The following is a 56,156-nucleotide window of genomic DNA, read 5'->3' as shown; positions in this document are numbered from 1 at the left end:
TAATAAAGCACGCTATAGCTTACCTCTCCGCCGCCAATAGCGACGTACTTACCCAAGCGTATCAGTATTTTAGCATTCGTATTTTTAGTGCTCCAGCAGCATTATGTAATTTAGTGTTACTGGGGTGGATGCTTGGTGTGCATTATGGTCGAGGTCCATTTTATTTATTACTCGTCACTAATATCGTTAATATAGTACTCGATATTTATTTTGTTGTTTATTTAGATTGGGCAGTTGCAGGCGCTGCGTGGGCTTCACTTATTGCTGATTATACGGCTTTAGTATTTGCACTGTTTTTAGTGGTTAAACTAGCTAAAAAACAAGACATTGATCTAAATGTACCGAATTGGTTGAGTATTAGCAAAATGGCTGAATTATTGAGTTTGAATAGAGATATATTTATTCGCTCTTTAATACTGCAATTATGCTTTAGTTTTATGACGTTTTACGCAGCGCGTATAGGCGAAACCACATTAGCTGCTAATGCTGTTTTACTTAACTTTCTAATGTTGGTGAGTTTTGCTCTTGATGGCGTTGCTTACGCGTCTGAGGCAAAAGTAGGGCAAGCTAAAGGCCAAGGAAGCGTTAAAAATATAGAGCTTTGGGTTAAAATAAGTGTATTTTGGGGCATGCTTTTTGGCGTCTTATATAGCGCTTTTTTTGCATTATTTGGCAGCGGTATAATCAAGCTTTTAACCAATGTGCCAGAGGTTATTCAAGAGGCAACACACTATTTACCATGGCTAATAGTGTTGCCTATTTTGGCCATGAGTTGCTTTTTGTTTGATGGTGTTTTTGTAGGGCTTACGCGAGCAAAGAACATGCGTAACAGTATGATACTTTCAGCAGGAGTTGGCTTTTTTGGTGTGTTTTGGGTGTTTATAGACTGGCAAAATAACGGGTTATGGCTGGCTATGAGCTGTTTTATGTTAATGCGCGGGCTTACATTAATAATTAAATATCACCACTTAAAAATAAATAATCAGCTATTAGATTAAACTAAATAAATGGTTTATTTCCAGAGATCGGGGTCGTGGTGTTTAGGGCCCATATCTTTTAAAACTTGTGAAAAACGATTAGCAAAAATACCGCAGTAGCCCCAACCGGCAAAAAATAATGCGGGGAGTAAAATTATAACGCCAATTATTTGTAAGCTGTAGTGAGTGTAATACCCAATAGATATGAATATCACGGCTAGCACAAACAGTGCTAAGCCGCGAAAAAAGCGCTTTAAGCTCAGCTTAGGGTTGCTCCCTAAGCGATAAATAAGCTGCTTTAGCATTTACAAGGCCTAATAGTAAGAGTGATCGCCCGCTTCGTGCTCTGTTATATCAGCAACACCGGTGATTTCTTCAAACTTAGCTATCATTTCTTTTTCAATGCCTTCTTTTAGCGTTACATCGATCATAGAACAACCGTTACAACCACCACCAAACTGAAGTATAGCTATACCTGCAGCTGTAATTTCAACAAGGCTTACTTGACCGCCGTGGTTAGCAAGTTGTGGATTTACTTCGGTTTCTAGCATGTGCTGTACACGCTCGTTTAACGATGCATCGTTACCTATTTTACGCGCCTTTGCATTTGGTGCTTTTAGCGTTAACTGAGTACCCATTTTGTCGGTAACAAAATCAATTTCAGCTTCTTCTAAAAATGGAGCACTTTCTGCATCTACAACGGCATCAAAACCGTTAAAGTTTAGGCGAATATCGCTCGCTTCTACAGCGTCTTCTGGACAATAAGACACACCACATTCCGCTTGTGATGAACCAGGGTTTACAACAAACACACGAATATTGGTTTGTTGTGATTGATCTGCTAATAGTTTAGCAAAATGCGCTTGCGCTGTTTCGGAAATAGAAATCATAAAACCATCTATACTTGACTAAATTACTCGGATACTGCGTATCATACTCCGCTCATCGTGTTGCGGCTAGTGTTGAGCGTAAAAAGTTGGCATCTATTTTAAGCAATGGTAGCGTGCAAACAACGAACATTTTTTGAGTGATTTATATGCGTTTGGTATTAACATTAATGGTGGTGTTGCTTAGCTTTTCAAGTGTAGCTAAGCCACTTTCGTATTATTTTGAACAAGATGTAAAATTTGACCCTTCAATTCCTACTCCTGAGCAAGTACTCGGTTACGAAGTAGGAGAGTGGCACGTGAGACACGATCAGCTCGTGCGTTATATGGAAATACTTGCTGATAAAAGCGACCGTATAAATTTTGAGGTGATTGGCCGCACGCATGAACAACGCCCGTTAGTAATGCTAACAATTACTGCTGCTGATAAGTTATCAAGCATAGAGCAGACACGCCAAGCTCACTTAGCACGCTTAAGTAATAACAGTAGTAAAGCACAAGACGACCCTGCCGTTGTATGGATGGGTTATAGCGTTCATGGTAATGAGTCATCAGGTAGTAACTCATCTTTGCTGGTGGCATATTACTTAGCTGCTGCACAAGGTACTGAAATAGATGAGCTATTAAATAACACGGTTATTTTACTCGATCCTTCACTTAATCCTGACGGGCTTGCTCGTTTTGCTAATTGGGCCAACAGTAACCGAGGCATGAATTTATCAAGTGACCCTAAAACCCGTGAGCATGTTGAAAACTGGCCTAGCAGCCGTACTAACCACTATTGGTTTGATTTAAATCGCGATTGGCTACTGCTACAGCATCCTGAATCGCGTGCACGTATTGCTAAATTTCATCAGTGGAAACCAAATGTCTTAACCGATTTTCATGAAATGGGGCCTAATAGCAGTTACTTTTTTCAACCAGGTATTCCAAGCCGTAAACACCCAATAACACCTGATGAAAATGTAACGTTAACTAAAGCGATTGCTAACTATCACGCAAAAACGTTAGATGAAAACAACGCACTTTATTTTACTGAAGAAAGCTTTGATGACTTCTATTACGGTAAAGGTTCAACCTATCCCGATGTAAATGGTGGCATAGGCATTTTATTTGAGCAGGCAAGTTCTCGTGGACATATTCAAGAAACTATAAATGGACCTTTGAGCTTTCCTTTCACTATTAAAAATCAACTGTTAACGAGTTTATCTACCTTTAAGGCAGCAGTTGATAACCGCCAAGCGTTATTGGATTACCAAGCTAAATTTTATAATCAGGCTACTGATTTAGCCAGCGATGAAAGCTTTGAAGGTTATGTTGTTGAAGGTGCAAGCGACAACACCCGTATTAAGCACTTTTTAGAATTGTTAAAGCAGCATCAAATTAACGCTTACCCACTTACTAAATCATTAAAAGCAGATGGTAAGAATTTCAGTACACATAGCTATTTTGTACCATTAGCACAACCACAATATCGTTTGGTAAAAGCGATTTTTAGTGAGCAAAAAAACTTTGCTGATAATACTTTTTACGATGTATCTGGCTGGACATTAGCGCATGCGTTTAATTTGCCATTTTCTAAAGTTAAAAGTAGTTGGGGATTAAAGGTTGCTGATAAAGCATGGGAAAAAGTAGCAACCCCATCATTTTCTTCACTCACCGAAGGTTACGCATTTGGTTTTTCGTGGGATGATTATTTAGCACCTAAAATGTTAAATAGCTTATTACAGCAAGGTATAAAAGCACGTGTAGCGCTAAAAGCATTAACGGCTAAATCAACATCAGGAGAAATTAATTTTAAACCTGGAAGTATTATTATACCGGCTGGACTACAAACAAATACAGATTGGATTACCTTGCTAAATAAAGCACAAAATGAGTTTGGTATTGCAATCAAACCGATTACATCAGGTTTAACAAGTAAAGGAGCCGATTTAGGGTCGCGATCAATGGCGGTTGTTAGTGCTCCAAAAGTACTGCTTATTGGCGGGCAAGGCGCAAGCCAGTACGAAGTCGGCGAAGTGTGGTATTACCTAGATCGCTTTGTAGGTGTTGCACCAACAATTGTTGAAATGAACCGCTTTAGTTCACTCGAGTTAAGTGACTACAGTCATATTGTGCTTGCTCATGGCAATTACAATAGCCTATCTGATGCCGACAAAGTTGCTATTAAAAGCTGGGTAAGAAAAGGCGGCGTTATTTGGGGTCACAAAGGCGGCGCTAAATTTTTAGCTGATCAGCAATTACTCAAAGCAAGCTATCTATCACGACAAGATGTAGCAAGTGCATTTAAAACGACAGATTTAAGTTATGGCGATAAAGATCATTTAGCAGGACGTCAACGCATTGCAGGTGCTATTTTTAATACTAATGTAGATTTAACTCATCCGCTTACATTTTCACTTAAGCGTAATACATTGCCCGTATTCAAAAACAGTACTTGGTTGCTAGAAGCTTCCGATGCTCCGTTCGTAAATATACTTACCTACACTAAAAATCCATTATTGGCAGGCTTTACCGATGCCGTTAATGTTGAGCAAGTTGCTGGCGGCGCAGGCTTAATTGCTCACTCATACGGACGAGGTACAGTAATAGGCATGACCGATGACCCTGTATTTAGAGGCTACTGGTATGGGACTAGTCGACTACTAAGCAACGCTTTATTTTTTGGCCATACGTTTCGTGCAAATGGCGAATAATACTAATTCGCTTAAATTAAGTGATCTATTTTGAGGATGGAAAAACGTGTTGATAGCTAGGCAAAAAATTCGCTATTTAGTTGTTCTCGGCAATTGCTCCTGCATTGCTCTACCTTCTGCATCCATGCAGTCGTAAATGAGAATTTTTTAACACAGGTAGCGACACGTTTAGCCCCGTAAAATGATTAAGTATTATTGCGGATTGGTATAATACTTTTTAATAATTAAATAGGCGTTAAGCAAGTTGTAAAAGCCCACACTTGTTTAGCGCCTGCTTGTTTTAGTGCACTAGTAGCTGCGTTTAATGTTGCCCCTGTCGTCATCACATCATCAACAATAGCGACTGTTTTACCGCCCATATCCTCTGTACAAATAAAGGCATTTTTTAAGTTTTTAATACGCTTTGCTTTAGATAGCTCCGACTGGGCTTGTGTTTTTTTATCGCGAATAAGTACGTTACTCACTGATGCGTAATTAGCTAAACATGGTTGCCAAACTTGGCTTACCTGATTAAACCCGCGAGTAATGAATCGGCTTTTATGAAGAGGTAAAATAATAAAGGTATCTGGCAAAGTAGGGCTTTGCTCAAAAAACTGCGTTAATTGTTTTTGTATAACTTGCTGCAATGCCTTTTTATAATGAATTTGATTATTAAATTTTAGCCTTTTAAGCCAATGTTCAAAGGGAGGTTGATAAAAAGCACAGGCAAATAATTTATCAAACTCGCAATTAGGAAACATCTCAACAATATCGGGTCGATGCAGTAAATTCTTATGCTTACTAAAATCAAACAATGGTAAATCTTCAAGGCAATAATCACAAAGCCCTAAAGAGGTCGTAATCGTATTTTGACATTGCACGCAATAAGAGGGAAATAACCAATTTAAAACGGCTTGTTTCACTGACTCTCTCCTTGCATTGCAATCGCCTTTTTAAACGTTATGATGAGCCTAAGTTTGGTAAAGGTTAGGCAAATATGCAAAATGAGTTAGTGTTATTACATGGTTGGGGAATGAATCAGGGCGTATGGCAGTTAGTACAGCCAGAACTTGAGTTTTTATATTCAGGAAGTGTACGTAGCCTTGACCTACCTGGGTTTGGTAATAGCCATGTTTGCCCAAGCCCTTATACTTTGCATGATGCAGCAGAAACTTTAAGTAAGCAGTTAAAGCCGAAGACCATTTTAATGGGGTGGTCGTTAGGTGGATTATTTGCACTTTATATTGCTAAGCATTGGCCTGAAAAAGTATCAAAAGTTATTTTAATTGCATCGACTCCTTTTTTTGCGGAGGCAGATAATTGGCCCGGAATAAAAGCGAATGTATTGGCGCAGTTTAAAGAGCAGTTAGTTAATCATCGAGAAAAAACAATAGAGCGCTTCTTAGCTATTCAAGCGATGGGTAGCGAGTCGGCGCGTGATGATATAAAGCTGCTTAAACAATTACTAAATCAGTACAGCGCACCACAAAGCGACGCCCTGAGTGCTGGTTTAGATATTTTACAAAACGACGATTTACGTGATTTATTTGCTCATTGCCCAGTACCTATCAAAGGAGTATTTGGCCGACTTGATGCCTTAGTGCCTTATAAAGCAATTAGTGAAATGTCAGTACTAAATACTGAGTTTGAATATGAGGTGCTAGATAAAGCGTCGCACGCGCCATTTATTTCTCATAAAAGTGAGTTTTTATCTGTCGTTAAATCAATGCTTTAAAATAGAGCTAAGAATAGCGCTGTTTAAAGCTTTATTTTGAGCAGAACCTGAGCGATAATTAAACAATGTTTATTTGGTGGAGGTTTTAATATGCCAATCGGATCTGTATTTAATAGTGGTGTAGAAGGGTTTAATCGAGCTAGCCAAGGTATTGAAAAAGCCAGTGCTGAGATTAACCGTGCCAGTATAGAACAGCAAGATGACGCGCAATTAGCGCAGCAACGTCAGCTTACAGCAGCACGCCCTGAAGAAGCTATTACTGCACCTGTAGCACAGCCTGCTCGTGTTGATGAAGCACTTGTTAACTTAAAAGTTGAAGAGTTTAATGCCAAGGCAAATACGCAATCAATTCAAACGGCCGATGATGTACTTGGCACGTTAATCGATATTAAAGTTTAGTATTATGAATATTGTCACGCCATTTCCTTCTATCAATATAAACACTGCAAATGTTTATACGGAAACTGCACGGCGTGACAACCAACTACGCGAAGTTATTCCTGCTCCCGCATCTAGTAGCGCAAGCAATACAGAAACCAAAGCGCAAAGTGATTCTGAAAAAGCAAAATTACCAGGCAGTAGCGATGGTGCGACGTATAACGCAACGGGGAAAATAGCAGACGAAAAGTCAGTTCAGCAGCGCGATGGAAACTCAGAAAACCCTGAGGGCTCTGAGGAAGAAAGTGAAGCAATTGAGAAAAAAGAATCTGAGCAAGAAGAGCTGCAATTAGAACAAGAACAACAACAAATTACAGAGCTAAAAGCACGAGATACTGAAGTACGAATACACGAGCAAGCGCACGCTTCTGTAGGTGGGCAACATGCTGGCTCGCCAAGCTATGAGTATCAACGTGGTCCAGATGGTACTAACTACGCAGTTGGCGGAGAAGTACAAATAGATGTGTCAGAAATTCCGGGTGACCCGCAAGCGACTATAAACAAAATGCAAACGGTACGCGCTGCCGCATTAGCGCCTGCAGAGCCTTCGGGAGCTGATCGCTCTATTGCTGCAGATGCAACGCAAAAGCTAGCAGCGGCTCAAGCTGAGCTTGCACAACCTGAAAAAGAAGACGACGAAGACGCAAAAAATAAGCTTGAAGCTTCATTCTCTAGCGATGAAAGCAACGATAAAAAAACAGCTAAAAGTGATGAGCAAACACGTGATGCCGATGTTGAGGCACGGGCGGGACGTATTGCTAACTTTTATCAAATGGCTACATCGCCAGCGAGCCAAGGTAGTTTTTCAGCGTTAAGTTAATAATTTAGCAAAACATAACCACAAAAAAACCGCGTAAGCGGTTTTTTTCGTTTTAGCTTAGCTGTACAAGTATTATTTTTTCACTTTAGCATTAGCGAACGCATCGGCAAATGCATTACCCATTAACGCATTACCGTTGTCACGTTTAGGCTTTGCAGCGCGAGGTTGCGAATTATTAGCACGTGCTTGTGGCTTTTGCGTAGCTGGCGCTGCTGACTTATTACTTGTGTCAATGTCGTCATCTAAGCGCATAGTAAAGCTTATACGTTTACGTGCAGCGTCTACTTCAACAACTTTAACCTTTACAATATCACCAGCTTTAACAACTTCACGCGGATCTGATATAAATTTATTCGTGATTGCTGAAATATGCACTAAACCATCTTGGTGAACACCTACATCAACAAACGCACCAAAATTAGCAACGTTTGAAACCACGCCTTCTAAAATCATACCTGGTTTTAGGTCACTAATTTTTTCAACACCGGCTTTAAACTCAGCTGTTTTAAATTCAGGGCGAGGATCTCGACCTGGTTTATCAAGCTCAGTAATAATGTCGGTAACGGTTGGTAAGCCAAATTTTTCGTCAGTGTAATCGTTAGCAGCAAGTTTAGTTAAAAAGTCGCTGTTACCAATTAGGTTACTGACATCGACGCTATTGCGTTCACAAATACGTTTAACAACAGGATAAGCTTCAGGGTGAACTGATGAGTTATCTAGAGGATCGCTACCATTGTTAATACGTAAAAAACCAGCCGCTTGTTCAAATGCTTTTGGCCCTAAACGCTCAACCTTTTTAAGCTCACTACGTTTAGTAAATGTGCCGTTAGCATCGCGATAATTAACGATATTTTGCGCTAATGTTTTGTTTAAACCAGATACGCGTGTAAGTAGCGGTACCGATGCCATGTTTAAATCTACGCCTACTGAGTTTACACAGTCTTCAACTACTGAAATAAGGCTTTGGCCTAATTGGCTTTGCGATACATCGTGTTGGTATTGGCCAACACCAATTGATTTTGGCTCAATTTTAACAAGTTCAGCAAGAGGATCTTGAAGGCGGCGCGCAATAGAGACAGCCCCTCGTATAGAAACATCTAAATCTGGGAATTCATTAGCTGCAAATTCAGAAGCTGAGTAAACCGATGCACCCGCTTCGCTAACCATAATTTTACTAAGCTTAAGTTCGCTGTTTGCTTTCATAAGCTCAGCAACCAACTTATCTGATTCGCGTGATGCAGTACCGTTACCAATCGCAATTAGCTCAACTTTATGTTGACGACAAAGTTGCTCTAACGTACGCACTGATTTATCCCAATGATTTTGTGGTGCATGAGGGAAAATAGTTTGTGTAGCTAGTAATTTACCTGTGCTATCAACAACGGCAATCTTACAGCCAGTACGAAGGCCTGGATCAAGACCTAAAGTAGTACGGGGGCCTGCAGGTGCTGCCATTAATAAATCTTTTAAGTTTTTAGCAAATACGTCGATTGCACCAGCTTCTGCTTTTTCGCGCATTGCTGCAAAAAATTCATTCTCTAGGTGTAATCCTAACTTAATTTTCCACGCCCATTGCACAACGTTTAATAACCAAGGACTTGCCGCTTTATATTTAATATCTAAACGGTAATGGTCAGCAATCATGTTGGCACATAGTTGCGCTGAATTTTCAGCGCTAGGCTCTGGATTAACATTTAACTGAAGTACACCTTCATTTCGGGCTCTAAGCATAGCAAGCGCACGGTGAGAAGGTACTTTTTTGAGAAGTTCTTGATGCTCGAAGTAGTCACGGTATTTTGCACCCGCTTGCTCTTGGCCTTTAATTACAGTGCTTTCAATTGCGCCGTTTTGGCTTATGTGGCTTCTAAATTTAGCAAGTAATTTTGCGTCTTCAGCAAAGCGCTCCATCAAGATAAATTTAGCGCCTTCGAGTACAGCTTTTGTATCTGCAAAGCCTTTTTCAGCACTTACAAATTGATCTGCTTGTTGCTCTGGGTCAAGGTTAGCATCTTTAAATAGTGCATCTGCAAGTGGCTCTAAACCTGCTTCAATTGCTATTTGGCCTTTAGTACGGCGCTTAGCTTTATAAGGTAGGTATAAATCTTCAAGTTCAGTTTTACTTTGTGCATTAGTTATATCGGCACTTAGCTCTGGCGTTAATTTATTTTGCGATTCGATGGTCGATAAAATAAAACTACGGCGCTCTTCTAGTTCACGTAAATACGATAAACGCTGCTCTAAAAGGCGTAATTGGGTGTCGTCTAGGCCGCCGGTAACTTCTTTTCTGTAGCGGGCAATAAAAGGAACAGTTGCGCCTTCATCAAGTAATTTTGTAGCTGCAACAACCTGTTGCTGCTGTGCGTTTAACTCACCGGCTAAACGTGCAGAGATATCGCTCATGCAAAAACCTTTTTATACAATAAAATAAGACCAGAAGCGTGTTACTGGCGCCGTTAATTGCTTGAATAATATCACAGGAGGTAGTAATAAAAAGCTCTTAAAGCAAGCTATTTCACTTGCTTTAAGATGGTTGGGAGGGGAGTAAATCAATTCAACTAAAAGAGCGCCCTAGTGAGGATGCTCAATGTTTTCTAATACTTCACTGAAAGAGTGAGCAATAGGGCTAATATGCAGTGGAATATGTAATGTTTTAGCTATTTGGCGAGCTGAAATTAGACCACAAATTTCGCTACTTGCTGTTGTAACTAATAAAAACATTGTGCCCTGATGCTCCATCGTTTGCAGCGCATCACCAATGCATGCATAGCTTAAGCTTTGCATGCTTACACCTGTAAGTCGGCTAATTGGCGTCATAATATCGCGCAAGCTTACTTCGCTTCGTTGCATATTTAAACGCTCTGCAATAATAGTAATTTTAGAGCTTTGTAAATCGGCGCTAGAAACAAGGCCAATCAATTTTTGGTTCTCGTCGGTTACTAAAACAAAATCAGATTGTTGTGCACTAACTTGTTTAAGTGCATCTGTAATCGTTGTTGTATGCTCTGCACGAATAGGCGTTTTTTGAGTAAAGTTATTTACCATTTTTAGCGCTGGAGATGATAAATCAATCAATGGTTGGTCATCTGCAAATGTGCTTGCAATAACGCCGTGAGAAACATTTAGAGTACGTAATTCTTTAAAGTTAGACATAGTAGTCACCTTAGTAGTTATAAAATTTAATTAAATTGTAAAATAATGAATTAAATTAAATAGCTAGGTGGTCCGCGTTGGTACGCAGTGCTAAAAGGTCTGTTTAGATTGGTGCTCTTATAAAAAGAATCTACGACATTAGGAAGTGGTTGAGGCGACCTAAAGGTAATAGTATTAACGTGAGAGTCTACGTCAAAATCGAGGTTTGCTTGGTCAGGAATGTCACAAGCAATAAAGTGATTAGATAGTTTAGCGTTATCAAGGTTTACTTCAGTGTTACTGGCATGCAGCGTCAAACTTACACTCATTAAAAGTGCAAACAATACGGCATTATTTAATATGCGCTGTACTATGTTTGACATAACCACGACCTTAATTAACTGCTTTATTAACTGCTTTCAAATTAAACAAATCAACTTGAATAATTCAGTTATAGCTTATTGGTTTAATTTACACAATCAAAAGTTAACATGATCTGAATCAAAACTTTTTATTTCTTTTTTTGGTAATCGATACTGTTTACATACCACTGTTTTTTACCCTGAGGAGTAGGTACCTCAAAATCGTCATCTACTTGTTTTTTAATCAGCGCCCGCGCCATAGGTGAGTCTATCGATATGTAATCTTTTCGGTCGTAAATTTCATCAGGTCCGACAATTCTGAATTTTTTAGTTTCACCTTCTTCGTTTTCAATTTCGACCCATGCACCAAAAAACACTTTTCCATCTTGAACGGGAGAGTAGTCGATGATTTTTAAATCAGGTATGCGTTTGCGTAAATAGCGTACACGACGGTCAATTTGGCGTAGCAAACGCTTGTTATATTGATAGTCTGCGTTCTCAGAGCGATCTCCGAGGCTGGCTGCCCAGCTTACTATTTTTGTTACTTCTGGGCGTTTAACGTTCCATAGTTGGTCGTGTTCTTGTTGTAATTGTAAGTAACCTTCGCGGGTAACTAAATTTGTTTTCATGGTGAATTCTTTATTAGCTCTAATGGTGTGCACGTTATTAAATTTGTCAAAACTTGTCGAGCGTAAAATATAATAAAGTGCGAGTAAGTAAGCTTTGAAATGTTCAGTAACAATCTAAGCAAGTAATTAGTTTTTGATTATTAAGTTTTTCATTTATATTAACTAGTAATTGGATATAAAAATAAGAAAGAGATTATGGGACACGAAACCACAAAAGTATTAGTTGTTGATGACGATATGCGCTTACGCAGTTTGCTTGAACGTTATTTAGTAGAGCAAGGCTTTATTGTTAGAACCGCAGGAAACTCGGAGCAAATGGATAGACTCCTAGAGCGAGAAAACTTTCACTTAATGGTTCTCGATTTAATGCTTCCAGGCGAGGATGGCTTATCTATTTGCCGCCGTCTACGCCAAAAAGAAAATGAAATTCCTATTGTTATGCTTACTGCAAAGGGCGACGAAGTAGATCGCATTATTGGCCTTGAACTTGGCGCTGACGATTACATTCCAAAACCATTTAATCCACGAGAGCTACTTGCTCGCATAAAAGCCATTTTACGTCGCCGCGCAAAAGAAGTGCCAGGCGCACCTGCTGCTGAAGAAAACTTAATCGCTTTTGGTAAATTTACGCTTAATTTAGCAACGCGCGAAATGAGTGAAGGGGATAAAACAATATCGCTTACCAGTGGTGAGTTTGCAGTGCTTAAAGCGCTTGTTTCGCATCCACGTGAGCCACTTAGCCGCGATAAGCTAATGAACTTAGCGCGTGGCCGCGATTACAGTGCGCTTGAGCGAAGCATTGATGTGCAAGTGTCGAGACTTCGCCGCATGATCGAAGTAGATGCTGCCAATCCACGATATATTCAAACCGTTTGGGGTTTGGGGTATGTGTTTGTTCCCGACGGTGAAAAGTAATATTTATGGGCATGTTTCCGCGCAGTGCTTTTGGACAAACTGTTTTTTTAGTGGCGGCTCTGCTGCTCATAAATCAAATAGTGTCTTATGTTACGGTTAGTTTTTATGTTGTAAAACCAACCATTGAGCAAGTTAACTTGATGCTTGCTAAGCAAATTAAAACAGTATTCATTGACTGGGAAGATGGCGTTGAAATAAACGACGAAGTATCTGCAAAGTTTTTTGAAATTACTGGTATTGAAGTCATGACGCAGCGCGAAGCAATGCGCCAAGGGCTTGGGCAAAGCCGCGAATATTCTATGCTATCGCGCAGCATGACTGAGCAACTTGGTGGTTACTCTCGTGTACGTATTAGCCAAACTGATCCGTTGATTTATTGGGTTGAAGCACCGCAAGCACCAGGTTATTGGGTAAAGGTACCGCTTAAAGGCTTTAAAGAGAATAACTTAGAGTTTTTAACGTTTTACTTATCAAGTATTGGTTTTTTAAGTGTGTTGGGTGGGTGGTTGTTTGCAAGGCACCTTAATAGGCCATTAAAAGCACTGCAACAAGCTGCAGTGAAAGTGGGTAAAGGCGACTTTTCTACCAAGTTAGAAGAACAAGGCTCAACAGAGGTAATAGAAGTAACGCGTGCGTTTAACCAAATGTCGCGCGGAATTGCCGCACTCGAAAACGACCGCCGTTTACTAATGGCCGGTGTATCTCATGATTTACGTACGCCGCTTACGCGTATCCGTTTAGCCACCGAAATGATGGTTGATGAAGACGACTATCTTCGTGAAGGTATTATTTACGATATAGAAGACATGAACGGGATTATTGATCAGTTTATTGAGTATCTACGCCACCATAAACGTGAAGAACTAAGTTGCGAAGATATCAATGCTTTAGTTGCCGAGGTTGTCAATTCTGAGCTTCAGCATCAACGTACTATTACGTTTAAAAGTAATCCAAATATAGGCAATATACCGTTAAGCTCTGTGGCTATTAAACGTGTAATTACCAACATGATTGGTAATGCGCTGCGTTATTCTGAGGGCGATATTGAAGTACTTAGCTACTTTAATTCAAACAAAAAATATGTAGTTATCGCTGTAAACGATAGTGGCCCCGGCATTCCTGAAAACGAATTAGAGTCTGTTTTTGAGCCTTTTAAACAAGGCGATGCTGCACGAGGAAGTGAAGGCAGTGGCCTAGGCCTTGCTATTATTAAACGCATTGTTGATATGCACGACGGTAAAGTAAAGCTAGAAAACCGCCCAGAAGGCGGTTTAAGTGCACAAGTATACTTGCCAATAAAGGTATCAACCCCTGCATAGTAAATGCAGGGGGCCCATTATATTAAAGTGCTTTAAAACGAATAGCTGTACCGCCACTAGTGGCTAATTTAAGCGTTAGTTTATCGCTTGCAGTTACAACACGTTTTTCGATAGCTAGATCGTACGGATTGTTTTTCCACTCTGCGCTTTTACCATCTTTATAAATTTGTGCTTCAAATTTTTTGCCTTGCTCTAAAAAGTCGAGTTTTACCTCAATAGTTCTGGCTTTTTCGTCAGTAACAGCACCTAGGTACCAATCGTTTCCTGAGTATTTAGTGCTTTTACGTTCTTTACGAGCGAATACAATAAAGTCGCCTACTTCACCATTAATAGCAATACTTTGCTGCCAATCTGTTGGTACGTCTTGAATGAATTGAAACGCATCGGGCTTAGCCAAATAGTTTTTAGGTAAGTCGGCAGCCATTTGAATTGGGCTATACAAAACAACATAAAGTGCAAGTTGTTTGGCAAGTGTAGTTTGTGGGCGGTTTGTATCGCCTCCTAAACCATTAAAGCTCATATCAAAAATACCTGGCGTAAAGTCCATTGGTCCTGCAAGCATGCGGGTAAAAGCAAGCATTGGTACATGCTCTGGTGGATTAGGAGGTGAACCCCATGCATTGTATTCTTGTCCGCGTGCGCCTTCGCGCGCAATCCAGTTTGGATAAGTACGGCGCAGGCCTGTATCTTTAATTGGCTCGTGAGTATTAATGCTAATTTTATGTTTAGCTGCAAGTTTTACGTTATAAAGGTATTCGTTAACCATAAACTGGCCGTCATGCCATTCGTGGCGAGCAATACCGTTTTTGTCTATACGTTTTATATTTCCGCCATCGGCTACATAACCTGTTTTTACTTGGCTTACGTTTGATTTTTCGTAAAGGGCAAAGGCATCTTCCATTTGGTCACGGTAGTTGCTTACATTGCCTGATGTTTCATGGTGGCCAATGAGCTGTACGCCTTTTTCTTTGCCGTATTGAGCAAGCGCTGCTATATCAAAGTCGTCGTACGGTTTGGTAAAGTTAAATACATCGCCATTAAAATACCAATCGCCATCCCAACCAATATTCCAGCCTTCAACGAGTACACCATCAAAACCATACTGCGCTGCAAAATCCATATAGTATTTTGTGGTTTGCGTAGTGGCGCCGTGTTTTTTACCGCTACCCCAAGTTTGCGTGTTTATATGCATACCCCACCAAATACCGACATATTTGCCAGGCTTAACCCACGACACATCACCGAGTTTATTAGGCTCGTTTAGGTTTAGTATTATATCTGAATTAACTAAGCCAACAGCGCTGTCGGCTATTTGAATGGTGCGCCATGGTGTTTTAAAAGCACCTTGTTTTTTAACTGCAACACCATCTGACCACGGCGTTAAATCGGCAGTGAACGTACCAGAGCGGCGTTGATTAAGTACCATGCCTGCGTAATCAACAAGTGCGGCTTCATGAATACTAATATGAGTACCGTCACTTGTTTTAAACGTAAATGGTGTGTGAGCTAGTGGAGCTTCGTTAAGTGGAGTAGTGTTGTAAACATATTCGTAGCGGTTCCAGCCACGAGCAGGTATCCACCATGCTGTTGCATCATGGCTATTGTTTATTGCAAATTCAGTTAACTCTTTGGTTATTTCTGTATGTTCGAAGCCGGCTTGTTGTGGCACTTCGTATCGAAAACCTACACCACTATCAAATGCTTTAAATCGAATTGTGTAGGTACCTTTATTTGGCTCATTTTTTGTAAAGGTAACGGCTACTTCGTTATATTCGTCAACAACGTTTTGGCGTTCGCCCCAAGGTTGTTGCCACTGCGAGTTAACGCTTTGTTGTTCAATGCTTTTAATTTTAAAGCCGTCGCTAAAAGCTGCTTGTGTTTTAAATTCAAACCCCAGTAAAGATTTGTTTATAACCGCTTTGTTTTTAAATTTTATTGCGTAGCTTGGCGTGTTGTTTTCGTCAGAGATGCTTACTGTTATTTGTGTGTCTGGCGATTTTAGCTCTATGGTTTGTCCGTAGCTATTACTAGCAAAGGCTAAAAGCACAAGTGCTGGTATTCTCATGGTGTGTCCTTAGATGAGTCGGTGGTGACATTTAAGGATAATGACTGTTGATGATTAATACGACTGCTTACATACGTATTCAATGTTTTAAAAAATAGAAAGAATTTGGTGGCTTAATCGGTCTATAATGTAAACAAATTGATAATAGCGACAAGAAAATGATAAAAAGCTTACTTTATGTATTTTTACTAAGTGTTAGTACTGGAGTTTTTGCAGCAAATATTACAATTAAAAATGCTAATAATGACCCATTACCTAATGCTGTTGTATGGCTAACTGCAGGAGACACCTCTAGCGTTATTCCTCCAGAAGCACCTTATGCGATGACCCAGAAAAATCGAGAATTTAAGCCGCGTATTTTAGTTGTCCCACAAAATGCAAAGGTAGAGTTTCCGAATGCGGACTCAATCATGCATCATGTTTATTCATTTTCTAAAGCCAAAACGTTCGAATTAAAGCTATATAAGGAGCACCCAAAAGCGCCCATTACTTTTGATCAAACGGGTGTTGTTGAGCTTGGCTGTAATATTCATGATTGGATGTTAGGTTATATTGTGGTGGTAGATAGCACTATTTTTGCAATCACTGATGAAAACGGGAATGTTGATTTAAATGCCAATGCAGGCGAATACACGTTAAGTGTTTGGCATTCTGGGTTTAGTGATATTAGTAAGGTTGAATCTCAAACTATCAATGTGGCTACTAACCCTATCACTTATAAAGTAAAGCAGGAAATTGCGGAGCAAATTGATTTTGCTACGGATGAATTTGATGACTATTAATCGCTTAACGAGGCTGGCATTTTTAGCCGGTGCTTTATGTTTTAGTAATGTGTTGTATGCACAAGTAAAAGGCTTAATACAAATTAGAGCCGTGCAGGGTGACGATATACGTAGCTTCCAAGAGGGCGGCCTTGGGCTATATCGGCACGATACTAAAAGCGACGAACTTATTTTATCCCAAGGTATTTTAGATTTTAATGTTGATTTAGCATCTAGTTGGTCGGCTCATGGGGTGTTAAATGCGAATCAAGATCCTGACGTTGGCCTTGGTTTTACGCAGGCTTATATAAAGTATCAGCCGCTATCTAACAGCAACTATAAATGGCACATGCGCGTGGGGGGCTTTTACCCACTTATGTCGCTTGAAAATCCTGATATAGGGTGGACTTCTCCTTATAACTATACAAACTCAGCTATTAATAGCTGGATAGGCGAGGAAGTACGCACTGTTGGCGCAGAGGTAACTATTAAGCGCCCAGCAAAACGTTTTAACAGCGCTCATAGCTTTAGCTTTGTAGGTGCTACATTTAAAGGCAATGACCCTGCAGGTACTTTACTTGCGTGGCGTGGTTTTGCATTACACGATAGACAAACTACATTTAACGAAAGTATTAAATTTGCGCCTATAGCGGCATTAAATGCATACGAATTACGTTGGCAGGCTAATCAGGTTTTACCGTTCGAAGAGGTAGACGGGCGTTTTGGCTATTACGCTGGCGTACATTGGGATTACTTAAAAAAATCACAATTTCGAATTTATTATTACAACAATAACGGTGACCCAACCACACTTAATATTAGTACAGGGCAGTATGCTTGGGATACTCGCTTTACAAGCGCCGCTTGGCTTTATAAGTTTAATAGTAAAACACGTTTAATAGCACAGGTACTTAATGGTAAAACTGAAATGGGCAGTAACGCATTAATTGATAATGCTTTTTATAGCCATTATTTAATGCTGAGCCATAAAGAAGGGAAACATCGAGTTTCAGTACGTTATGATTATTTTAAAGTTACTGACAACGACACAACCGCGTTTGACCCTAATGCAAGTAATGGGGAAGGCTTAACAGCAACATGGCGCTACCAGCTCACTAGTAAACTACAAATAGGGGTTGAAGGTTCTGCACTTAAAAGTGTTGCAAAAAATAGAGAGCCAATTGGATTTAATGAACGAATCTCGCAGCAGCAAATAATGCTAAATGCGCAATGGCGTTTTTAAAAGTATAAAAAAGGGAGCATTTAAATGCTCCCTTTTTAGTTTAATAAAATTGGTATAGATTATACCAACCTGCATAAATCTTTGATCAATTTAACGAATTAAATTGCACTATAACGTCGTTAAAAATTTTTTATTTAGAACAACTAGATACAAAAATTTTTGCCTAGTTCTAGCGTAATTTTCTTAACGTTAAATAGACCCTATATATAAGCAGATTGGTATTATTTTTTATCGAATGCGCGTTTCATGTAGTTAGGTGTAGCGAGTGCACCATGGTGAATACCGTTGTTATAGTATTCGCTATGCTGCGCAATATTTGCAGCTGCATCTTCTCTAAAACCGTCAAATGCTTGTGATTTACGCGCAAGTGTTACTGACCATAAACCGCTTGGGTAAATTGGTTGTGGGAATGGCAGTGTTTGTAAATCCTTAAAGCCTACGCTTAGCATTGCTTCGCGCATTTCAACTAATAATGGCATGTGCATAAGTGGCGATTCACTTTGTTGTACTAAAATACCACCTGGGCGCAGTGCATCTAAACAGCTTGTGTAAAACGCATGGTTAAATAAACCCTCACCTGGACCTACCGGATCTGTGCCATCAACAATCACTACGTCGATAGATTCGCCAGCGGCTTCGCGCATGTATTTAATACCGTCGTCAAACATAACAGTTGCACGGGCGTCGTTATTAGATTCACAAAGCTCTGGGAAGTATTTTAACGACATTTGCGTTACTACTTCGTCGATATCTATTTGCGTTACAGTTTCTACGCCTGGGTGTTTTAATACTTCGCGTAAAGTACCGCAGTCGCCGCCGCCAATAATAACGACGTTTTTAGGGTTTGGATGCGCTAAAAGTGCAGGGTGGCTGATCATCTCATGATAAAAGAAGTTTTCGCGGGTTGTTACCATAGTACACCCGTCGATGATCATTAAATTACCAAAGTCTGTGGTTTCAAACATTTCTACCTTTTGAAAAGGAGACTGTTTTTCATCTAACTTTTTATTAATACGTAATGAAAATGCGCTGCCATCGCGGTCGCTAATTTCAGTAAACCACTTACTTTGATCTAAATTTGCCATAGTTACTATTACACTTTTTAGGTTGAGTATGAAAAAGGGGCAATTCTGCCAGTGCTTGGCGTTTTGCTCAATGACATTTTAACTGATTTGACGAATAAAGTTAGTTAGGAGTGAGTGAAAGTTCAATTTTTGTTAGCCTAGTGGATAGTGACGTATTAAAATGCGCCTTTATACCTAATTGACTAAAGAAGAGTTGCCATGACCTGGGGTTTAGAAACAGCACGCGCCACTTATAACGTTGCTCATTGGAGTGATGGTTATTTTGATATTAATGCACAAGGCGAACTGGTGGCTTACCCAGATGGCGACCAAACAAAACCGGCCATTTCTTTAACGCAATTAACTGAGCAGTTTAAGCAACAAGGTTTAACGTTGCCGGTTTTAGTGCGCTTTACCGATATTTTAAAAAATCGTGTAGACACCCTTACTAACGCGTTTACGCAAGCGCGAGCAAATCGTGAATATAACGGCAAATACACCTGTGTTTACCCAATTAAAGTAAATCAGCAACGCTCTGTAGTAAGTAAACTATTAGCGCATCCAAGCGGGCTTGTTGGCTTAGAAGCAGGCTCAAAGCCAGAACTTATGGCTATTTTGGGTGTAGCAAAAGAGCCAATCACAATAGTGTGTAACGGCTATAAAGACAGTGAGTTTTTACGCCTAGCGTGTATTGGTCAAGCAATGGGCCACAGCGTAAAAATTGTGGTAGAGAAGCTTTCAGAACTGACCACACTACTTGAAGAAATAGACAACCTAGGCATTGAACCGGCTATTGGTATTCGCATTCGCCTAAACTCAGTAGGCAAAGGCAAGTGGCAAAACACGGGCGGCGAAAAAGGCAAGTTTGGTTTAACAGCAGGCCAAGTACTAAGTGCTGTTGAAGTGCTTAAAAAGCATAATAAATTGCATTTAATGCAAATGGTGCATTTTCATATTGGTTCTCAAATTGCCAACATTCGTGATATTCACCGTGCTTTACGTGAATGTGCGCGTCACTTTGCTGAGCTTACTCAATTAGGTGTGCCACTTAACACCGTTGATGTTGGCGGTGGTTTAGGCGTTGATTATGAGGGTTCAGGCTCACGTAGTGCGTGTTCAATGAATTACACCGTAGAAGAGTATGCGCGTAACGTAGTGAATGCATTTGCAGAAGTGTGCGATCAGCATAACCTTACGCATCCGGCCATTATCACCGAGTCGGGGCGTGCTTTAACTGCTCACCATGCGGTATTAATTACCGATGTAATTGACGTAGAAAAAGCGCCTAATCATTTAAATCCAGAGCCACCGCTTGAAAATAGCGCATTAGTGCTTGATGAAATGTGGCAGTGTTTACAGCGTTTAAACCCGCGTATGGCATTAGAAATTTATCACGACGCTATGCACTTATTTAGCGAAGCGCACGATCAGTACGTGCATGGCTTAGTAAGCATGCTAGAGTGGGCGAAAATAGAGCAGCTTTACTTTACTATTTTACATCGTGTACGTGCATCGCTTAGTAATAACGCGCGCGCGCACCGTGAAGTACTCGACGATTTAAACGAAAAGCTTGCTGATAAACTCTTTGTTAACTTTTCATTATTTCAGTCGTTGCCTGATGTATGGGGTATTCAGCAGTTGTTTCCTGTTATGCCAATCGAAAACTTAACTCAGCCACTTACTCAGCGCGCGATTATTCAAGATATTACCTGCGATTCTGACGGGCAGATTCGTGAATACGTTGAAGGCGCAGGTATCGAAACCAGCCTACCAATACCAGAATATAAGCATGGCGAGCAATACCACATTGCTATGTTTATGGTGGGTGCATATCAAGAGATTTTAGGTGATTTACATAACCTATTTGGTGACACTGATTCGGTGCACGTAGAGCTTAACGACGATGGCTACGTGTTAACCAATGCTATAAAAGGTGATAGCGTTAAGGATGTATTAAAGTTTGTTGACTATGATAGCGCCATTTTAGCTGACAACTTTGCGTACCAAGTTAATAAACTTGATGTATCGACGCAGTGTAAAGAAGGTTATTTAGCTGAGCTTAATGCAGGCCTTGAAGGCTATACCTATTTTGAAGATTAATTTGTAAGCAACTGAAAGCGCAGTATTAGTGGCTGCGCAATGTTTAAAGGAATGGAAGTAATGTCAGTTATTCGCAGTGTATTTAGTATTATTTTTTACACAATAAACACACTTTTTTGGTTTGTGCCTATTTTTGTTTGTGGGCTTATAAAGCTTATCCCTATTAAGCCTCTACAAAAGCTTATGAGCTGGGCAGCTAAGCAATTTGCAACTATTTGGGTTACCTTTAATAGCTTAAATCAAGCGTTATTCACGCCAACTAAACTTAATGTAACTGGCCTTGAAGACCTTAAACTAAAAGATTGGTACCTAGTAATTGCAAATCACCAAAGCTGGGTCGATATTTTAGTATTACAGCGTGTGTTTAATCGTAAAATTCCATTTTTAAACTTCTTTTTGAAAAAAGAGCTTATTTACGTGCCTATTTTAGGTTTATGTTGGTGGGCGCTTGATTTTCCGTTTATGACTCGCACGAGTAAAAGCCAATTAAAAAAGAATCCAAAGCTGCGTGGCAAAGATTTAGAAACCACACGTAAAGCCTGCGAAAAATTTAAAGAGATGCCAGTAAGTGTGGTTAACTTTGTAGAAGGCACTCGTTTTACTACGCAAAAGCATGAGCGCCAAAATAGCCCGTTCCCACATTTATTAAAACCAAAAGCGGGCGGTATTGCTTTTGTAATGCAAGCAATGGGCGAGCAAATTACTAAAGTGGTTAACGTCACCATTCATTACCCAGATGGTATTCCTACTTTTATGGATTTTGCTGGTGGTAAGGTAAAAAATATCAACGTACACGTGGAAGTAAGGCCAGTAAGCGCAGAGCTTATTGGTGACTACACAGGTGATTCTGAATTTAGAGTTCGCTTTCAAAGCGAGTTAAACCGCTTATGGGAAAACAAAGAGCAAACACTACAATCGCTCGAAAAAAACCATAAGTAAAAGGTAAAAATATGAGCTTACAGTTATGCTAAAAAAGTGGTTACCAAATTGGCTTAACGGCTTAATTGTAGGCTGCGTATTGTTTTCTAATGTAATGCTTTTTGGCTCGCTAGTATTTGTACTGGGCCTTATTAAGTTATTACTGCCTTTGCCTGTGGTTAACTCTATATTACACAGCGCTTACCGAGGTTGGTGTAACGGCAACCGTTTAGGGCTTTGGTTAGGTTGCCCTAACATTGTGGTTGATATAAGTGGCGACTTAAACTCAAAAAGTTGGTATTTACTTATTTGTAACCACGCGAGTTGGTTAGATATAACTGTACTTAGCTCATTACATGCATTGCCTGCCCCTAAGTTCTTTTTAAAAGACGGGTTAAAATACATGCCTTTTATTGGCACTGGTGCGTGGGCTATGGGTATGCCGTTTATGAAACGGGTAAGCAAAGCGCAACTAGCTAAAAATCCAAAGTTGAAAGGGTTGGATGTAGAGCGCACGAAGCGTAGTTGTCGTAATTTTCGTCATCATCCTACGACCATCATTAATTTTGTTGAAGGTACACGCTATACGCCAGCCAAACATAATCTGCAACAAAGTCCTTTTAAACATTTATTAAAGCCCAAAGCGGGCGGCATTGCTTTTGCGCTTGAAGTATTAGCCGATCAATTTGATGCCATGCTTAATACAAGTTTAGTATATAGCGGTAAGACAGATCACGTTTGTCGTAACTTGCTAAAAGGTGAGCTAGATTCTATTTATGTTTCAATAGACGTAACGCCCATTAATGACAATATGCAGGGCAGCTATCAAAGCGATGACGTATTTAAAGTTAATTTTCAACATTATGTGAATGAGCTATGGGTTGCTAAAGATCAGCAGCTTGCCGACATTTATGCTCAACAAGATTTACCTGAACCACAAATCAGTAAGGAAATTGAAACACTATGACCAACACCCATCTTCAGGAATTAATTGCTCCTTGGTTTGAAAAAGTACCCGACGCGGATTTTCTTAGCTCAATTACCGCAGTCTCAATAGGAATATTCTCTTTATTAATTGTTTACTTATTTACTCGTAGATTAATGTTACCTGGCATTCAAAAAATAGTGACGAGGCTTTCTCCTGAGCGAATTGGGGCGCTTTCTCCTATGCTTAATAAGCTAAATAAACGTATTGCCGGAATGCTGTGCTGCGTATTGTTTTTAGCTACGTTTGATAGCGTATACCCAGTTAATGAAATTGCAGGAGAAATACTAAAAACGATAGGACAAGCTTTGCTTATTATTTATGCTGGTTTTATTTTTAGTAGTATTGTGAGCATTGCGGGTACTATTTATAACCAGTTAGAGTTTGCCCGCGAAGTCCCTATTCAGGGCTTAATTCAGGTTGTTAAGCTAATAACCTTTATTGTGTGTGCAATTTTAATTGTGAGCATTTTTCTTGAGAAGTCACCTACTTATATTCTCTCTGGCTTTGGTGCTATTGCTGCCGTTACGTTATTAGTATTTAAAGACACTATTTTAGGCTTTGTAGCCAGTATTCAAATAGCAGCAAATCGCCTAGTAACCTATGGTGATTGGATTCAAGTAGAAAATTACGGCGCCGATGGCGAAGTAATTGATTTGGGTTTAAACACTGTAAAGGTACGTAACTGGGATAACACCATAACAACTATTCCAACTTATATGCTAGTTGCGGGTTCGTTTAAAAACTGGCGCGGGATGCAAGAGTCGGGCGGTAGACGTATTAAACGCTCACTCAATATTGATATGCACAGCATTTGTTTAGTGGGTGATGAGTTTAGAAAGCAAATCGATGCGGCTATTCCGCTGCACGACTATATTCGAGTGACGACATTACCTGCTCAGGTTTCTAATTTAGGGCTATTTCGTCGCTATGCTGAAGGCTATTTAAAGCAGCACAGTAAAATTAATACGTCGCTTACGTTAATGGTACGAGAGCTACAACCACTAAACCATGGTTTACCTATTGAGTTTTATTGCTTTAGTGAAGACAAACGCTGGATTTCGTACGAGCATTTACAAGCCGAAATAATGGACCATTTACTTGCGGTATTGCCAGTATTTGGGCTTAGAGCGTATCAAAGTGTAAGTGGGCAATTAAGCCCACCGAGTGAGCAACAAACAGATAAGCCAACATTTAGAGTGATGGCAAATAGTGTTGTAAAAGACCCACAGCAATAAATAAAGCTAAGAGCCACCAAATAGGTGGCTTTTTAAATCGCAGCCATGCAAATGTAATTATTACTAACGCAACTTGCCAAAGGTTATGTACCGCTGATGTCCAAATTGGCGAATACAGTGCAGCCGCTAAAAAACCTACTACCGCGGCATTAAGCGCCGCTATTGAGCTTGCAAAACGTGGCTTACTTGCCAAGTTAATCCAGCTCTTTTGGAATGCGAGTATAAGTAAAAAACCAGGCATAAATATAAGCAGTGTAGCTATAAGAGCACCCACTAAAGGTTGTTCTGTAGTAAGTTGTGCGCCTAAGTAAGTAGCAATAGTAAACATAGGCCCAGGCACTGCTTGTGCACTCGCGTAAGCACTTAAAAACTGATCATCACTCAATGCTGGCACACCAGCTTGAAGTACCGGCAGTACTACGTGTCCGCCGCCAAAAACCATTGCACCCGCTTGGTAAAAAGGGGTAAACAAAGCAAACTCATGCCCTAGTGGAATAAAGCTAACACCAAGTAAGATCGCAAATAATCCCAGTGCAATCCAATTAATATTACTTTTTGTACTGCCAACATTTTCTGTGGCTGTACCCAGTTTTAATAAAGGCCATATAGCACCTACTGTTGCAGCGGTTATTAAAATAGCGATTTGAGTTCCCATCATTGGAAATAACACCAAAGCAAGTGTACTCATTACCGCAAGTAACTTAAGCGCAGCACTTGTACAAAAGCTTTTAGCCATACTAAGTGTTGCATCAGCAACTATAACAACGGCAAATAACTTTAAGCCTGCAATAATAGCAAAGTAAACAGCGTCAAACTGATGAGCACTCACCGCAAGTAGCACCATTATTAAAAACGAAGGCAGAGTAAAACCTACAAAAGCAGCTATACCACCCAGTACTCCAGCACGCTCAACACCAATAGCAAAACTAACTTGGCTAGAGCCCGGCCCCGGCAACGCTTGGCTTAAACTAATAAGTTGTGCGTAACGCGTGTTAGTTAACCAATTTAACGAGTCTACAAAGTGGCGTTTAAAATAACCTAAATGCGCAGCAGGGCCGCCAAAGCTCATACACCCTAGTAAAAAAAATTGTCTAAAAATAGCAATTAACATTACGCCAATATCCTTTGTAAAATTCATTAAATTGTCACAGCGTAGTATGACATTTTTATTAAAATGACACATTAGTTTGAGGTATGTTTAACAATCAAGCAAGATGCGTTGCTTTTAACACTCTCTTCATAGTTTGTTCATACATGTATTTGCATACTCTTGCTAAATTCTTAATGAATAGGGTATCACCATGACTTTAACTAAATCACTTTTAAGCGTAACCGTATTAGCTGTATTACTTTCTGGTTGTGAAATGAATAACACAGGTAAAGGAGCCGCTATTGGCGCTGCAGCCGGAGGTGTATTAGGTAAGGCTACGGGTAATCATAAAGATAAACGTATTTTTATTGGTGCAGCTATTGGTGCACTGGCGGGCGCTGCTGTTGGCGACTACATGGATAAGCAAGAAGAAGCATTTCGTGATGAGTTAGCGGGTTCAGGTGTTGAAGTAGTGCGTGAAGGCGATAACTTACGTTTAGTAATGCCATCAAACATTACGTTTGCGACTGCTCAGTCTTATATTTCATCAGGCTTTAACGATACGTTAGATGCGATTGCTAAAGTAATGAACAAGTACGAAAAAACCTACCTTAGTGTGCAAGGGCATACTGACAGTACGGGTAAAGATAGCTTCAACATGAACCTATCGCGTGAACGCGCACAAAGTGTGAAAGACTACTTAGTGAACCAACAAATTATGGCTACACGTGTTAGCACTATGGGCTATGGCGAAACACGCCCAATTGCAACTAATGATAGTGCAAATGGCCGTGCTCAAAACCGTCGCGTAGAAATTCAGATAGTGCCAAATACCGAAGGTTAATCCTTATTAAACTGTAATTCACACAGTTTTTGATACAACGGGTTACTTGCTAACAACTCTTGGTGAGTACCCGTTGCTATGATTTCCCCATTTTCCATCACTACAATCACATCGGCATGTTTAACCGTTGCCAACCTATGGGCAATAATTAACGTGGTGCGGTTTTGCATTAAATGCTCAAGTGCAGCTTGTACATGGTGTTCGCTTTGCGCATCCAGCGCGCTGGTGGCTTCATCAAGAAGAAGTATTTCAGGGTCTTTTAATATGGCACGTGCAAGCACAATACGCTGCTTTTGCCCACCCGATAACCTCACACCCTGCTCACCTAAAAAGCTGTTATAACCTTGCGGTAACTGTTTGATAAATTCATCGGCATGCGCATACTTTGCTGCGGCATATACTTGCTCATCGGTTGCACTTGGGTTGCCGTAGCGGATGTTATGCATTACGTCGGAGCTAAATAAAATAGGGTTTTGCGCTACCATGCCCATTTTATTACGCAGAGTATTAAGCGATAAATCTTTAATGTTTACATCTTTAAACTTAATAGCTCCGCTAGCCGGATCGTAAAAACGTTGTAGCAATTCAAATAACGTTGTTTTACCTGCGCCAGAAGGGCCAACAATTGCCACGGTTTGGCCTTGATTTATATTTAGGCTTATTTTATTAAGCGCGCTTACGTCTGGGCGAGAGGGGTAGTTAAAGCTTATATTTTCAAGCGTAATAGCAGGGCTATTACTATCTTGCAGTAAGCTATCGTCTTGTGGAACTAGTGGGTTTTCTATCTCACTTTTAACAGCAAGTAACTCAAGTAACCTTGCCGCAGCACCAGCTGCACGTTGTAGTTCGCCATATACTTCAGCAACAGTTGCCACCGACATTGCCACCATAATAGCGTAAAATACAAATGCACCTAACTCGCCGCCGGTCATAGTACCTGCAAGTACATCGTTGCCACCTACCCATAGCATAGCGCTAATGGCACTAAAGGTTAAAAAAATCACTACAGCTATTAAAAATGAACGTTGCTTAATGCGTTTTTTAGCCACGTTAAAGGCTTTTTCGGTCTCAAGCGCAAAGGCATGCTGCTCTTGTGCTTCGTGGCTATAGCTTTGTACTACTTTAATATTTTGTATGATTTCTCCGGCATAGGTACTTATGTCGGCAATGGCATCTTGGCTAGAGCTTGCTAGTTTACGTACCTTGCGACCAAATATCATCATAGGAACAAGTACCAGCGGTACACAGGCTACAACCACTAAAGTAAGTTTTAAATTAGTAAACAACAGCATAGCTAAGCCACCAATCAACATAAGTACACTGCGCAGTGCCATAGAAAATGATGAGCCGATAATTGATTGCAGTAATGTGGTGTCGGTGGTTAAACGCGACATAAGTTCGCCACTGCGGTTTTCTTCAAAGTAGCTAGGGTGTAGCGTAACAATACGATTAAACACGGCTTTTCGAATATCGTTACTGACTCGTTCGCCAATCCACGACATTAAATAAAAACGGCTAAAGGTACCGATCGCTAATAAGCTGATTAAGCCAATGAGTACCAGTACAGCTTGCTGTAATTGATCTTTAGAGCCTGCAATAAACCCATGATCAATAACAAACTTAACACCTTGCCCCAACGACAAATTAACACCCGCAGTCACTAACAGTGCAGCTAGCGCAGCTACTACCATCCATTTGTAAGGTTTTATAAAAGCAAAAACAGGTAATAGGCTGCTAAAAGCAGCTTTTTCGGATGCAGAGGTGTTTTTTGACATAGTGGATTCTTTTTAAAGGTTGAGGTATAGATATGGCATCATCGGATTAAAAATCAATAGTATTAAATATCATCAATAAGGAATTGTTATGACAACAAAAATAATAAGCGGTGAATTTACAGTGGCTTTAGCGCCTATTGAAGGTTATGCCAAAGGGCAGCAAGGTATTAACTTAGGACGCATGTCGATTGATAAAACATTAAAGGTGACTTAAATGCTACAAGCCAAGGCGAGATGCTTAGTGCAATGACGCCAACCCAAGGCAGTGCGGGTTACGTGGCAATAGAGCAAGTGATAGGTGAGCTTGAAGGTAAGCAGGGCAGTTTTGTACTGCAACACTTTGGCACTATGAATAAAGGACAAGACAGTCTTATTTTAAATGTTGTTCCTGATTCAGGCTCAAATGAGCTAAAAGGATTAACTGGCAGTATGAAAATACGCATTGAGCAGGGCATTCACTATTACGACTTTGACTACCGCTTATAAAATGGATAACAAACAATGCAAAAAATAGTAGAATTTAAAAAGCGTGGTTTTTTTAGTAACGGCATTGATGTAGATGCTTTGAATGAGCGCATATACCACTTAAATCAAGAAGGTTGGAAAGTAATAAGTATAAATACCGCGACTGCTTTTCAAGGCCAAGTAACGGCCTATATATTATTAATAGAAAACGATGAACTATAAGGATAAGAATGACATTAGCAGCGTGGTTTAGTTTAGTAGTTGTATGCATGATGGGTGCAATGTCGCCAGGCCCAAGCCTTGCAGTTGTACTAAAGCATACAATGAGTGGCGGAATGAAAAACGGTATGCTTGCTGCACTTAGCCATGGCGTGGGTGTTGGGCTTTATGCGGCAGCTTCGTTACTTGGTTTGGGGACATTGATGGCTCAGTTTCCAACGGTATACCAAGTACTTGTATATTTAGGCGCTGGGTATTTAGCCTATTTAGGTTTAAAAATACTATTAGCAAAACCCAATAATGACGAACTGCAAGTACAAAAAAGTGAGATAAGCGCAGTTAAAGCATTACAAGATGGCTTTGCCATTGCCTTTTTGAACCCCAAGCTCGCTATTTTCTTTTTAGCCTTGTTCTCACAGTTTATTGACCCGCAAAATCTCACTTTAAGCATTGGCATTATTATGTGCTTAACCGTGTTTGTAATTGATACAGGTTGGTATTTACTAGTTGCAGTACTTACTGAGGTTTCAAAAAATCGCTTTGGTTTTACTAAGCAGAACCCATGGCTTGATAAAATACTGGGTGTTGTGTTTATTGCCCTTGCTATAAAAGTCGTTATTAGTTTGTAAGATTGAGTAGAGATTATTGAAGTTTGCAGAGTGTATTTGTAGTTATATAGATAAAGGATTAAAACAATGACAAAACATATTTTAAAAAGTGCATCTTTCGACCCGAAAGTGCAGCAATACTGGATGCTAATGGCCGCTTTTTTTAGTGTACTAGCGCTGGTGACTATTCCGTTGTTACCTATTGTTTTAGCGATTGTATGGCTGGTGGGCGGACGAATACTCGCAGCTATGTCGGCTGACTTATTACCACAAAAACTAGTTGTTAAACGTGGCATATTATTTAAAGAAGAAAAATCGATTCCGCTTGAAAAAATAACAGATGTAGGGTTAAGCCAAGGCCCACTAATGCGCCTTTTTGGGTTATATCGTTTAAGTTTTGAAACAGCTGGGCAGTCAGGAAGTGGCGCTTTAGTGTCTTTGCTTGGTGTAGTTAATGCGAGTGAGTTTAGAGAGGCGATACTTGAGCAAAAAGATGTATTGGCTAATCAAGGTAAAACGTCGCAGCAGGCAACAGAGCAAAGTGAGAAAGAGCTACTGAGAGCACTTACTTATAGTGTTAAAAATATTGAGCAGATGCTACTTGTTTTAGTTGATGAAAGGCAGCAAAAGTAACCTGTTTTAAACTTGTAATACTTATAAGGATGTTTTTATGAATACGGATATAAAAAATAGATTTAATAATCATCCTGAGGCAGCTAAAAGTACGCTTATACAATTACGAGAGCTAATTTATACCGTAGCACAAGAGCAAAACTTAGGAGCTGTTGAAGAGTCTTTAAAGTGGGGAGAGCCAAGTTATAACACAATAAATGGTAGCCCCATTCGCGTAGGCTTTAAGGGCTCATCGTGTTATTTGTTTTTTCATTGCCAATCTAAGCTAGTAAGCACATTTAGAGAGTTGTACTCTCATAATCTTATCTTTGAAGGAAATAGAGCAATAGTGTTAAATAGTGAAAAGCCATTACCAGAACACCCAGTTAAAGAGTGTATTAAATTAGCACTGACTTATCACAGCGTTAAACACCTACCTTTGTTAGGCGCATAATTATAAGTACTTAGTAGATACTTAAAATACGCTACATATTTGGTTTGCGTCACAGGTAATAACAGTCACGTTTTCATAACCCACACGCGTTAATGCTTCTGCTCCCAACGTTGCGCGTGCACCACTTGCGCAGTGCACGTAAATAGGGCGAGCTGCGTCTTTTTCTATTTCCATTAGTTTCATCTCGAGTAATCCACGCGGAATATTTATAGCGCCGGCAGCCGATTTTGTCGCGTGCTCTGCAGGTTCTCGCACATCAATAAGTAAACCTCTATTTTGTTCAAGCTCGAGTTTCGCTTGCGCTGCGTCAATACGGCGTTGGTTAGGTGTGATAATTTTTAGTAAATCAGGGATTGATGTAAGCATTAGTTTGTAAATCCTCTTTTTCTTAAAAAAGACATTAATGAGTGCTACTTGGTATAAGTAGGTTGAATTGAGTTAATACTTATAAATAACGTTAAAAACTGAAAGTTACTTTATATAAAGTAACTTAATAGTGCGGATACTGCTACAGCACTTCCGCCGATTAATAAAATGGCATCGCTAGTTTCATGGCCATCTTAATATTAGTAAAACCTAATGTTAATTATATTAGAACTTACTAATGTAAAAGTCTATACTTAAAAAGGTATCAAAAAGAGAAATAATAAAATGAATATTGAACAACTAGCTGTCAACGCAGAGCAAGCCGAACAGTTTTTAAAATTAATGGCTAACAAAAATCGCTTAATGATTTTATGTAGTTTATTACAAGGTGAGCAAAGTGTAGGTGAGCTAAATAAAAATGTACCTTTAGCACAGTCGGCGCTATCTCAGCATTTAGCAAGTTTACGCAAGGCAAATATGGTTGTTACTCGCAGAGAAGGGCATACTATTTATTACTCATTGACCGACCCAAAAGTTGAGTCGATCATTGCTTTGTTATATGAGTGGTTTTGCCGACAAGAAAATACTAAATAAACGTAACTATTTCATCGAGTGATTTTTTATCCAGTGCATGAGCAGGTATTGTTGCATCATCACCTGGGTAGCCTGTAATAAGTAGCATGTATGGGCGTTCGTTATCTTTATCGCGATTACATATGTCGGTTAAAAAACTCATTGGCTTTGGAGTATGAGTAAGGGTTGCCAAACCACTGCGGTGCAAAGCTTGAATTAAAAAGCCGGTAGCTAAGCCAACAGACTCATGCACATAATAATTCGTATTTTTATCATCAGTGCTTACACCGCCCTTTTTTTGACTAAATACAGCTATAAGCCAAGGTGCATGCTCTAAATAAGGTTTATTGGCGTCGGTACCTAACGGCTTTAGCGCATCTAACCATTCTTCACCTGCTCTGCCTTCGTAAAAAGAACGCTCTAGCTTTTCGGCGGCTTCTCTTATTTGTTTTTTTACATCGCTACTGTTTATAGCCACAAAATGCCAAGGCTGATGATTCGCTCCACTAGGTGCTGTGCCAGCTGCTTTTATACATGCTTCAATAATATTTTTTGGTACTGGGCGATCGCTAAAGCTGCGAATGCTATGGCGGCGTTGGCTGGTTTGTAAAAACTCGTTAGCACGATTTAGCATTTCGTCGTGTGGATATTCTATAAAGTCATTTAACGGCTGGCTTTGGTGATCTTGCATGGCTTTTCGCTTCTTATAAAAAGTATATGTGGTTTTTATACCGAGTGAATACAGTGCAGGCAAGTGTTATGAGTTTAAATTATGTTTATTTGTTGTTACAAATTTAACTAACAAGTAACTTATGTTCCTGTTTTTCTTGTGATATAAAACATTATAAAAATAATTACTCATATTCAAGGAAGTAAAAATGCTATCAATAACTGGGTTATCTAAAACCTACGATAACGGCGTACATGCACTACAAGGTGTTGATTTATCTATCGGTAAAGGGATGTTTGGATTGCTTGGGCCAAATGGCGCAGGTAAATCATCGCTTATGCGTACCATTGCAACACTGCAGTCGGCTGATTCAGGTTCAATTACTTTTGATGGCATTGATGTATTTAAAGACCCACAGGCACTGCGCCAACGCTTAGGTTACTTACCACAAGATTTTGGTGTGTACCCGCGTGTTAGTGCTTACGACTTACTGGACCATATGGCTGTTTTAAAGGGGATTCATAATAAAGCCGAGCGTAAAGAGTCGGTTGAAGGATTACTTGCGCACACTAATTTATATCAACATCGCTCTAAAGCCGTAAGTGGCTTTTCGGGCGGTATGCGCCAGCGTTTTGGTATTGCTCAAGCGTTATTAGGCGACCCTGATTTACTAATCGTTGATGAACCAACAGCAGGGTTAGACCCAGAGGAACGTAATCGATTTCATAACTTGTTAGTAAGCTTAGGTGAGCAAAAAGTCGTTATATTATCGACTCACATTGTTGAGGATGTAGCAGAGCTTTGCCCAAACATGGCCGTACTGGCCGGCGGCAAAATACTATTAGAGGGCAACCCAATTGCCCTTACCGATAAACTCCAAGGGCAAATCTGGCGCAAAGCCATGAGCCAAGAGGAAGCGCTAGAGCTTGAACCGCAACTGCCTGTTATTTCTAAGCGCTTATTTGCAGGGAAAACCATATTACATGTATTAGCCGATCAAGCCCCTGAAGGTTTTGAGCTCAGCAGTGCAAACCTAGAAGATGTGTATTTTTCTACGTTGCTTAATCATCGTAACAGCCAAGTAGCATAAGGGGGCGCTATGTTTTTTAATATGCTCGCGTTTGAGCTGCGCTATTTTGTGCGTCAGCCTTCGTTTTATGTGACCTCATTAATCTTCTTTTTTATGGCGTTTTTTATAAGCTCTAGTAGTAAGTTCCCGTTAGGTGGGGCGAATGTTCATATGAACTCGCCTTTCTCTATTATGCTTTTAACCGTTACATTTTGTACACTCGCTATGTTTTTAGTGGTTAACTTTGTTGCCAGCTCTGCTATTCGCAACAGTGAAAGCAAAATGGATGAGCTGGTTTTTAGTAAGCCCGTTAACCCTCTTGCTTATCAATCAGGACGTTTTTTTGGTGCTTACTTGGTTGTGCTAGTTGTTTTTTTAACTGTGCCATTAGGCGTGTTTTTGGGATCTCAATTTGGCTTGTTGGTTGGCTGGCTTGATAGTGAGCTAGTAGGCCCTAATAAGTTTATATATTACGCAGCGCCTTTTTTATATTTAGCAATACCCAGCTTACTGGTACTCAGTGCTATTTTTAATAGTGTGGCGGTCTATTTTAAAACCATGATGGCGGTATATGTAACGGCCGTAGTGATTTATATAACCTACCAATTGGCGAGTATCTATTTTGATGATTTAGCGTTTAGGAATATTGTTGTTTACGCAGATCCATTCGGCCTCGGTTCGTTAATTGACTTAACCCGTTACTGGACTGTAAGTGATAAAAATACCGAAGTGTTAACGCTCTCGGGCGATTTTTTAATTAACCGTATTTTATGGGTAGCAATAAGTTTAGCGATGTTTTTTGGCCTCGGAAAGTTAGGTAATCGCGTAGTAAGTAAAAAACAGAAAAAGCAATTTGCTGTCTCAACGTTTGTAAAAAATAAACAAGCAGCACTTATTAGCAGCGCTAAAAATTACAAGTCAAAAGGGGTGAATACGCAATCGCAATTAGTAATGCGCAGCTTATTTGAACTTAAGCAGGTTATATTAAGTGCCCCTTTTATGATTTTAGCGGGTGTCAGTATTACTATGTTACTCGCACCACTCTTTGCGCCTATTGGCGCGTATGGCACAACAGATTGGCCGCTTACACAAAACATGGTGGGCATTATTCAAAACTCCTCCGCTTTGTTTATGTTTATCATTATTGCTTATTACAGCGCAGAGCTGGTTTGGCGAGAACGCCACAGTGGTATGGGTGATATTGTTGACAGTTTCCCGGTGCATAACAGTGTGTTTTGGGTATCTAAAATTATTGCGTTAATCACTGCAGTTTGTGGTCTTTATTTAGTAGGCATGATGTTTACCATTGCAGTGCAACTGTTTAAGGGGCAATTTAACCTAGAGCTTGGTCAGTACTTATTTAGGTTGGGTTACCTTACATTACTGCCTTTTATTATGATGGCTATATTGGCGTTCTTTTTACAAATAATTAGCCCTAATAAATACATAGGTATGGGTTTATTTATTCTGTATTACATTGCTCAAATGGTAATGGGTGCTTACGGGTTTGAGCATCATATGTATCATTTTTCTCAAAGCAGTAGCGTACCGTATTCAGATATAAACGGTTATGGACATTTTTTACAAGGCGCGCATTGGTACACCCTATATTGGGGGGCATTGAGTGTGTTTTTAGCTATTGTAGGGTTTGCTTTATGGCATCGCGGCCCGTCGCAAACATTGCGTACTCGTTTATCTTTAGTACGTTACAACATGTCTTTAAAAGGCCAGATTGCAGCCGTTATAAGTTTATTGGTATTTGTGGGCGCGGGTTATAACATTTATTACAACACCCGTGTAATCAACGAGTTTGTAACAAGTGATGATAACGAAGCGCTACAAGTAAGGTATGAGCAAGAGTTTTCACAATACAAAGACTTGCCACTGCCTATAATAACTGATGTTGATTTAAACATTGATATTTATCCTAAAAAGCGTGCTTTAAATGCCGTGGCTAAAATTAAGTTTACCAATACCGCAAACGAGCCAATAACCCGTGTGTTAATTAATGAGCCTAGCCAATCTAAAAGCTGGGATGTAAAAATGGCGGGCGGAAAAATAGTAGAGCGTTTAACCGATTTTGGCATGGTATGGTTTGAGTTTGAACAACCGCTAATGCCTAATGAAGTACGCGAAGGTGAGCTTTTAGTTTCTCGTGAACACGACGGTTTTGTTGATAGAAGATCTGATACTCAACTCGTGCACAACGGTACATTTGTAAATAATGGAGAATTATTACCAAATTTTGGTTATCAAAAGTATTTTCAAATTGCCGATAAGTATGAGCGCCGCAAGCACGATTTACCTGAACTTGAGCGCGCACATAAACTAGAAGACAGCCGCTATTATACGCAAAATGAGTTTGGGCCTGCTAATGGTTTTATAAACTATAAGGCAACGGTAACCACCGATGAGTCACAATTTGCTATTACACCAGGTTACTTAAAAAGTGAGAGTGTAAAAGACGGGCGCCGTACTTTTGTTTATGAAATGGATGCTCCAATTATAAATTTTTACTCTGTGCTTTCGGCAGAGCTTGAAAGTAAAAAAGTTGAGCATAACGGTGTAAATATTGAGGTGTACTACCACAAAGATCATGCATGGAATGTTGACCGCATGATTGAGTCAGTACAAGACTCAATAGATTACTACACACAAGCCTTTGGCCCGTATCAGCATAAGCAGTTACGTATTATTGAGTTTCCTAAGTATCGCTCGTTTGCGCAAAGTTTTGCCAATACGGTGCCTTACTCTGAAAGTATTGGTTTTATTACAGACTTAAGAGATGAGAATAAAGTTGACCTACCTTACTATGTAACCGCACATGAAGTTGCGCACCAGTGGTGGGGGCATCAAGTGTCGGGAGCAAATGTTGAGGGGAGCGCAGTTATTTCTGAAACACTTTCGCAATACAGTGCGCTAATGGTACTAAAAAAACGCTTTGGCGCCGAGAAGCTTCGTAAATTCTTAAAGTACGAGCTAGATAAATACTTAATGGGCCGTACAGGTGAAGCCTTTGAAGAAATGCCGCTATATAAAACGCAGGGTCAGCTGTATCTTCACTATAATAAAGGCTCAGTTGCGATGATGGCTTTGTATGACCGCTTAGGCGAAAAACGCTTAAATGCCGCACTTAAAGCATTTTTGAATGAGTTTAAATACCAATCAATGCCATACCCAACCACACTTGATTTACTCAGTTATTTAAAGCGAGATGCAACACAAGCTGAACAACGTTTTATTGATGATCAGTTTAAATATATAACGCTTTATGAGCTTGAAATGAAAGAAGTGTCGGTTACAGATGATGTTGATAGCGAAGGTTTTTATACGGTAACACTGAGCGTTGAAGCAACTAAGCAGCATGCCGATGGACAAGGTGAAGAAACAGAGCAGCCGCTCGATGAGCTAATTGATATTGCATTATTTAGCGACGACCCTGAAAACTTACTAGCTGAAGACTTTGTTATTTACTCGCAAAAGCATCAAATAGTGTCTGGTACCAATACTATTGAGCTAAAAGTAAAAGAAAAACCATTATTTGCGGGGGTAGATCCTTACATTAAGCTGGTCGACAAAGACAGTAAAAATAATTTAGCTAAATTCTAACGTCTATTTATTTACTAACCACTTAAGTTGACTACTTTAAGGGCCGCATTTATGCGGCCTTTATGTGTAATAAACTGTATAAAACTTCATAGCGTTTCTACATATTCCCCACAGCTTTTTACGCTAATATTATATGTTCTCTTATAAAGTTACCTTACTGGTATTTAGTTTATAAGGAAGAGTATGAAACCATTAATTATAGGGGCGATAGCATTAAGCCTCAGTGCTTGTTCTGCGGTAACCATTCAGCCACAGGCAACAGCAAAAATAACGAGCCAAGCTAATTTCGAAGATAGCCGCCCATTTTATTTATGGGGATTAGTGGGTGAGCAGCGGGTAGACGTAAAACAAATATGTTCAAATACACCGGTTATTCAAATGCAGTCACAACAAACGTTTAGTGATGGAGCGCTGAGTTTAATTACGCTTGGAATATACTCGCCCCATACCATTAAAGTGTGGTGCCAAGAGCAAATACTAGGGGAGACATTATGAGCATCAAGCTATTTGCAGCCGGTTGCACACTGATTATTTTAACGGGGTGTACAAATATTTACTTTGATAACGGTATACAGAGCAAAGTAAGCAATAAAACGCTAAAAAGCTCACAGTGGCATCATAATTTTGCACTTGCGTTGTACGAGGGATCAGAGCCGTTAGATTTAACAACACATTGCCCACAAGGGGAGTGGCAAAGCGTTCATACGTATAAATCGTTTACTAATGGTTTAGCTGAGGTGGTTGTGAATCAAATCGGCCCAGCTTGGTACCCTAAAACAGTAGAAGTACAATGTAATAAGGTACCATTTAAAGCTAAATAATTATTTAAAATAGTTATTCGTAACGCAGTGCATCTATAGGGTTTAGTCTTGCTGCTTTAATAGCAGGGGCTAAACCAAATATAATCCCAATCATTGATGTAAATCCGAACGATAGTATTACAGCCCATGCTGGTATATATGCATCAGGCATACTAGGGACTAAAAACGAAATAAGCCCTGCGGCGCCATATCCTATAATGAGTCCTATTAAGCCACCAAAGAGTGAAAGCACAACGGCTTCAACTAAAAACTGCAGCATAATAAAGCCAGGCGTTGCGCCTAGTGCTTTTAATGTACCAATAACGCGTGTGCGTTCAGTTACCGACACGAGCATTATGTTCATAACACCAATTCCGCCAACGAGTAAGCTAATGCCAACAATACCTGCAGTAATAGCGGTAGCACTGCTGGTAAATTTATCTATTTGGGCACGAGATTTTTCAGCGGTTTCAAATTCAAAGTCGTTTTCATCTTTCTCTTTTAGTTTATGCAGTTGGCGCAATACACGAGTTATTTTTGCAAGCACTTGTTCTTCGTTAGTACCTTCATTCAGCCTAAACATAATTTGCACATTAGTTTGTGTACTTCCGCCTTCTAAAGCACTCATGGTACTAATTGGAATATTAATGTAATCGTCTTGGTCAAAACCAAATAAGCTACCTTGTTTTTCAGCAACGCCAATAATTCTAAACCATTCACCACCTAGCTTTATATATTCACCTACTGGGTTTTCAGGAAGGTTTAGCTTTTCTATGATTGAAGGGCCGATAAATGCGACCCTTCTTCGTTTATCATCGTCCTCAGCACGAATAAAACGACCAAGTTCAGGATAAGTACGATACGCTTTTTGATAGTCTTGCTCGGTACCGATAACACGCGATGAATGGCTTTTATTTCCATACTCAGCTCCCCCCGAAAAGCGCCAGGTAAACATTAGGGCAGTTAGCGTTTCAGCTTCTTTTATACGCGACTTTAAAGCTAAAAAATCGTCGTAGGTAAGCTTGGCATTTTTACCAACCATTTCGAGTTCAATACTGGTGTAAGGCTTTATTGTTGTTACATCTGGCGACATATCAGCAAGTTGATCGTTTATTTGCTTTGTAAAACCCTGCATTACTGCAACGACAGTAACTACGGCGGCAACACCAATAATAATGCCCAAACAGGTCAGTGCGCTGCGCATTGCATTAGCTTTAATAGCTGAAAAAGCGGCCTTAGTGCCTTCCATTATCGCAAGAGCTGATTTAAACATGCTGCTTGATTCCTTCATCTTTAGTTACATCACTTACCACTTTACCGTCCACTAAACGAATCACGCGTTGGCAATGATCGGCAATTTCTTGCTCATGTGTTACTAAAATAATAGTGTGACCTTCGTTATGCAGCTCATCAAACAAATCCATAATTTCGCGGGTCGTTTTACTATCAAGATTACCTGTGGGTTCATCTCCTAATAATATATGTGGTTTTGTGACTAAAGCGCGGGCAATAGCAACACGTTGACGTTGCCCGCCCGATAGCTGGCTAGATAAATGATTAACTTTATCACCGAGACCTACCCGCTTTAGTGCTTCTAGAGCTTGTTGCTTGCGCTGTTTGCTAGGGATAAAGCGATATACTAAAGGCTGCATTACATTTTCTAGTGCGGTTGCACGTGGTATTAAGTTAAAGCTTTGAAATATAAACCCGACACTTTCATTACGCTGATGAGCAAGCTCTGTCTCGGTCATACTTTTTACTAGTTTATCTTTTAAGTAGTATTCGCCACTGCTGGGTGTATCTAAACAGCCTAATAAGTTCATCAAGGTCGACTTGCCTGAACCAGAAGGTCCTATAATCGCCACGTATTCGTTTTGCATTATATGTACGTTTACATCATCAAGTGCCTTAAATACCTCTGAGCCCATTTTGTATTGTTTATTAATATGCTCTAGCTTGATTACCGCAGACATTAGGCTTCTTCCTTGTCTGCATCTGATTTAAGTTTTACCACATCACCTTCAGTCAGAAGACTTACTGGGCGCGCAGGGCCAATAACTATTTTGTCGCCCTCATTTAAGCCGTCAGTAATGGCTTGCTCTATATCAGATGATATTCCAACAGTTACGGCAATTTTGCTAACGGTGTTATCACTATTTAGTCGCCATACAAATGTTTTATCGTCTTCTTTTTGGATTGCTTCTATTGGAAGTTTTAAACCGTTTTCGGCAATGCTTGTTGCGATCTCTGCTCTACAACTCATTCCTGCATATAGCTGGCGCTCAGTAGTGTCGAGTAATACTTTTACTTTAAACGATAAACCTTGAGAGCCGGCTTGGTTTTTAGCTGAAGTACCAATATTGATTACTGTGCCACTAAATGGTTTATTAGGGTATGCAGCCGCATAAATATTCGCTTTTTGGTTAAGCTTAATACTCGCAATGTCGGTTTCATCCACACGTAGCTCGGCTAAAATAGCACTTGGGTCGGCTACTAGCATTAAATCAGAGCCAATAATATTAGTAGTACCGGCTATAACGGTTTCACCTTCTTTAATATTTACAGATGCAAGCAAGCCGCTCATTGGAGCTCTAAATACACTTTTACTTAAGCGATCTTGCGCAATTTGTAGTGACGCTTGTGCTTGGTTGTACGACTCTATTCGTGATTCAATATCGATTTTAGCTAGATCGCGTGCGCTTTCAATGTTCTCATAGCTTTCTTGATTACCTAAACCTACATCGTATAAGTCTTTTTGTCTTTTAAGTTGTCGCTCTAGATTGGTCAGGCGTGTTCTACTATGTTTAATTTCAATCTCTGTGGCGCGAAGGATTGCTTTACTACGGGTAACTTCTGATTCAAAAGCAGTTGTATCAAGGCGCATTAACATATCGCCTTGTTTAACTCCTTGGCCTTCTTGAACAAATATTTTATCCACTCGGCCTGTCACTTCAGAGCGTAATTGCACTTGTGTATTAAAAACTAAATTACCTGAAGCCATTATTGAGTCAGCAATGTCGCCAAGCTCTACTTGAGCAATATTTACTTCGGCTTGTTTTTCATCGCCAGAAATTTGCTTTGACACAATTAGGGCTATAAATGCGCCTACAGCGAGTGTGATGATTATTGCTTTTTTCATTTTATCTATCCGTGAATTAAGTAATGTGGAGCTAGTATCTACCTCCACTTAAGAGTTAACTTGCTGCAATGATTGCCCAAATACCAAAAATAATAATTGAAGGAAGAGCAGAGAATAGGAGTGCTTTGTTAGTTGAAAAATTAGTCCAGCATTTTAAGCCGATCATTCCCAGCGCAATGCTCCAAAAGCTAAACAAGTTTATTGATTCTAATAAGCTATAAAAAGGATGGCCAATTTCAAGTCCTATTATTAATTGGTTAATGGATGCATAGCTAAATACGGCTTGTTGAGATATTTGATCTGTACTTGCACTTAGTACAAGAGCAATTGTTCCTAGGCTTGAAATAACAACTGGCATCATTGTCCAGGTAGAGAATCCATACCAAGCTCCGTAGCTATGTTCTGATGCAGGATCCTGTTTAGCCACAAGCATATAATAAAGTGCCATTAATGCATTCATGATAGCCAGCGCAATTACGCCGCCAAACAAACCAAACCATACTTGGCCTTCTGCATTTTGCTCTATACTTTGGCGAATCATTTTTTGCTCGCCAATCGTCGCATCAATAGTTGATGCTGCTACTTGCTCATTAATCAAAAACTGCATATCAACAGTGGAATAAAAAATATAAATACTCGCCATTGAAACTAAAGACATGACTATAAAAGCAAGCCATGACCAACCTCTGGCGTGTTCAACACCATTGAAAGCTTTACTAGGACTTATATAAATATCGAGTAGGGCGCTAAACGCGTTAGGTGATTTCATTATTATTCCTTTATACCTATTTTATGGCTAGGCAGTTATAAATGCCCAGTGACTAGGTAATAGAATAAAGGAAAATGTATGTATTGTTTTCATTCAATTGTAACGGTTTGTTAACAGGTGTGAAGGGGCTTGTTCAAAAATAAGAAAAGGGCCAAAAGGCCCTTCGTGTTGCAGCAAGTAACACATTCTTTCTTATAAATTAAAGTCTACAGAATAAGCAACGTAAGCTTTAATATCTGAGTCATCCATATCTGTATCAGATAAACCAAAAGTGAACCCATCTTTCGAAATTGATACACCGTAATCTAAGATATTGTCATCACCAATAAAGTCACCAGAGTAGTGGCCTAAGTGAAGTGCCATTTCAGTGCCGTTACTGCCAACAGCAAAACCGTAGTCAGCTGTCAGGTAAAGTGAATCACCAAAGTCTGTACCATCACCACTTGCAGCTGATGTTGCTAGTACTGAAGCACCAAAGGTAAAGCCTTCAACACTGATGCTACCGTAAATTTCAGAGAAATCTGCGTCAGCTTCAGAGGCTGCGTCTGGGTAAGCGTAATAAATATAGCCAACATCATAGCTAACGCTTTCGTTAATGTCGCCACCAAAGCCTGCATATAAATCAAGCTCATAGGTCATTTCATCTGCCCACGATGCATTTGAAGCCCAAGTACCTGCATAAAAGCCCGATTCATTAGCGTAATCAATACCGCCTGAAATAGCTGCATCGCCCCCAGTTTGCTCTTGACCACGCCATAAGTAGTTTGATGTTGCCGCTGCATTAGCAGTTACTTCAGCATGTACGGCTGTTGACGTTAAAGATGTTGCGCCCATTAATGCTATAGCACTGATAGCGATGGTTTTTTTTAGTTTTAGCATGTCCATTTCCCGTTATATGATTTTTGCTCGCCAAGGTTTTTATTATGTAATCGGAACCTTTAGGCTGACGGCTTTTTATTGTTTAACTAACGGGATAATTGCACTGTGTGTGCCAGCTTCATTGTTTTTTATTAAAAATTATTTTTTATTTATTAAAAACATGAGCTTGAATTTTATGAATAGGATGGGGGTATAACATGAAGGAAGATGTTGCGCACACTGCTGGTGCATAAATTAACCTAGCCGCACCATAAAAGTACGGCTAAATTAGAAGATTTTAACCGAATATAGTGCGCATAAGGCTAATTGTTTCGTTTACGCTGCGACCTTTTTGTACTTCACTCACAATTGAATCACGTTTACTGCGAATATGCTCAGGAATATCGTCAGCAGCAAGAGCACGGTCTACTAAAATCTCTGCAGACTCTTTACCTCTACGCTGAGTTTTACCTGTTGTAGTTGTAGTACGTTTAGGCTTGGTTAGCAGTTTAATGTAGTTAGAGTTATCTGGTGTTTTAGCATCAGCGTAGTGAAAGAAACATGGAATTAATGCTTTAATAGCAACCAATTGTTCTTCTAACTCGTTACTAGGTTTAGCCATTTTGTACCATGACATAGCTTGAATACCTTTTACGATATCTTGCCAGTAACGCTCAAAATCACTATTTTTAAGTTTAGAAACACCAAGGGCACCACATAATGCATCTAATCGATTATTTGTAATCGGAGTAAATAAATCAGGGCGACGCATTGCAAGCAGTCGTGTTGCAGGCGCAAGTGTTGGTTTTTCGTTGTTGTCGGTGAATATTTTTGAATAAGCAGCAACAAATTTCTGATACTCGTACTGAGTAATATCACCTTCAAGTGGAATATTCACTAGTGCATCGTCAAAAGCACCTGGTAAATCACCAAGCATTTGATGGAAGCTCTTTGCACTCTTTGTAGATGCAAACCATTCAACGTCAAAGTTGTATGTGCTTGGATCAAGTGATGCCATGTGCTTACCGCTAAACGCAAGTAAGTCTTCAGGAATCATATCTTTAAGAGACTGTTCACGAATGCTTTTGATGTAGTCTACCAAACGAAGCTGTTCATCAAGTGCAATAACGTCTTTGTGTTGTTCTACAAATACACTTACAACAGGCCACGGAGCAATACGTAAAGTTTTAACCTGTAAAAAGCTGATAGCTGAAATAAGCTGATCGTGTAGCTTCTTAAGTACTGGTAACTGCTGTGGCTCTAGTAAATCGTAGTTCATACGATCTCTGCTTGCACTTAGCAATTCGTAACACCAAGGTAAAAAATCATCAGGGTGGTTTTCTACTTTCACGGCCATAAGGTTAAGGCTTAACTCTGAAGATTGCTTCAGAATGTTCTGATAGATTTGATTTTCTTGTTCGCCTAGCGTCATTTTTGACGGTGAAATTAGCAGTTTTTTCATGCCTTGTAGAATCTCCGGTTTAGATATATATTTTTTTGCTGGTCTATTTTAGCGCAATTACGCTAATAACAACAGCGCTGTCCTCCATACGTCGTAATTGAAGTGACTAAATCAGTATTTTTGCTAATAAAATGAGACTAATGCTTTAACATGTATCAATCATTTTCATCCAGTACAAAGAGACTTTCAACTGAGGTATTAAAATGCTTTGCTATTTTTAGAGCAATTATTACCGACGGCGTAAACCGGTTTGTTTCTACGGTACTTATTGTTTTGCGCGACACTTTAATAGCATCAGCAAGTTCTTGCTGTGAAAGCCCGGCCTCTTTTCGATACTTTGCTATGTTATTTTGCATATCCACTCCTAATCACGATTTTGCCAAAGCAATGAAGCGCCATATACCAAGAGCATGATACCGAGGTAGAATATTGCCATAGTTGCATGCGAAAATTCGGTAGGTATTTCATCGCTTATATAAAAAACACCCAGAAGGCAAAACCCAAATGCAAAACTTGTATGTTTATATGCATTAGTGTCAATGGTGTTTAGAAACTCATCTTTATAAGCGTATTGAAAATACATTTTTAACGGAAAACCCCCTTTAATGAGATAAATAATCACTATAACTATATAAAAAAAAACGCCCATTCCAACAGTTAAAAGCCCTCCAATATGTTGATCTTGTTTTATTAGTGAGTAAACACAGAGAAATAAACAAACTATCCCTGCGCTTAAACTAATCCATATGTTTTGACCCATAAATTGTTCTTCAGTTTTAATATCCTGTTGTTTCATAGTATTCATCCTGTAATAGTATTTTATTTTTTGTAACCTCTGGGTATCAATGTAACCTTGGGGTATCACCGGGTCAATATTTATTTGTAACCTAAAGGTATCAAAATGTTTCAGGAAAGATTCACATATAACAAGTAAAATGGTTTTAGTGGCTTTTTTACATCAACTACAATGATTTTAAGGCTAACACTCGCTATGATAAGAACATTATTTGCACGTTTGAAAGGACGATCATGAAAACTTTACTTAAAATTGTAGGTGTAATACTTTTACTATGTATAGCACTAATTGTTGCCGCACCGTTTTTAATCCCTACTGATACTATTTTTAATAAAGTGTCTGAGCAGGTAGAACAAACAACTGGGCGCACTCTTACTATTAAAGGTGATAAAACACTTAGCGTATTCCCTGCATTAAAGTTAGAACTTAACGACGTGCATTTTGCAAATATGGAATCAGGTTCGCGCGCCGATATGGCGAGTATGAAACAGCTTGCTGTACACATACCTTGGTTTTCATTATTTGGTGGTGAGTTTAAATTAGATAAGTTTGTTATAAACGAACCAAATATCCTATTAGAAACTGACAAAAATGGTAAAGCTAATTGGCAGTTTTTTGATGCAGTTGCAGAGCAACCTAAAGAGCAAAGCCAATCAGGTGAAGCGATAAAGCTTCCAGATAACTTTGATATTGAGTTAGGTGAGGTTGCTATTTATGGCGGCACATTTACTTATCTAGATGGTCTAACAGGTGCTAAGCAACAAATTAGTGATTTAGAACTCGCTATTTTACTTCCATCACTTCGTAAAACATTAGAAGTAAAAGGGGGTATTACTTATATGCAGGAGCGTTTTGAGCTTGATATAAAATTAGATACTCCTGCTAAAGCAATTGAAGGTGCTACTTTTAATGTTAAACAAACCTTAGATTCTCGTTTAGTTGATTTAACGTTCGAAGGGAGCATCGCTGGGCAAGGACAAGATATTAAAGGTCAGTTATCACTAAGCGGTGAGTCTGTTAAAAGTATTGCAAAATGGCAAGGTGTAGAGTTAGACGCTAAAGACAATGCTTTTAACGCATTCAGTGTAAACGGTAAAATGCACCTAGCAGGTGAGAAATTTAATTTAGACGATTTAGTTGCGACGTTAGACGCATTGGAAATAAAAGGTAAGAGCGAGCTTAACCTAGGAAAGCGTTTAGCTGTAAATGCTGATATCGATTTAGGTATGCTTGATTTAAACCCGTACCTACCTGAAGCAGTAGCAAAACAAGAAGAGCCAGTAGAGCAAAATGATAAACCTGCAGAGCCAATAGTATGGGATGACACTAAAATTGATCTAAGTGCGTTAAATTCACTAGATGCGAATGTAGTTATTCGTTCAAGTGGATTAAAAGCTAACGATATTAAGTTGGGCGCAAATCAATTTACTGTTGCTTTAAAAAATAGCATTGCAAAACTAAGCCTAGATAGCTTTTCTGCTTATGAAGGGTCAGGTAAAGGCGTTATCAATGTAAACGCACAACAAGTACCTTATAAAATATCAACTAACTTTGACTTAGCTGGTATAGATGCACAGCCTCTATTAACTGATGCGGCAGGTTTTGACAAGCTAATGGGTAAGGGGTCTTTAAATTGGAACCTAAACACAACTGGCCAAAGTCAAAAGTCGTTTATTGGTGCGCTTAACGGAAAACTTGGATTTGAGTTTGCTGATGGAGCCGTAAAAGGTGCGAATATAGCTGAGATGGTTCGTAAAGGTAAGGAACTCATTTCAGGAAACTTTGGTGCTGCGTCTGAAGGGCTGGATACCGGGTTTGAAGAATCAGAGCAAACAGATTTCTCTGCACTAACAGGAAGTTTTAACTTTACTAATGGTGTTGGTAAAAATACTGATTTATCACTTATTAGCCCACTCGTTAGAATATCAGGTGAAGGCGATGTTGATTTACCACAAACAACAGTTAATTACCGTTTGGTTACAGGCATAGTTGGATCAATCGAAGGACAGGGGACCACTGATGACAGCACTGGTTTTAAAATACCACTACGTATAAAAGGGCCTTTCCACGATGTTGGTATAAAGCTTGATGTAGGCAATGCGCTTAAAGATGAAGCTAAGCAGAAGGTTGATGAGGCAAAAGAAAAAGCCAAAGACAAAGCAAAGGATAAGATTAAAGATAAATTAAAAGGTTTATTCGGTTAATCATCTATAGTTAAAACAAACAAGGCACTTATATAGTGCCTTGTTTGTTTTGTAACCATCTGTAAAATAGCTACATAGCCGTAATTACTCAACTTTAATAACCATACGCTCTAAATTAATTAAAAAATAACCTATCACTACCCCCTCAATGCTGGTACAATTGCCCGCCCTTAAGAGACAACTCGTTTGTTTTTTGATTGGGATTTAATCGAAATGTCTGATTTTTAAACGAATTTTAGACACGTTGTAATTACTACACCGGAGGTCATTAACATGATCCAAATGCAAACTCAGCTGGAAGTTGCTGATAACAGCGGCGCTCGCAAAGTGCAGTGTATAAAAGTCCTTGGTGGTTCACACCGTCGCTACGCAGCGATTGGCGACATCATTAAAGTTTCTGTAAAAGAAGCTATTCCTCGCGGTAAAGTGAAGAAAGGTGATGTTAAAAACGCGGTAGTTGTGCGTACCAGAAAAGGTGTTCGCCGTCCAGATGGTTCTTTGATCCGTTTTGACAGCAACGCGGCTGTTATCTTAAATGATAACTTGCAGCCAATTGGTACACGTATTTTCGGCCCTGTGACTCGCGAACTTCGTAATGATAAGTTCATGAAAATCGTTTCACTAGCCCCAGAAGTACTGTAAGGAGCCAATCATGGCAGCAAAAATACGTCGTGATGACGAAGTAATCGTACTAGCAGGTAAAGACAAAGGTAAGCGCGGAAAAGTGCTTTCAGTTGTTACTGAATCTGGTCGAATCTTTGTCGAAGGCATAAACTTGATCAAGAAACACCAAAAGCCGGTTCCACAATTGAACCAAGCTGGCGGCATTGTTGAGAAAGAAGCATCTATGGATGCATCAAACGTTGCGATCTTCAACTCGGAAACGAGTAAAGCTGATCGTGTAGGTTTCAAGATTGAAGATGGTAAGAAATTACGTATCTTTAAATCTACTGGTAAAACTATCTAATAGTTGGAGTAGAATGATGGCGAAACTGCATGAAGTATATAAAGACAAAGTAGTTGCGGAACTTCAAGAGAAGTTTGGTTTCAGCTCTGTCATGCAAGTCCCTCAGATCGAAAAGATCACATTGAATATGGGCGTGGGCGAAGCCCTAGCTGACAAGAAGATTTTAGATAACGCAGTAGCGGATCTAGCAGCAATCTCTGGTCAGAAACCTCTAATCACTAAAGCACGCAAATCTGTTGCTGGCTTCAAAGTGCGTGAAGGTTACCCGATTGGTTGTAAAGTAACCCTACGCGGCGAGCGTATGTGGGACTTTTTTGAGCGTTTGGTATCAATCGCTATCCCACGTATTCGTGACTTCCGTGGCGTAAGTGCTAAGTCTTTTGATGGACGTGGCAACTACAGCATGGGCGTACGTGAACAAATCATCTTCCCAGAAATCGATTACGATAAAGTAGACCGTGTACGCGGTATGGATATTACTATCACTACTTCTGCGAAATCTGATGAGGAAGGCCGTGCGTTGTTAGAAGCGTTTAACTTCCCATTTAAGAAATAAGGGTAGGGTTATGGCAAAGAATTCTATGAAAGCGCGCGAAGCAAAGCGCACAAAACTAGTTGCTCAGTTCGCTGAAAAGCGCGCGGCACTAAAAGCTATCATCAGTGATGTTAATACATCTGAAGATGATCGTTGGGACGCGGTACTTAAGCTACAAGCTTTACCTCGTGATTCTAGCCCTGCACGTCAACGTAATCGTTGTAACATTACGGGCCGCCCACATGGTTTCCTTCGCAAATTCGGCATGAGCCGTATTAAAGTTCGCGAAGCAGCTATGCGCGGTGAAATTCCTGGCCTTAAAAAGGCTAGCTGGTAATAGAATCATGGGAGTAAGACTATGAGCTTGCAAGATCCTATCGCGGATTTGTTTACACGAATTCGTAACGGTCAATCAGCGAAGAAAGTATCTGTAACGATGCCAACTTCAAAGCTGAAAGTAGCATTAGCTAAAGTACTAAAAGACGAAGGTTATATCGTAGATTTCGCCGTTAGCGGTGAAACTAAACCTGAGCTTTCTATCGAGTTGAAGTACTTCGAAGGCAAAGCTGTAATTGAAAATATCCAGCGTGTAAGTCGCCCTGGTCTACGTATCTATAAGAAACGTGACCAATTACCTAAGGTAATGGGTGGTCTTGGTATCGCTATCGTATCAACTTCTAAAGGCCTAATGACAGACCGCACAGCACGTAGTGCTGGTGTTGGTGGTGAAATCATTGGTTTTGTAGCTTAATCGGAGGGGAACTATGTCTCGCATAGCAAAGGCACCAATTACTGTTCCTGCCGGTGTAGAAGTTACATTAAAAGGCCAGGAAATCACAGTTAAAGGCAAAAACGGTGAACTTACTCGTACTATCAACAACGCTGTTGAAGTACAAGTTAATGACAACGTTATTACTACTTTACCTCGTGATGGCGTAGCTAATGCATGGGCTCAAGCAGGTACTGCTCGCGCTCTAATCAACAACATGGTTGTTGGTACGCATGAAGGTTACGAGAAGAAACTTCAGTTAGTAGGCGTGGGTTACCGTGCTGCAGCTAAGGGTAAAACATTAGATTTAACTCTTGGCTTCTCACACCCAGTTAATTTCGCAGTTCCTGAAGGAATTACGATTGAAACTCCAAGCCAAACAGAAGTTCTAGTTAAGGGCGTAGATAAGCAGTTAGTTGGTCAAACAGCTGCTAACATTCGTGCATACCGTAAACCTGAGCCTTATAAAGGTAAGGGTGTTCGTTATTCAGATGAGAATGTACGCCGTAAAGAGGCTAAGAAGAAGTAAGGTAAGACGATGGATAAAAAAACAGCTCGTCTACGTCGTGCTAAACGCACTCGTAGAAATTATATTGAACAAGGCACAACGCGTCTTGTTATCCACCGCACGCCACGTCACATATACGCTCAAGTAGTAAATGCTGAGGGTAATGTACTGGCTGCTGCTTCTACTGTTGAAAAGGCTATTAGCGAAACAGTTAAAGGCACCGGTAACGTTGAAGCTGCGCAAGCAGTTGGCAAAGCGGTTGCTGAACGTGCGGCTGACAAAGGCATCGAAAAGATTGCTTTTGATCGCAGTGGCTTTAAATATCACGGCCGTGTGAAGGCGCTAGCTGATGCTGCGCGTGAAGCCGGTTTGCAATTCTAGGAGTAGACTATGGCTAACGTAGAAGCAAAGCAACAACAGCCTGATCTAGCTGAAAAGCTAATCGCGGTGAACCGTGTGTCTAAAGTAGTTAAAGGTGGTCGTATCTTTAGCTTTACTGCACTAACTGTAGTTGGTGATGGCGCAGGTAAAGTAGGTTTCGGTTATGGTAAAGCACGTGAAGTTCCAGCTGCTATTCAAAAAGCAATGGAAAAAGCACGTCGTAACATGATCAACGTAGACCTAAATGGCAACACATTACAGCATCCTGTTAAGGGACGTCATGCTGGCTCACTAGTGTTCATGAAACCAGCATCTGAAGGTACTGGTATCATTGCAGGTGGTGCTATGCGTGCAGTACTAGAAGTTACTGGTGTGCAGAACGTACTTTCTAAATGTTACGGTTCTACTAACCCGATCAACGTGGTACGTGCAACGATTTCGGCTCTTGAGAATATGAATTCTCCACAGTCAATCGCTGCTAAACGTGGCCTTCGCGTAGACGAAATACTGGGGTAACCATGGCAAATCAAACTGTAAAAGTAACACAAGTAAAAAGCTCTATCGGTCGTTTACCGAAACATAAAGCTACATTACGCGGTCTTGGTTTACGTCGTATCAACCACACTGTTGAGTTAGAAGACACAGCATGTGTACGTGGTATGATAAACAAGGTTTCTTACATGGTTAAGGTAGAGGGTTAATTCGATGCATTTGAATACACTTTCACCTGCTGCAGGTTCAAAAACTGCTCCAAAACGTGTTGGTCGTGGTATCGGTTCTGGTCTAGGTAAGACTGGCGGCCGTGGTCACAAAGGTCAAAAATCACGTTCTGGCGGCAAAGTACGCGTTGGTTTTGAAGGCGGTCAAATGCCTATGCAACGTCGTCTACCTAAATTTGGTTTTACTTCTCGCAAATCTTTAGTATCTGCAGAAATAAACCTTTTTGAAATCGCTAAAGTAGAAGGCGATGTGGTAGACCTAAGCGCGTTACAAGCAGCTGGTCTAGTTAAAAAGAACGTTCTTTTCGTTAAAGTTGTTAAATCTGGCGAAGTTTCACGCGCTGTTACCGTTAAAGGCCTTAAAGCCTCTAAAGGTGCTCGCGAAGCTATTGAAGCTGCCGGAGGCAAGGTAGAAGACTAAGGAAGTACTAATGGCTAAACCAGGTCAAGATACAAAAAGTGCACAAGGTGGACTTTCGGAATTGAAGCGCCGATTACTCTTCGTATTGGGTGCTATCATAATTTACCGTCTAGGTTCATTTGTGCCGATCCCTGGGATTGACGCCGCTGTACTTGCCGATTTCTTCGAGCAACAAAAGGGCACCATTGTTGAGATGTTCAACATGTTCAGTGGTGGTGCACTTGAGCGAGCTTCAGTGTTAGCACTGGGTATTATGCCGTATATCTCGGCTTCGATTATTACGCAACTATTAACGCATATGTATCCTCCGTTTATAGAGCTTAAGAAAGAAGGTGAGCAAGGGCGTAAAAAAATTAGCCAGTACACACGCTATGGCACGCTTGTGCTAGCTACTATTCAATCAATCGGTATTGCTTCTAGCTTACCGGGCATGATGGAGGGGTTAGTTGTTAACCCTGGTATGGGTTTCTATTTCACCGCAGTGGTGAGTTTAGTAACTGGTACTATGTTCCTTATGTGGTTGGGTGAACAAATAACAGAGCGCGGTATCGGTAACGGTATCTCTGTTCTAATATTTGTTGGTATTGTAGCTAACTTGCCGTCTGCTATTGGTTCGACAGTCGAAATGGCGCGCCAAGGTGATTTGAATGTTTTTGTACTGTTGATGGTTGCGGTAATCGTATTCGCTGTTACTTATCTTGTAGTGTTTTTCGAACGTGGACAACGTCGTATTGTTGTTAACTACGCTAAACGCCAACAAGGTCGTCAAGTATTTGCTGCTCAAAGCACGCATTTACCACTAAAAGTAAATATGGCGGGTGTTATTCCACCAATCTTCGCTAGCAGTATAATTCTGTTCCCTGGTACAATTGCTAGCTGGTTCGGCCAAGGTGAAGGTCCAGTCGCTGATGTATTACAAGCTGTTGCTACTACGCTGACCCCAGGTCAACCGTTGTACTCACTTGTTTTAGCTGCGGCTATTATCTTCTTCTGCTTTTTCTACACAGCGTTGGTTTTTAACCCACGTGAAACAGCAGATAACCTTAAGAAATCTGGCGCATTTATCCCAGGTATTCGTCCAGGTGAGCAGACATCTAAATACATTGATAAAGTGATGACACGCCTGACATTGGCAGGTGCTTTGTATATAACCTTTATCTGTCTGGTGCCTGAATTCATGACGATGGCGTGGCAAACGCCATTCTACTTCGGCGGTACATCAGTTTTGATTATCGTTGTAGTGATCATGGACTTTATGGCACAAGTACAGACTCACCTGATGTCTCATCAGTATGATTCTGTGCTGAAAAAAGCGAACCTTAAAGGCTACGGTCGATAAGGTCAGTTTACGGAGTTGAGCAATGAAAGTACGTGCTTCCGTTAAGAAAATATGCCGTAACTGTAAAGTTATTAAACGTGCTGGTGTAGTACGCGTAATTTGCAGTGAGCCTAAGCATAAGCAAAGGCAAGGTTAAGTAAACAGCGTGCAGGCTGAGTTTTCTCGGCCTGTGTTTTTAGTAGTAATTTGGTCTTCGTTTGAGTATCCTTACGGGCTTTTCAAACAGATGATTACCAAATTCGAATATAGGAGATGTGTTAGTGGCCCGTATTGCTGGCATTAACGTCCCTGATCATAAACATGCAGTTATTGGTTTAACAGCTATTTATGGCATAGGTAAGACTCGCTCTAAGGCTATCTTAGTAGCGACTGGTATCGCCGAAACCACAAAAATCGGTGAACTTTCAGACGAAATTCTTGACGTACTGCGTGATGCAGTTGGCAAGTACACTGTTGAAGGTGATCTTCGTCGTGAAGTTACTTTAAATATCAAGCGCCTTATGGACCTTGGTTGTTATCGTGGCCTACGTCACCGTCGCTCTTTACCACTACGTGGTCAAAGAACTAAGACTAACGCGCGCACCCGCAAGGGTCCTCGTAAGCCTATTAAGCGATAAGGGGATAGTATTATGGCTAAGACACCAATTCGTCGTAAAAAGGTTAAAAAACAAGTTGCTGATGGTATGGCTCATGTTCATGCGTCTTTCAACAACACTATTGTAACGATTACCGACCGTCAAGGTAATGCACTATCATGGGCTACTGCCGGTGGTTCAGGTTTCCGTGGTTCACGTAAATCTACACCATTTGCTGCTCAGGTTGCTGCAGAGCGTGCAGGTACTGCTGCTCAAGAATACGGTTTAAAAAATCTAGAAGTTTTCATCAAAGGTCCAGGTCCAGGTCGTGAATCTGCTGTACGTGCTTTGAATGCTGCTGGTTACCGTATTACCAACATTACTGACGTGACGCCTATACCACATAATGGTTGTCGTCCACCGAAGAAACGTCGCGTTTAACAATAGGTTAGGAGAAATAACATGGCAAGATATTTGGGCCCTAAGCTCAAGCTGAGTCGTCGTGAAGGTACTGACCTGTTCCTTAAGAGCGGCGTAAGAGCTATCGACTCTAAGTGTAAACTTGAGACTGCACCTGGTCAGCACGGCGCCCGTAAAGGTCGTTTATCTGATTACGGTTTACAATTACGTGAAAAGCAAAAAGTACGTCGTATATACGGTGTATTAGAAAAGCAATTCCGTAACTACTACAAAGAAGCTGCTCGCCTTAAAGGTAATACAGGTGAAAACTTGTTACAGCTTTTAGAGCAACGTTTAGACAATGTTGTATATCGCATGGGTTTTGCTAGCACACGTGCAGAAGCACGTCAGTTAGTAAGCCATAAAGCGATTTTAGTTAATGGTCGTGTTGTGAACATTCCTTCATACGTAATTACTCCAGAAGATACTGTTGTAATCCGTGAGAAGTCTAAGACACAAGCACGTATCATCGCTGCTCTAGAGTTGGCTGAGCAACGTGAAAAGCCGACTTGGGTTGAAGTTGACGGTAAGAAATTGGAAGGCAGCTTTAAGCGTCTACCTGAGCGTTCAGACCTGTCTGCGGACATTAATGAACAACTAATCGTCGAACTTTACTCTAAGTAAAGTTAAGAGTTAAGAGAGGATAAAATGCAGGGTTCTGTTACAGAATTTCTAAAACCAAGGTTAGTCGACATCGACGCTATCAACCCAACGCGTTCTAAAATAGTTTTAGAACCATTAGAGCGTGGCTTTGGCCATACTCTGGGTAATGCTTTACGCCGTATATTACTTTCATCTATGCCTGGATGTGCAGTAACTGAAGTTGAAATCGACGGTGTATTACATGAGTACAGCGCGAAAGAAGGCGTTCAAGAAGACATCATTGAAATACTATTAAACCTTAAAGGTTTAGCAGTAACGTTAGAAGGCAAAGATGAAGTTTTTCTGACCCTGACTAAATCTGGTGTAGGCCCTGTTACTGCGGCTGATATTCAGCACGATGGCGATGTAACAATTGCTAATCCAGATCACGTTATTTGTAATTTAACTACAAATAACAGCGAGATCAGCATGCGTATTCGTGTTGAACGTGGTCGTGGTTATGTGCCGGCATCTAGTCGTTTATCCTCTGATGACGATGAGCGTCCAATTGGTAGATTGTTGCTTGATGCATCATTTAGCCCAGTTGAACGTATTGCGTACTCGGTTGAATCAGCTCGAGTTGAGCAACGTACAGATTTAGACAAGTTAATCATTGATATGGAAACAAACGGCACTTTAGATCCAGAAGAAGCGATCCGCCGTGCGTCTACTATCTTAGCTGAGCAATTAGATGCATTCGTAGATTTACGTGATGTAACTGAGCCAGAAGAGAAAGAAGAGAAGCCAGAATTCGATCCTATTCTACTTCGTCCAGTTGATGACCTTGAATTAACAGTACGCTCAGCAAATTGTTTGAAAGCCGAGCAAATTCAATATATCGGTGATTTAGTTCAGCGCACTGAAGTTGAGCTTCTTAAAACACCTAATTTAGGTAAGAAGTCTCTAACTGAAATTAAAGACGTGCTAGCTTCACGTGGACTTTCTCTGGGCATGCGCCTAGAAAATTGGCCACCTGCAAGTTTAGCTGAATAATCTAAATCACTATATTAGTTTAGTTAGAAGGATAGGGTCATGCGCCATCGTAAGAGTGGTCGTCAATTAAACCGTAACAGTAGCCATCGTAAAGCGATGTTTAGCAATATGGCAGGTTCTTTGGTGAAACATGAAATCATCAAAACTACTTTGCCTAAAGCGAAAGAGTTACGTCGTGTAATTGAACCTTTAATCACACTGGCTAAGACTGACAGTGTAGCAAATCGCCGTTTAGCGTTTGCTCGCACGCGTGATAATGAAGTTGTTGGTAAATTATTCAGTGAAATCGGTCCACGTAACGCGGATCGTCCAGGTGGTTACACTCGTATTCTTAAGTGTGGCTTCCGTACTGGTGATAATGCACCAATGGCTTATATTGAACTAGTTGGTCGCCCAGCGACTAGCGAAGCAGTTCAAGAAGACGCACAGTCTGCAGAGTAAGTCTTAAAGAAACCTAAAAGCCGAGCCTATGCTCGGCTTTTTCTTGCCTAAAATTTGTCAAACTATATGAACCAGTAATTACCTTCTATTATGGGCAATGACTCATAGATTCTGAATTGATAAGTTGTTTTGACAGCTGCTTTAATAGCTCTACCTAATTACTCTTTATTTACCATTCATTCAAAATAGCCTATCAGATTCTAGTTAAAGATCATTTCCACTATATATTGTGATTTACAGCTATTAATAATGCCGCCGCGAATTGAGCTACAATTAGAGCAATCCCTAACGAAGTTTCTACTTATAGAGCTGATTAAAAGATATAACGTGCGTACTCTTATAAATATACCGGTACTAAGAACCTCAGAGTAAAGTTAACCATTACGGCCTAAGTAAACTTCCTCCTAAAATATGTAAAACTATTATTAAACATAGGCTGATCAATTTAATTCTCAGTTTTTGATTAATTTAAATGATTATAGGAATACGACTCTTGCTCTATTGGTTGTTTTTTCCGCATCGATGATCGAAATGTGTCTCTACCCGTTAGTAGTTGCCACAACTTTCATTTCAAATAGCTCTATGAACCTATTAATAATGGTAGTTTAGTTGTGTTTTTGAGCGTTTAGCTCAAATACTCAGCGAACAGCACATTATTTCAAGTTTTCTTCAAAAAAGGGTTGATCTGTTTTCGGATCTCCCTATAATGCGACCCCACTGAGACGGGAAACGCCAACGCATAGCGAGGCACGAACAACTCAG

General features: G+C 40.1%; 62 protein-coding genes and 1 pseudogene (1 of these 63 running past the window's edge). 42 read left to right on the top strand and 21 right to left on the bottom strand.

Annotated elements, in window-relative coordinates; all coding sequences use genetic code 11:
* A protein-coding gene (locus tag I6E82_RS17960; RefSeq protein ID WP_197118411.1) for an MATE family efflux transporter crosses the window boundary here: on the top strand, positions 1-998 show its 3' portion. 274 nt of this gene lie to the left of the window's left edge; only the last 998 of its 1,272 coding nucleotides appear in the window; its start codon lies off the left edge, out of view; its stop codon occupies positions 996-998.
* Between the two features lie 14 nt (positions 999-1,012).
* Here I6E82_RS17960 and I6E82_RS17955 read toward each other — a convergent pair whose 3' ends face one another.
* Together I6E82_RS17955 and nfuA are read right to left on the bottom strand one after the other, a co-directional pair.
* A complete protein-coding gene (locus I6E82_RS17955) occupies positions 1,013-1,282 on the bottom strand; it encodes a hypothetical protein (RefSeq protein ID WP_002959572.1) in 270 nt (89 codons plus the stop codon).
* Positions 1,283-1,291: 9 nt separating this feature from the next.
* Positions 1,292-1,867, bottom strand: a complete 576-nt coding sequence (gene nfuA / locus I6E82_RS17950) for a Fe-S biogenesis protein NfuA (protein WP_007584966.1) — start codon at positions 1,865-1,867, stop codon at positions 1,292-1,294.
* Positions 1,868-2,013: 146 nt separating this feature from the next.
* On the opposite strand from nfuA, the gene I6E82_RS17945 reads away from it, so the two are divergent.
* Positions 2,014-4,563, top strand: coding sequence for a M14 family zinc carboxypeptidase (locus tag I6E82_RS17945; protein ID WP_197118410.1), 2,550 nt, complete (start codon positions 2,014-2,016; stop codon positions 4,561-4,563).
* A 224-nt stretch (positions 4,564-4,787) separates the two neighbouring features.
* Here I6E82_RS17945 and I6E82_RS17940 read toward each other — a convergent pair whose 3' ends face one another.
* Positions 4,788-5,465: a ComF family protein gene (locus tag I6E82_RS17940; protein WP_101216091.1), complete on the bottom strand. Its 678-nt coding sequence runs from the start codon at positions 5,463-5,465 to the stop codon at positions 4,788-4,790.
* Positions 5,466-5,539: 74 nt separating this feature from the next.
* Between I6E82_RS17940 and bioH the strand changes: the two genes are divergently transcribed.
* The 3 genes from bioH (at position 5,540) to I6E82_RS17925 (ending at position 7,535) form a co-directional block, all read left to right on the top strand.
* Positions 5,540-6,277, top strand: coding sequence for a pimeloyl-ACP methyl ester esterase BioH (gene bioH, locus I6E82_RS17935; RefSeq protein ID WP_010554945.1), 738 nt, complete (start codon positions 5,540-5,542; stop codon positions 6,275-6,277).
* 90 nt (positions 6,278-6,367) lie between these two features.
* Positions 6,368-6,676 carry a hypothetical protein gene (locus tag I6E82_RS17930; protein ID WP_007584971.1) on the top strand — a complete coding sequence of 103 codons (309 nt, stop codon included), beginning with the start codon at positions 6,368-6,370 and terminating at the stop codon, positions 6,674-6,676.
* Positions 6,677-6,680: 4 nt separating this feature from the next.
* On the top strand, positions 6,681-7,535 hold the full coding sequence (locus I6E82_RS17925) for a putative metalloprotease CJM1_0395 family protein (protein ID WP_197118409.1): 855 nt from the start codon (positions 6,681-6,683) through the stop codon (positions 7,533-7,535).
* A gap of 72 nt (positions 7,536-7,607) precedes the next feature.
* Here the strand turns inward: I6E82_RS17925 and I6E82_RS17920 are convergent, their stop codons facing one another.
* From I6E82_RS17920 to greB, 4 genes are all read right to left on the bottom strand, one after another.
* Positions 7,608-9,935, bottom strand: coding sequence for a Tex family protein (locus I6E82_RS17920; RefSeq protein ID WP_121955225.1), 2,328 nt, complete (start codon positions 9,933-9,935; stop codon positions 7,608-7,610).
* Positions 9,936-10,103: 168 nt separating this feature from the next.
* Positions 10,104-10,685: a CBS domain-containing protein gene (locus tag I6E82_RS17915; protein ID WP_165736147.1), complete on the bottom strand. Its 582-nt coding sequence runs from the start codon at positions 10,683-10,685 to the stop codon at positions 10,104-10,106.
* A 50-nt stretch (positions 10,686-10,735) separates the two neighbouring features.
* The gene (locus tag I6E82_RS17910; RefSeq protein WP_007584977.1) at positions 10,736-11,047 is read right to left on the bottom strand and encodes a hypothetical protein; all 312 of its coding nucleotides are present in this window, start codon (positions 11,045-11,047) and stop codon (positions 10,736-10,738) included.
* A 128-nt stretch (positions 11,048-11,175) separates the two neighbouring features.
* Positions 11,176-11,655, bottom strand: a complete 480-nt coding sequence (greB, locus tag I6E82_RS17905) for a transcription elongation factor GreB (protein WP_007584978.1) — start codon at positions 11,653-11,655, stop codon at positions 11,176-11,178.
* A 195-nt stretch (positions 11,656-11,850) separates the two neighbouring features.
* Here greB and ompR point away from each other — a divergent pair, with 195 nt between their 5' ends.
* Positions 11,851-12,570 (top strand): osmolarity response regulator transcription factor OmpR, encoded by a 720-nt coding sequence (gene ompR, locus I6E82_RS17900; RefSeq protein ID WP_002959552.1) that lies wholly within the window; start codon positions 11,851-11,853, stop codon positions 12,568-12,570.
* Positions 12,571-12,575: 5 nt separating this feature from the next.
* Positions 12,576-13,889: a two-component system sensor histidine kinase EnvZ gene (gene envZ / locus I6E82_RS17895; protein ID WP_024607434.1), complete on the top strand. Its 1,314-nt coding sequence runs from the start codon at positions 12,576-12,578 to the stop codon at positions 13,887-13,889.
* A gap of 22 nt (positions 13,890-13,911) precedes the next feature.
* On the opposite strand, the gene I6E82_RS17890 is transcribed toward envZ, so the two are convergent.
* Positions 13,912-15,954, bottom strand: coding sequence for a glycoside hydrolase family 97 protein (locus tag I6E82_RS17890; RefSeq protein WP_197118408.1), 2,043 nt, complete (start codon positions 15,952-15,954; stop codon positions 13,912-13,914).
* 158 nt (positions 15,955-16,112) lie between these two features.
* On the opposite strand from I6E82_RS17890, the gene I6E82_RS17885 reads away from it, so the two are divergent.
* Both I6E82_RS17885 and I6E82_RS17880 read left to right on the top strand, forming a co-directional pair.
* A complete protein-coding gene (locus I6E82_RS17885; protein WP_101216087.1) occupies positions 16,113-16,736 on the top strand; it encodes a methylamine utilization protein in 624 nt (207 codons plus the stop codon).
* The gene (locus I6E82_RS17880; RefSeq protein WP_197118407.1) at positions 16,726-17,958 is read left to right on the top strand and encodes a hypothetical protein; all 1,233 of its coding nucleotides are present in this window, start codon (positions 16,726-16,728) and stop codon (positions 17,956-17,958) included. Before I6E82_RS17885 ends, I6E82_RS17880 begins: the two co-directional genes overlap by 11 nt.
* A gap of 221 nt (positions 17,959-18,179) precedes the next feature.
* Here I6E82_RS17880 and speE read toward each other — a convergent pair whose 3' ends face one another.
* Entirely contained in the window at positions 18,180-19,043 is an 864-nt protein-coding gene (speE, locus tag I6E82_RS17875; RefSeq protein ID WP_024608074.1) for a polyamine aminopropyltransferase, read from the bottom strand.
* Between the two features lie 198 nt (positions 19,044-19,241).
* On the opposite strand from speE, the gene speA reads away from it, so the two are divergent.
* The 4 genes from speA to I6E82_RS17855 are packed head-to-tail and all read left to right on the top strand — an operon-like array spanning position 19,242 to position 24,263.
* A complete protein-coding gene (gene speA / locus I6E82_RS17870) occupies positions 19,242-21,122 on the top strand; it encodes a biosynthetic arginine decarboxylase (RefSeq protein WP_197118406.1) in 1,881 nt (626 codons plus the stop codon).
* Between the two features lie 60 nt (positions 21,123-21,182).
* The gene (locus I6E82_RS17865) at positions 21,183-22,061 is read left to right on the top strand and encodes an acyltransferase (protein WP_197118420.1); all 879 of its coding nucleotides are present in this window, start codon (positions 21,183-21,185) and stop codon (positions 22,059-22,061) included.
* Positions 22,062-22,086: 25 nt separating this feature from the next.
* On the top strand, positions 22,087-23,007 hold the full coding sequence (locus tag I6E82_RS17860; RefSeq protein WP_165722788.1) for an acetyltransferase: 921 nt from the start codon (positions 22,087-22,089) through the stop codon (positions 23,005-23,007).
* The gene (locus I6E82_RS17855; RefSeq protein WP_007584595.1) at positions 23,004-24,263 is read left to right on the top strand and encodes a mechanosensitive ion channel family protein; all 1,260 of its coding nucleotides are present in this window, start codon (positions 23,004-23,006) and stop codon (positions 24,261-24,263) included. The genes I6E82_RS17860 and I6E82_RS17855 overlap by 4 nt, the downstream gene beginning before the upstream one ends.
* Here the strand turns inward: I6E82_RS17855 and chrA are convergent.
* Positions 24,220-25,374: a chromate efflux transporter gene (gene chrA / locus I6E82_RS17850; RefSeq protein ID WP_197118419.1), complete on the bottom strand. Its 1,155-nt coding sequence runs from the start codon at positions 25,372-25,374 to the stop codon at positions 24,220-24,222. The two genes, I6E82_RS17855 and chrA, sit on opposite strands and share 44 nt — an antisense overlap.
* A 190-nt stretch (positions 25,375-25,564) precedes the next feature.
* Between chrA and I6E82_RS17845 the strand changes: the two genes are divergently transcribed.
* Positions 25,565-26,197 carry an OmpA family protein gene (locus I6E82_RS17845; RefSeq protein WP_197118405.1) on the top strand — a complete coding sequence of 211 codons (633 nt, stop codon included), beginning with the start codon at positions 25,565-25,567 and terminating at the stop codon, positions 26,195-26,197.
* On the opposite strand, the gene I6E82_RS17840 is transcribed toward I6E82_RS17845, so the two are convergent.
* A complete protein-coding gene (locus I6E82_RS17840) occupies positions 26,194-27,972 on the bottom strand; it encodes an ABC transporter transmembrane domain-containing protein (RefSeq protein WP_197118404.1) in 1,779 nt (592 codons plus the stop codon). The genes I6E82_RS17845 and I6E82_RS17840 overlap by 4 nt on opposite strands.
* A gap of 88 nt (positions 27,973-28,060) precedes the next feature.
* On the opposite strand from I6E82_RS17840, the pseudogene I6E82_RS17835 reads away from it, so the two are divergent.
* The 5 genes and pseudogenes from I6E82_RS17835 (at position 28,061) to I6E82_RS17815 (ending at position 30,330) form a co-directional block, all read left to right on the top strand.
* A pseudogene (locus I6E82_RS17835) lies at positions 28,061-28,458 on the top strand (DUF3224 domain-containing protein).
* 15 nt (positions 28,459-28,473) lie between these two features.
* On the top strand, positions 28,474-28,659 hold the full coding sequence (locus I6E82_RS17830) for a hypothetical protein (RefSeq protein WP_024608082.1): 186 nt from the start codon (positions 28,474-28,476) through the stop codon (positions 28,657-28,659).
* A gap of 8 nt (positions 28,660-28,667) precedes the next feature.
* Positions 28,668-29,285: a LysE family translocator gene (locus tag I6E82_RS17825; protein WP_024608083.1), complete on the top strand. Its 618-nt coding sequence runs from the start codon at positions 28,668-28,670 to the stop codon at positions 29,283-29,285.
* 66 nt (positions 29,286-29,351) lie between these two features.
* Positions 29,352-29,897 (top strand): PH domain-containing protein, encoded by a 546-nt coding sequence (locus I6E82_RS17820; RefSeq protein ID WP_101216080.1) that lies wholly within the window; start codon positions 29,352-29,354, stop codon positions 29,895-29,897.
* A gap of 37 nt (positions 29,898-29,934) precedes the next feature.
* Complete coding sequence (locus I6E82_RS17815; protein ID WP_197118403.1) at positions 29,935-30,330, top strand: DUF1801 domain-containing protein; 396 nt, start codon at positions 29,935-29,937, stop codon at positions 30,328-30,330.
* 21 nt (positions 30,331-30,351) lie between these two features.
* Here I6E82_RS17815 and I6E82_RS17810 read toward each other — a convergent pair whose 3' ends face one another.
* Entirely contained in the window at positions 30,352-30,696 is a 345-nt protein-coding gene (locus I6E82_RS17810; protein WP_166378880.1) for a rhodanese-like domain-containing protein, read from the bottom strand.
* Positions 30,697-30,981: 285 nt separating this feature from the next.
* Here I6E82_RS17810 and I6E82_RS17805 point away from each other — a divergent pair, with 285 nt between their 5' ends.
* On the top strand, positions 30,982-31,290 hold the full coding sequence (locus I6E82_RS17805; RefSeq protein ID WP_165726606.1) for an ArsR/SmtB family transcription factor: 309 nt from the start codon (positions 30,982-30,984) through the stop codon (positions 31,288-31,290).
* On the opposite strand, the gene I6E82_RS17800 is transcribed toward I6E82_RS17805, so the two are convergent.
* Positions 31,283-31,960 carry a nitroreductase family protein gene (locus I6E82_RS17800; RefSeq protein WP_197118402.1) on the bottom strand — a complete coding sequence of 226 codons (678 nt, stop codon included), beginning with the start codon at positions 31,958-31,960 and terminating at the stop codon, positions 31,283-31,285. The two genes, I6E82_RS17805 and I6E82_RS17800, sit on opposite strands and share 8 nt — an antisense overlap.
* Before the next feature lie 187 nt (positions 31,961-32,147).
* Here I6E82_RS17800 and I6E82_RS17795 point away from each other — a divergent pair, with 187 nt between their 5' ends.
* The 4 genes from I6E82_RS17795 to I6E82_RS17780 all read left to right on the top strand — a co-directional run bounded on the left by I6E82_RS17795 (position 32,148) and on the right by I6E82_RS17780 (position 37,438).
* Positions 32,148-33,029 carry an ABC transporter ATP-binding protein gene (locus I6E82_RS17795; protein ID WP_197118401.1) on the top strand — a complete coding sequence of 294 codons (882 nt, stop codon included), beginning with the start codon at positions 32,148-32,150 and terminating at the stop codon, positions 33,027-33,029.
* A 9-nt stretch (positions 33,030-33,038) separates the two neighbouring features.
* Positions 33,039-36,617: an ABC transporter permease/M1 family aminopeptidase gene (locus I6E82_RS17790; RefSeq protein ID WP_197118400.1), complete on the top strand. Its 3,579-nt coding sequence runs from the start codon at positions 33,039-33,041 to the stop codon at positions 36,615-36,617.
* A gap of 183 nt (positions 36,618-36,800) precedes the next feature.
* Positions 36,801-37,112 carry a Bor family protein gene (locus tag I6E82_RS17785; protein WP_101163388.1) on the top strand — a complete coding sequence of 104 codons (312 nt, stop codon included), beginning with the start codon at positions 36,801-36,803 and terminating at the stop codon, positions 37,110-37,112.
* Entirely contained in the window at positions 37,109-37,438 is a 330-nt protein-coding gene (locus I6E82_RS17780) for a Bor/Iss family lipoprotein (protein WP_101163389.1), read from the top strand. The genes I6E82_RS17785 and I6E82_RS17780 overlap by 4 nt, the downstream gene beginning before the upstream one ends.
* Before the next feature lie 13 nt (positions 37,439-37,451).
* On the opposite strand, the gene I6E82_RS17775 is transcribed toward I6E82_RS17780, so the two are convergent.
* From I6E82_RS17775 to I6E82_RS17740, 8 genes are all read right to left on the bottom strand, one after another.
* Entirely contained in the window at positions 37,452-38,690 is a 1,239-nt protein-coding gene (locus tag I6E82_RS17775) for an ABC transporter permease (protein WP_101216074.1), read from the bottom strand.
* Positions 38,683-39,390, bottom strand: coding sequence for an ABC transporter ATP-binding protein (locus I6E82_RS17770; RefSeq protein WP_024594267.1), 708 nt, complete (start codon positions 39,388-39,390; stop codon positions 38,683-38,685). The genes I6E82_RS17775 and I6E82_RS17770 overlap by 8 nt, the downstream gene beginning before the upstream one ends.
* Complete coding sequence (locus tag I6E82_RS17765) at positions 39,390-40,556, bottom strand: efflux RND transporter periplasmic adaptor subunit (RefSeq protein WP_165726609.1); 1,167 nt, start codon at positions 40,554-40,556, stop codon at positions 39,390-39,392. Before I6E82_RS17765 ends, I6E82_RS17770 begins: the two co-directional genes overlap by 1 nt.
* Before the next feature lie 55 nt (positions 40,557-40,611).
* Positions 40,612-41,325, bottom strand: coding sequence for a YIP1 family protein (locus I6E82_RS17760; protein ID WP_076925848.1), 714 nt, complete (start codon positions 41,323-41,325; stop codon positions 40,612-40,614).
* Between the two features lie 192 nt (positions 41,326-41,517).
* Complete coding sequence (locus tag I6E82_RS17755) at positions 41,518-42,204, bottom strand: TorF family putative porin (protein ID WP_024591363.1); 687 nt, start codon at positions 42,202-42,204, stop codon at positions 41,518-41,520.
* A 277-nt stretch (positions 42,205-42,481) separates the two neighbouring features.
* Complete coding sequence (locus I6E82_RS17750) at positions 42,482-43,645, bottom strand: hypothetical protein (protein ID WP_197118399.1); 1,164 nt, start codon at positions 43,643-43,645, stop codon at positions 42,482-42,484.
* Positions 43,646-43,800: 155 nt separating this feature from the next.
* Entirely contained in the window at positions 43,801-44,001 is a 201-nt protein-coding gene (locus I6E82_RS17745) for a helix-turn-helix transcriptional regulator (protein ID WP_007584642.1), read from the bottom strand.
* An 8-nt stretch (positions 44,002-44,009) separates the two neighbouring features.
* Entirely contained in the window at positions 44,010-44,441 is a 432-nt protein-coding gene (locus I6E82_RS17740; protein WP_197118398.1) for a hypothetical protein, read from the bottom strand.
* Positions 44,442-44,674: 233 nt separating this feature from the next.
* Here I6E82_RS17740 and I6E82_RS17735 point away from each other — a divergent pair, with 233 nt between their 5' ends.
* The 18 genes from I6E82_RS17735 (at position 44,675) to rplQ (ending at position 55,394) form a co-directional block, all read left to right on the top strand.
* Positions 44,675-46,645: an AsmA family protein gene (locus tag I6E82_RS17735; RefSeq protein ID WP_197118397.1), complete on the top strand. Its 1,971-nt coding sequence runs from the start codon at positions 44,675-44,677 to the stop codon at positions 46,643-46,645.
* 273 nt (positions 46,646-46,918) lie between these two features.
* Entirely contained in the window at positions 46,919-47,287 is a 369-nt protein-coding gene (gene rplN / locus I6E82_RS17730) for a 50S ribosomal protein L14 (protein ID WP_002959498.1), read from the top strand.
* 10 nt (positions 47,288-47,297) lie between these two features.
* The gene (gene rplX, locus I6E82_RS17725; RefSeq protein WP_002959496.1) at positions 47,298-47,612 is read left to right on the top strand and encodes a 50S ribosomal protein L24; all 315 of its coding nucleotides are present in this window, start codon (positions 47,298-47,300) and stop codon (positions 47,610-47,612) included.
* Positions 47,613-47,628: 16 nt separating this feature from the next.
* Positions 47,629-48,168, top strand: coding sequence for a 50S ribosomal protein L5 (rplE, locus tag I6E82_RS17720; protein ID WP_010554915.1), 540 nt, complete (start codon positions 47,629-47,631; stop codon positions 48,166-48,168).
* Positions 48,169-48,178: 10 nt separating this feature from the next.
* Positions 48,179-48,484 carry a 30S ribosomal protein S14 gene (gene rpsN, locus I6E82_RS17715; RefSeq protein WP_010554914.1) on the top strand — a complete coding sequence of 102 codons (306 nt, stop codon included), beginning with the start codon at positions 48,179-48,181 and terminating at the stop codon, positions 48,482-48,484.
* Positions 48,485-48,505: 21 nt separating this feature from the next.
* Positions 48,506-48,898 carry a 30S ribosomal protein S8 gene (gene rpsH / locus I6E82_RS17710; protein WP_197118396.1) on the top strand — a complete coding sequence of 131 codons (393 nt, stop codon included), beginning with the start codon at positions 48,506-48,508 and terminating at the stop codon, positions 48,896-48,898.
* A gap of 13 nt (positions 48,899-48,911) precedes the next feature.
* Entirely contained in the window at positions 48,912-49,445 is a 534-nt protein-coding gene (gene rplF, locus I6E82_RS17705; protein ID WP_002959488.1) for a 50S ribosomal protein L6, read from the top strand.
* 9 nt (positions 49,446-49,454) lie between these two features.
* Positions 49,455-49,805, top strand: coding sequence for a 50S ribosomal protein L18 (rplR, locus tag I6E82_RS17700; protein WP_002959486.1), 351 nt, complete (start codon positions 49,455-49,457; stop codon positions 49,803-49,805).
* A gap of 9 nt (positions 49,806-49,814) precedes the next feature.
* Complete coding sequence (rpsE, locus tag I6E82_RS17695; protein WP_002959485.1) at positions 49,815-50,321, top strand: 30S ribosomal protein S5; 507 nt, start codon at positions 49,815-49,817, stop codon at positions 50,319-50,321.
* A gap of 2 nt (positions 50,322-50,323) precedes the next feature.
* A complete protein-coding gene (gene rpmD, locus I6E82_RS17690; RefSeq protein ID WP_002959482.1) occupies positions 50,324-50,506 on the top strand; it encodes a 50S ribosomal protein L30 in 183 nt (60 codons plus the stop codon).
* Between the two features lie 4 nt (positions 50,507-50,510).
* Entirely contained in the window at positions 50,511-50,945 is a 435-nt protein-coding gene (gene rplO, locus I6E82_RS17685) for a 50S ribosomal protein L15 (RefSeq protein WP_002959480.1), read from the top strand.
* 10 nt (positions 50,946-50,955) lie between these two features.
* Positions 50,956-52,284: a preprotein translocase subunit SecY gene (secY, locus tag I6E82_RS17680; RefSeq protein WP_007584663.1), complete on the top strand. Its 1,329-nt coding sequence runs from the start codon at positions 50,956-50,958 to the stop codon at positions 52,282-52,284.
* A gap of 22 nt (positions 52,285-52,306) precedes the next feature.
* A complete protein-coding gene (gene rpmJ, locus I6E82_RS17675) occupies positions 52,307-52,420 on the top strand; it encodes a 50S ribosomal protein L36 (RefSeq protein WP_002959476.1) in 114 nt (37 codons plus the stop codon).
* A gap of 124 nt (positions 52,421-52,544) precedes the next feature.
* A complete protein-coding gene (rpsM, locus tag I6E82_RS17670) occupies positions 52,545-52,901 on the top strand; it encodes a 30S ribosomal protein S13 (protein ID WP_007584664.1) in 357 nt (118 codons plus the stop codon).
* Positions 52,902-52,913: 12 nt separating this feature from the next.
* A complete protein-coding gene (gene rpsK / locus I6E82_RS17665; RefSeq protein ID WP_002959471.1) occupies positions 52,914-53,300 on the top strand; it encodes a 30S ribosomal protein S11 in 387 nt (128 codons plus the stop codon).
* Positions 53,301-53,321: 21 nt separating this feature from the next.
* Entirely contained in the window at positions 53,322-53,942 is a 621-nt protein-coding gene (gene rpsD, locus I6E82_RS17660; protein WP_002959461.1) for a 30S ribosomal protein S4, read from the top strand.
* Positions 53,943-53,966: 24 nt separating this feature from the next.
* Positions 53,967-54,953, top strand: a complete 987-nt coding sequence (locus tag I6E82_RS17655) for a DNA-directed RNA polymerase subunit alpha (protein WP_002959452.1) — start codon at positions 53,967-53,969, stop codon at positions 54,951-54,953.
* Between the two features lie 39 nt (positions 54,954-54,992).
* Positions 54,993-55,394: a 50S ribosomal protein L17 gene (gene rplQ / locus I6E82_RS17650; RefSeq protein WP_002959450.1), complete on the top strand. Its 402-nt coding sequence runs from the start codon at positions 54,993-54,995 to the stop codon at positions 55,392-55,394.
* Positions 55,395-56,156: the final 762 nt, after the last annotated feature.

Source organism: Pseudoalteromonas sp. NZS11, from assembly GCF_015864765.1.
Lineage (GTDB): Bacteria > Pseudomonadota > Gammaproteobacteria > Enterobacterales > Alteromonadaceae > Pseudoalteromonas > Pseudoalteromonas arctica.
Note: the sequence above shows the minus strand (reverse complement) of the source record. Positions and strands in the feature narration are given on the sequence as shown.

Excerpts from the sequence above, each read along its gene's own strand:
- I6E82_RS17955 (WP_002959572.1), bottom strand. The coding sequence starts at position 1,282 with ATGCTAAAGCAGCTTATTTATCGCTTAGGGAGCAACCCTAAGCTGAGC.
- nfuA (WP_007584966.1), bottom strand. The coding sequence starts at position 1,867 with ATGATTTCTATTTCCGAAACAGCGCAAGCGCATTTTGCTAAACTATTA.
- I6E82_RS17945 (WP_197118410.1), top strand. The coding sequence starts at position 2,014 with ATGCGTTTGGTATTAACATTAATGGTGGTGTTGCTTAGCTTTTCAAGT.
- bioH (WP_010554945.1), top strand. The coding sequence starts at position 5,540 with ATGCAAAATGAGTTAGTGTTATTACATGGTTGGGGAATGAATCAGGGC.
- I6E82_RS17930 (WP_007584971.1), top strand. The coding sequence starts at position 6,368 with ATGCCAATCGGATCTGTATTTAATAGTGGTGTAGAAGGGTTTAATCGA.
- I6E82_RS17925 (WP_197118409.1), top strand. The coding sequence starts at position 6,681 with ATGAATATTGTCACGCCATTTCCTTCTATCAATATAAACACTGCAAAT.
- I6E82_RS17920 (WP_121955225.1), bottom strand. The coding sequence starts at position 9,935 with ATGAGCGATATCTCTGCACGTTTAGCCGGTGAGTTAAACGCACAGCAG.
- I6E82_RS17915 (WP_165736147.1), bottom strand. The coding sequence starts at position 10,685 with ATGTCTAACTTTAAAGAATTACGTACTCTAAATGTTTCTCACGGCGTT.
- I6E82_RS17910 (WP_007584977.1), bottom strand. The coding sequence starts at position 11,047 with ATGTCAAACATAGTACAGCGCATATTAAATAATGCCGTATTGTTTGCA.
- greB (WP_007584978.1), bottom strand. The coding sequence starts at position 11,655 with ATGAAAACAAATTTAGTTACCCGCGAAGGTTACTTACAATTACAACAA.
- ompR (WP_002959552.1), top strand. The coding sequence starts at position 11,851 with ATGGGACACGAAACCACAAAAGTATTAGTTGTTGATGACGATATGCGC.
- envZ (WP_024607434.1), top strand. The coding sequence starts at position 12,576 with ATGGGCATGTTTCCGCGCAGTGCTTTTGGACAAACTGTTTTTTTAGTG.
- I6E82_RS17890 (WP_197118408.1), bottom strand. The coding sequence starts at position 15,954 with ATGAGAATACCAGCACTTGTGCTTTTAGCCTTTGCTAGTAATAGCTAC.
- I6E82_RS17885 (WP_101216087.1), top strand. The coding sequence starts at position 16,113 with ATGATAAAAAGCTTACTTTATGTATTTTTACTAAGTGTTAGTACTGGA.
- I6E82_RS17880 (WP_197118407.1), top strand. The coding sequence starts at position 16,726 with ATGACTATTAATCGCTTAACGAGGCTGGCATTTTTAGCCGGTGCTTTA.
- speE (WP_024608074.1), bottom strand. The coding sequence starts at position 19,043 with ATGGCAAATTTAGATCAAAGTAAGTGGTTTACTGAAATTAGCGACCGC.
- speA (WP_197118406.1), top strand. The coding sequence starts at position 19,242 with ATGACCTGGGGTTTAGAAACAGCACGCGCCACTTATAACGTTGCTCAT.
- I6E82_RS17865 (WP_197118420.1), top strand. The coding sequence starts at position 21,183 with ATGTCAGTTATTCGCAGTGTATTTAGTATTATTTTTTACACAATAAAC.
- I6E82_RS17860 (WP_165722788.1), top strand. The coding sequence starts at position 22,087 with ATGCTAAAAAAGTGGTTACCAAATTGGCTTAACGGCTTAATTGTAGGC.
- I6E82_RS17855 (WP_007584595.1), top strand. The coding sequence starts at position 23,004 with ATGACCAACACCCATCTTCAGGAATTAATTGCTCCTTGGTTTGAAAAA.
- chrA (WP_197118419.1), bottom strand. The coding sequence starts at position 25,374 with ATGTTAATTGCTATTTTTAGACAATTTTTTTTACTAGGGTGTATGAGC.
- I6E82_RS17845 (WP_197118405.1), top strand. The coding sequence starts at position 25,565 with ATGACTTTAACTAAATCACTTTTAAGCGTAACCGTATTAGCTGTATTA.
- I6E82_RS17840 (WP_197118404.1), bottom strand. The coding sequence starts at position 27,972 with ATGTCAAAAAACACCTCTGCATCCGAAAAAGCTGCTTTTAGCAGCCTA.
- I6E82_RS17830 (WP_024608082.1), top strand. The coding sequence starts at position 28,474 with ATGCAAAAAATAGTAGAATTTAAAAAGCGTGGTTTTTTTAGTAACGGC.
- I6E82_RS17825 (WP_024608083.1), top strand. The coding sequence starts at position 28,668 with ATGACATTAGCAGCGTGGTTTAGTTTAGTAGTTGTATGCATGATGGGT.
- I6E82_RS17820 (WP_101216080.1), top strand. The coding sequence starts at position 29,352 with ATGACAAAACATATTTTAAAAAGTGCATCTTTCGACCCGAAAGTGCAG.
- I6E82_RS17815 (WP_197118403.1), top strand. The coding sequence starts at position 29,935 with ATGAATACGGATATAAAAAATAGATTTAATAATCATCCTGAGGCAGCT.
- I6E82_RS17810 (WP_166378880.1), bottom strand. The coding sequence starts at position 30,696 with ATGCTTACATCAATCCCTGATTTACTAAAAATTATCACACCTAACCAA.
- I6E82_RS17805 (WP_165726606.1), top strand. The coding sequence starts at position 30,982 with ATGAATATTGAACAACTAGCTGTCAACGCAGAGCAAGCCGAACAGTTT.
- I6E82_RS17800 (WP_197118402.1), bottom strand. The coding sequence starts at position 31,960 with ATGCAAGATCACCAAAGCCAGCCGTTAAATGACTTTATAGAATATCCA.
- I6E82_RS17795 (WP_197118401.1), top strand. The coding sequence starts at position 32,148 with ATGCTATCAATAACTGGGTTATCTAAAACCTACGATAACGGCGTACAT.
- I6E82_RS17790 (WP_197118400.1), top strand. The coding sequence starts at position 33,039 with ATGTTTTTTAATATGCTCGCGTTTGAGCTGCGCTATTTTGTGCGTCAG.
- I6E82_RS17785 (WP_101163388.1), top strand. The coding sequence starts at position 36,801 with ATGAAACCATTAATTATAGGGGCGATAGCATTAAGCCTCAGTGCTTGT.
- I6E82_RS17780 (WP_101163389.1), top strand. The coding sequence starts at position 37,109 with ATGAGCATCAAGCTATTTGCAGCCGGTTGCACACTGATTATTTTAACG.
- I6E82_RS17775 (WP_101216074.1), bottom strand. The coding sequence starts at position 38,690 with ATGTTTAAATCAGCTCTTGCGATAATGGAAGGCACTAAGGCCGCTTTT.
- I6E82_RS17770 (WP_024594267.1), bottom strand. The coding sequence starts at position 39,390 with ATGTCTGCGGTAATCAAGCTAGAGCATATTAATAAACAATACAAAATG.
- I6E82_RS17765 (WP_165726609.1), bottom strand. The coding sequence starts at position 40,556 with ATGAAAAAAGCAATAATCATCACACTCGCTGTAGGCGCATTTATAGCC.
- I6E82_RS17760 (WP_076925848.1), bottom strand. The coding sequence starts at position 41,325 with ATGAAATCACCTAACGCGTTTAGCGCCCTACTCGATATTTATATAAGT.
- I6E82_RS17755 (WP_024591363.1), bottom strand. The coding sequence starts at position 42,204 with ATGCTAAAACTAAAAAAAACCATCGCTATCAGTGCTATAGCATTAATG.
- I6E82_RS17750 (WP_197118399.1), bottom strand. The coding sequence starts at position 43,645 with ATGAAAAAACTGCTAATTTCACCGTCAAAAATGACGCTAGGCGAACAA.
- I6E82_RS17745 (WP_007584642.1), bottom strand. The coding sequence starts at position 44,001 with ATGCAAAATAACATAGCAAAGTATCGAAAAGAGGCCGGGCTTTCACAG.
- I6E82_RS17740 (WP_197118398.1), bottom strand. The coding sequence starts at position 44,441 with ATGAAACAACAGGATATTAAAACTGAAGAACAATTTATGGGTCAAAAC.
- I6E82_RS17735 (WP_197118397.1), top strand. The coding sequence starts at position 44,675 with ATGAAAACTTTACTTAAAATTGTAGGTGTAATACTTTTACTATGTATA.
- rplN (WP_002959498.1), top strand. The coding sequence starts at position 46,919 with ATGATCCAAATGCAAACTCAGCTGGAAGTTGCTGATAACAGCGGCGCT.
- rplX (WP_002959496.1), top strand. The coding sequence starts at position 47,298 with ATGGCAGCAAAAATACGTCGTGATGACGAAGTAATCGTACTAGCAGGT.
- rplE (WP_010554915.1), top strand. The coding sequence starts at position 47,629 with ATGGCGAAACTGCATGAAGTATATAAAGACAAAGTAGTTGCGGAACTT.
- rpsN (WP_010554914.1), top strand. The coding sequence starts at position 48,179 with ATGGCAAAGAATTCTATGAAAGCGCGCGAAGCAAAGCGCACAAAACTA.
- rpsH (WP_197118396.1), top strand. The coding sequence starts at position 48,506 with ATGAGCTTGCAAGATCCTATCGCGGATTTGTTTACACGAATTCGTAAC.
- rplF (WP_002959488.1), top strand. The coding sequence starts at position 48,912 with ATGTCTCGCATAGCAAAGGCACCAATTACTGTTCCTGCCGGTGTAGAA.
- rplR (WP_002959486.1), top strand. The coding sequence starts at position 49,455 with ATGGATAAAAAAACAGCTCGTCTACGTCGTGCTAAACGCACTCGTAGA.
- rpsE (WP_002959485.1), top strand. The coding sequence starts at position 49,815 with ATGGCTAACGTAGAAGCAAAGCAACAACAGCCTGATCTAGCTGAAAAG.
- rpmD (WP_002959482.1), top strand. The coding sequence starts at position 50,324 with ATGGCAAATCAAACTGTAAAAGTAACACAAGTAAAAAGCTCTATCGGT.
- rplO (WP_002959480.1), top strand. The coding sequence starts at position 50,511 with ATGCATTTGAATACACTTTCACCTGCTGCAGGTTCAAAAACTGCTCCA.
- secY (WP_007584663.1), top strand. The coding sequence starts at position 50,956 with ATGGCTAAACCAGGTCAAGATACAAAAAGTGCACAAGGTGGACTTTCG.
- rpmJ (WP_002959476.1), top strand. The coding sequence starts at position 52,307 with ATGAAAGTACGTGCTTCCGTTAAGAAAATATGCCGTAACTGTAAAGTT.
- rpsK (WP_002959471.1), top strand. The coding sequence starts at position 52,914 with ATGGCTAAGACACCAATTCGTCGTAAAAAGGTTAAAAAACAAGTTGCT.
- rpsD (WP_002959461.1), top strand. The coding sequence starts at position 53,322 with ATGGCAAGATATTTGGGCCCTAAGCTCAAGCTGAGTCGTCGTGAAGGT.
- I6E82_RS17655 (WP_002959452.1), top strand. The coding sequence starts at position 53,967 with ATGCAGGGTTCTGTTACAGAATTTCTAAAACCAAGGTTAGTCGACATC.
- rplQ (WP_002959450.1), top strand. The coding sequence starts at position 54,993 with ATGCGCCATCGTAAGAGTGGTCGTCAATTAAACCGTAACAGTAGCCAT.